Raw genomic sequence first — 57,671 nt, forward strand, 5'->3', positions numbered from 1 at the left:
ATCAGCGGTGCCACATCAGCAGCAGGCCAACGACGTTCCATCAACTGCTCACGAGCGGTCGCCGGATCGGGCGCACGACGAATGAGAGCAATGATCTCGTCGATATTCGCAACAGCAATTGCCAGACCAACCAACACATGCGCGCGATCACGCGCCTTGTTGAGCAGGAACTTGGTACGGCGTGTGACCACTTCCTCACGGAAGGACACGAATGCCCGCAGCATGTCGAGCAGCGTAAGCTGTTCCGGCTTGCCGCCATTCAGCGCCACCATGTTACAGCCAAACGAGGTCTGCAACGGCGTATAGCGATAAAGCTGGTTGAGAACGACATCGGCGACGGCATCGCGTTTGAGTTCGACCACAACGCGATAGCCGTCGCGGTCGGATTCGTCACGCAGATCGGAAATGCCTTCGATACGCTTGTCGCGCACCAGTTCGGCCATCTTCTCGATCATCGAGGCCTTGTTCACCTGATATGGAATCTCGGTGATAACAATGGCTTCACGATCGCCGCGCATTGGCTCAATCGCCACGCGGCCGCGCATGATGACCGAGCCGCGACCCGTGCTGTAAGCCGAATTAATCCCCGCGCGTCCGAGGATGATACCGCCGGTCGGGAAATCCGGACCGGGGATGATCTCCATCATTTCTTCCAGCTCAATGGCCGGATTTTCGATGAGTGCTACGCAACCATCGATGACTTCGCCAAGATTATGCGGTGGAATATTGGTCGCCATACCGACCGCAATACCGCCCGAACCATTGACGAGCAGATTCGGAAAGCGCGCTGGCAGAACCATCGGTTCACGCTCGCGACCATCATAGTTGTCCTGAAAATCAACCGTATCCTTGTCGATATCCGACAAAAGGGATTCAGTGACCTTTTCCAGACGGCATTCGGTATAACGCATCGCCGCTGGCGGATCGCCGTCGATGGAACCGAAATTGCCCTGTCCGTCCACAAGTGGATCACGCAGCGAGAAGTCCTGCGCCATACGCACGAGGGCGTCATAAATAGATGCGTCGCCATGCGGATGGTACTTACCCATCACTTCACCGATCACACCTGCCGATTTACGGTAGGGGCGATTATAAGCGAGATTCATCTCGTTCATGGCATGGAGAATACGCCGGTGCACAGGCTTGAGACCGTCGCGCACGTCAGGCAGAGCGCGACTCACGATAACGCTCATTGCGTAATCGAGATAGGAGCGCTGCATCTCCTCAATAATGGAAATTGGTTCGATACCTGTAGGGCCGCTCGGGCCGCCATTCATATCTTCGGAACCAGGTGGAGGCGTTTGATCTGACACTATTCAGATATCTTTCTCAACAGAATCGATAAAGTCACTTTATAAAGTAAAACGGTACAAAACGCCAATTTCGCGACCATTTCAATAGGCTTATTTCCTTTATCGAATCAATAGTTTAAAAGATATTCACATAAAGATCGCGCAATGATGTTGCCGCAAAGCGCGCTTTACGTCGACCAATCACCTCGCATCAGCTACAATCCGCTTAACAATCGAAGCAAAGAATACCAACAAAAGGGGCGAGTTCAGCATGGGGTTCTACGATACGGTTTTCAGCGCCTTCGTCACCCTTCTCGTCACCATCGATCCGCCCGGCCTTGCGCCGCTGTTTCTCGCGCTGACACCGGGCATGAAACGCAACGACCGCAGTCAGGTGGCGCTTCGCGCCTCCATCATCGGTTTTATCGTGATGGCGCTCTTTGCCATTGCAGGCGCACAGATACTCGGCATGTTCGGCATTACTATCGGCGCGTTCCGCGTGGCCGGTGGCCTGTTGCTGTTCTGGATCGCATTTGAGATGATTTTCGAAAAGCGGACGGAGCGCAAGGAAAAGAGCGCCGAGGTGGCCATCACCAAGGACCATATCCGCAATATAGCCGCCTTCCCGCTCGCCATTCCGCTGATTGCCGGTCCGGGCGCAATTTCGGCTATCGTGCTGACTTCGGACTCATTCCATGGCATCGGGCCGCGTTTGGCCCTTCTTGGCGTAATTTTCGTCTGCCTGCTGATTACCTATCTCGTGCTGCTGCTGGCAGAGCGGGTCGACCGGTTTCTCGGCGAAACCGGCCGTTCCATCCTGACACGCCTTCTCGGCGTCATTCTGGCAGCGCTTGCGGTTCAATTCGTTGCCGATGGCATCAAGACACTTATCAGTGGTTAAGCAGACTTCTGCGCCTTCTTGCCGATCATCGCGTGACGAAGCTTGGATGAGAACCAGTCGATCACGGCAACAGCCACGAGGATCATCAGAATCAGGAATGAAACATCCTGAAGATTGAGAACCTTGATCTGTTCCGCCAGATGCGCGCCGATGCCACCTGCCCCGACAATACCGATGATCGTTGCCGAACGAGTGTTTGACTCGAAGAAGTAAAGCACCTGACTGCCGATCAGCGGCAGAACCTGTGGCAGTACGCCGAAGCGATAACCGTGCAGCTTGCCGCCACCCGACGAGACTACGCCTTCGACTGGCTTCTTATCGGCCCCTTCAATGGCTTCCGAGAACAGCTTGCCGAATGCGCCGAAATCCGAGCAGGCGATGGCGAGGATACCGGCGAAAGGTCCAAGCCCCACAACCGACACCCAGATCAGCGCCCAGATCAGCGTATCGACGCCGCGAATGGTATCGAGGAAACGGCGAATGCCGAAATGCAGGAAGACATTCGGAATGATGTTCTTCGCCGCCAGAAAACCGAATGGAAAAGCAAGGATCGCTGCCAGCAATGTGCCGAGATAGGCGATTGCCAGCGTTTCCATCATCGACCAGAGATAAAGGCTGAAACGACCACCGGACGATGGTGGCAGCATCATCAAGGCGAAATCGCCGAGGCGGCCGAGACCGTTCAGAATGCGCAGCAGCGAAAAATCGAGCCAATAGAAGGCGAACCAGACCGAAGCGATAAGCGCTACGGTTAAAATCGCCAGATTGCGCCAGGCACGCGCGTTTCCGAACAATTCGGCATGTTCTGCCCGAAGTTCCTTTTCGTGCGCATGCGCTTCGCGGGAGAGACTTTGTGCAATATCAGTCATAATTCTCTCCTCAACCAATACGGCCAAGCAATGCGTGACGCACGCGCTGGGTGACAAGATCGATCACAACGATCGTCACGATGATCAGAAGTAGAATGGCGCTGACATCGCTGTAATAGAACTGGCGGATGGAGGTGAGCAGTTCCTGCCCGATGCCGCCCGCCCCTACAAAACCCATGACGGAAGCACCGCGCACGTTGACTTCAAAACGCAGCAGGCCATAGGAAGCAAAATTTGCGGCCACTTGTGGCAGCACGGCAAAGCGGATGACCTGCAGGCCGGAACCGCCCGATGCGCGAATACCTTCTACCGGGCGCATATCGATATTCTCAACAACTTCGGAGAACAGCTTGCCCAGCGCACCAGTTGTATGGAGCATCAGCGCCAGCACACCGGCCATCGGCCCAAGACCGAAGGCGATAACGAACAGCAGCGCGAAGACGATTTCCGGAACCGTACGCAACAGCTCCAGCCCGCGACGAACGATGAAGCGAACCGTCGAATTGGGAGCCATGTTGGATGATGCTGCGAAGGAAGCCGCAAAAGCGACCACAGCACCGATCAACGTCGCCAGATAGGCGATCAACAGCGTCTCAAACAGCATCTTGAGCCAGCCGCCGAGGTTCCAGTACCAGGCAGCGAGGTCGCCCCAGAAATTGGCAATGGTCAAATCCGGCAGAATGCGACCGAGATAGCTTGTAAAGCGAAAGAGATTTTCGACCAGTGTGCCCGGCCGAACATCGGCAACGACGGAGGCAGCAATGGCGACAACGACAAGCGCGAGGAGCAGCGCGATACCGTAGAGACGCCGTTTGCCGACTTCTCTCCGATAATCGGCAAGCAGGCCTTTTGCTCCGTTGCCGTCGAGTGAGGATACCGTCATGCGAGATTCCTTTAATCAAGCATGATCTTGTCTGATCGGAGCAGGATCAGAAATCAGTCCAGTGGACTGATTTCCCTGCGTAGGCGGTTTCCGACTTTTCGGGATCATGCTCTAAAAAAATGCCCGAAGCTTTTGCGGCTTCGGGCACTTCAATTGTTCTGCGGATTAAGACTTGCGAGCCTTGTCGTTGAACTTGAGCATCTCGATGATCGGTTCGAAATCCTTAGCTTCGGTCGCCACGAATTCCTGATCCTTGCCGTCGGAAAGGGCGTCAAAGCCAGCCTTGTCCTTCTTCGGCATGTCGAGAAAAGCCTGCTTGATGTCGGCCTTCAGCTGGTCTGGCAGGGTGCTGAGAACAGCAAACGGACCTTCAGGAAGGAAGTCCGACTTGAAGATGACGCGGAAATCATCCTTCGTCATTGCCTTGCCGTTGGCATCCTTCAGAACGCCGCGGCTGACCATGCGGGTCAGGTTGGAGTCGGTTTCCGAGTTCCACGAGTTTGCAGCAGCGTCGGCGGTGCCCTGTGCGAGAGCGAGAACTGCATTTTCATGGCTGCCAGCAAAGAAGTTCTTACCGAAGAACGTATCGACGCTATAGCCTTCGCGGTTGAGGAAGAAGCGCGGCGCGTTGTTGCCCGACGTGGAGTTCGGATCAACGAGAGCAATGGTCTTGCCCTTCAGGTCATCCATTTTCTGGTACGGGCTGTCGGCGCGAACATAAACGACCGAATAATAGCCGTTGACTCCGGTGTTGTGACGCTGATTGACGAGTGGTGTGGTTTCAACGCCAGTCATGACGGCGCGGGCATAGGAAGCCGGGCCATAGAATGCGATCTGGATGTTGCCAGCGCGCTGACCTTCGATGACAGCGGCATAGTCATTGGCGACGCGCAGCGTAACCTTCGTGCCAAGCTCCTTACCGAGATAGGCAGCCAGAGGCGCATAACGGTCGGAAGTGGTCGAGGCGTTTTCAGCCGGGATAACGCCCAGAACGATTTCCGGATAATCCTTGCTCCAGTCTGCAGCCTGTGCAGTGGAAGCCATCATTGGCATGGTCAGCGTAGCGGTAAGCGCAGCAGCCGCCAGAAAGTTTCTACGGTTAAGCATAGGTATCTCCTGTTAATCCCTGATTTTGGAGCGTAATTTTTCCGGAGCGTTGTGTGCTCAGGCGGAAAGCTGGCGCAGAACGGCTTCAGCCGACTGCGGAACTGGCATTGGCATTGTTTCAGCCTGTTCATCGGCGTCGATGACGTCAGCGGCTTCCATGCCGTAAAGGTCACGTGATGCCATATCCGTCAGCATCGACGGTGTGCCGCGGAATACGATCTTGCCAGCCGACATGCCGACGAGGCGGTCGCAATAGCTGCGCGCAATATCGAGCGAGTGCAGATTGCAGAGAACCGTTATGCCATATTCACGATTGATGCGGCGCAAGGCGTCCATGACGCTGCGGGTGTTGCGTGGATCGAGCGATGCAATCGGCTCGTCGGCAAGAATAATGCGTGGCTGCTGCACGAGAGCACGGGCAATGGCCACACGCTGCTGCTGGCCACCCGAAAGTTCATCGGCGCGGTGCGCCGCAAGATGCGCAATATCGAACTGCTGCAAAGCGGAAAGAGCGATCAGGCGTTCTTCGTCGCTCCAGATACGCAGGAGCGACTTCGGCGTCGAAACATAGTTCAGGCGCCCCATCAGAACGTTGGTCAGAACATCAAGACGATCAACCAGATTGAAATGCTGGAAAATCATCGCGCATTGCGCGCGCCAGTCACGCAATCCCGAGCCCTTGAGCCCGGTAACATCACGACCGTCCCAGTGGATGGTCCCTTCTGAAGGCTCAACGAGGCGATTGATCATACGCAGAAGCGTCGACTTGCCAGCGCCCGAGCGCCCGATAATACCCACAAACGTGCCCGGCTCGATTTCGAGATCAACGCCCGAAACCGCCACCTTGTCATTATAGCGGCGCGTTATGTTGTTCAGTTGAAGCATGAATTCGTCTCCATTCATGCTCACTCTGAATTGCTTCCATGACACTGCAATGAAAGCATAATGACGTTTGTGTAAATTTACACGTCACTATAAGAAATCTAATCAAGCGATTGTTTTAACGCTAATTTCCTGCAAATGTCGCAAGAAGGTCTTTGTGGATACGCTGACTTCGCCGGAATTGTCTATTGTGACAACATCTCCGGCATCGTCATCGAAGCTCACTTCACGCGCAAGCCGCGCGGTGATTTCTTCCCGGCTTTCACGACCACGCGATGCAAGTCGTTCTGCCAGAACGTCCGGCTGGGCCGTTATCACGACCACAGAACGCGATTTGTAGAGCCTGCGAATATCACCCAGAACCCTACGCGAGACATTGGCGATCACCACCGTACCGTCGGCGATTTCATCATCAAGCGATTTCGGCAATCCATAGCTCAGGCCATGCGCCTGCCAGTGCAGCGCGAAGGCTCCCTCGCCTGCAGCTTTTTCAAAAGATGCTTCATCCAGACTGTCATGATCTTCCGTGCCCGGCATTTGCGGGCGGGTGATGATGCGGCGCACAAAATGAAAACGCGTGTCGCCCGCAAGAGCCACACGCGCTGCATCCATGATCGTATCCTTGCCGGCCCCGCTGGGGCCGACGACGGCGACGAAACAGCCTTTCGGCATATCGGATTGCATCTGCATCAAAGCACCCGTTCGCCTTCGCGCCAGACAGTGCGCACAACCGGAATTGCACCTTTGGGGCGCACGCGAACGAGATCGGCGCGCTTTCCGATAGCGATTTCGCCGCGATCATCCATAGCCATGGCATCAGCCGGGTTCTTAGTTACGAGGCGGACAGCCTGTGGCAGCGCAATCGCGCGTTCGCCCGAAGCAAGGCCGAAAGCCGACTGAATAAGGCTGAACGGAATATAATCCGAAGACAGGATGTCGAGGCTGCCATTATCGACGAGATCGCGTGCGGCGATATTGCCGGAATGCGAACCACCGCGAACGATGTTCGGCGCGCCCATCAGAATGGAAAGGCCCGCACCTTTGGAAGCATTGGCCGCTTCCATCGTAGTCGGAAACTCGGCAATCCGCACGCCATGGTCGAGCGATTCATCGACATGCGCACTGGTCGCATCGTCATGGCTGGCCAGAACGACGCCGCGCGTCACAGCCATCTCGGCAATGGCGCGGCGATGTTTGGCCGAATAGGCGTCCGAATCCGCCATGCGCTTCTCACAATGCACCCGGAACTCCTCATCCGTGAGCTTCATCTTACGCATGTAATAAGTGCGATAGGTCTCAAGATCAACGAATTGACGCTGTCCCGGCGCATGATCCATCAGCGAAGCGAGTTTGACGCGATCGTCGCCTGCGAAAAGCTCGAATGTCTCAAGACAATCCGCAGAGGACACTTCGCAGCGCAGATGCAGAAAATGATCTGCTCGCAGGCGATTTTCGCGAACACCGCTTTCAATGGCATCCGCAAGCATCCGCATATCCTTACCAACGAAGTCGCGGTCATAGTCGGAGCCGACACGCATCGCATCGAAAACCGTCGTGATGCCCGATGCTGCTACCTGCGCATCATGCGCCTGAACTGCGGCATCGACATTCCAGCGCACTTTCGGACGCGGCGCATAATGGTTTTCCAGCTGGTCGGTGTGCAACTCGATCAGACCCGGAATGACATAGTCGCCGTCCATGTCATCGCCACCATTGGCATAGCCCTGATCGATGGCTGCAATTTTGCCGTCACGGATCAGGATAGAACCGGAAACAATCTCGTCAGCGAGCACGATCTGCGCATTTTTCAGAACGATTTCATTAGCCATGGGATAGCTCTTTCATCACCGCATTCGTGTTAGCGGCAGTTTCATATTTCGAGAGGAAAGCTTCGATATCGAGCGCGCGGAAATCATCGAGCGCTTCACGCAGACGATCGTGGCTCCAGTCCCACCAGGCCAGCAGACCCAGACGATTGCCGGTCGCGGCATCGAAACGTTCGCGAATGAGACGCGCAGGCACACCGCCCACAATCGTATAGGGTGCAACGTCCTTGCTCACCACTGCTCCGGCCCCGACAACCGCACCATTGCCAACCGTCACCCCCGGCAAAATGGTGGAGCCATGGCCAAGCCATGTGTCGTGACCGATTTTCACAGCATTGCCGCGACGCCACTCAAAAAACTCCGTCTCATCCTTTTCCTCCGGCCAGTAATCACCGGCGCGGTAGGTGAAATGATGCAGCGTCGGACGCCATGTCGGATGGTTGGTGGCGTTGATGCGCACATGGCTGGCGATATTGGAAAACTTGCCGATTTCCGCACACCAGATTTCGCAATCGACACCGAGATAGGAATAGTCATCGAGCACAGTTTCCGAAACGCGGCTGCGCTCGCCTATCTCTGTGTAGCGACCGAGTGTACAACCGCTGACGATGGCGGTTTCATGCACCAGCGGTTCTACCGATAGCTTGGTCATGCGGCGGCCCTCGGAGAGAAAGCTGTCACATCGATAATCCGGTCCGCAACCTCCGTACGCACATCTTCATCGTGGAAGATGCCTAGCATGGCGACGCCCTGCTCCTTCTTGGCCTTGATGAGATCAACCACGACCGCACGGTTCTTCGCATCGAGTGAGGCGGTCGGCTCATCGAGCAGCAACACCGGATGATCCGTGATGAAACCGCGCGCGATGTTCACGCGCTGCTGTTCGCCGCCGGAGAAGGTTGCAGGCGGCAAGGCCCACAGCCGTTCCGGCAAGTTGAGCTGTGACAGAAGCTCGCGAGCGCGGTTCAGCGCCACTTCGCGATCGACGCCACGCGCAACCAGAGGCTCGGCAACCACATCGATTGCCGCGACGCGCGGCAATGTGCGCAGAAACTGGCTGACATAGCCAATCGTATCGCGCCGAACGGCCAGCACTTCGCGCGGATCGGCTGTTGCCAGATCCACCATCCGGTCTTCGTGACGAATGAGGATCGAACCTGCATTCACAGCGTAATTGCCATAGACCATCTTGAGAATGGAGCTTTTACCGGCACCGGAAGGTCCGCCAAGCACGGCGCATTCGCCTGCTTCCAGATTGAAGTCCACGTTACTTACGACTGGCAACTGAATGCCACCTTGCAAGTGCATCGTGAACGTCTTCGCCAGACCCGACACCGCCAGCGGAGAGGATGTTCTAACTTGTGTCATTTCTCACCTCACGCATGAAGTTTCGCTAATTTACGAACAACACGCTGCAAACATCTGTTTTAATTTACTAAACCTGCAAAATAGACGACACGAGCAGTTGCGTATATGGCGCCTGCGGGTCATCCAGAACGCGGTCGGTCAGGCCCTGTTCGACAATATGGCCGTCTTTCATGACCATGATGCGATGGGACAGAAGCCGGGCTACGGCAAGATCGTGAGTAACGATGATCACCGACAGACCAAGATCGCTGACGAGGCCGCGCAACAGATCGAGAAGACGTGCCTGCACGGACACGTCGAGACCGCCGGTCGGTTCATCCATGAAAACAAGTCGCGGAGCAGTCACCAGATTGCGGGCAATCTGCAAGCGCTGGCGCATGCCGCCAGAGAAGGCGCGCGGCTGATCGTCGATACGGTCGGAAGCGATTTCGACACGTCCCAGCCATTCCGTGGCCGTCGAGCGGATATTGCCGTAATGGCGTTCACCGACTGCCATCAGGCGTTCGCCGACATTGGCACCAGCCGAAACCGTCATACGCAATCCGTCTGCCGGGTTCTGATGCACAAAACCCCAGTCGGTCCGCATCAGGAAACGGCGTTCCGCTTCGCCAATCTTGTAGAGATCGCGGAATTCACCGTCACGCATCCGGTATTCGACGGTGCCGGAAGTCGGCTCCAGACGGGTTGCCAGACTGTTCAGGAGCGTCGTCTTGCCCGAACCGGATTCGCCGACGATGGCCAGCACTTCGCCCGGCCACAGATTGAAGGAAATGTCCGCGCAGCCTCGGCGATTGCCGTAAAATTTCGATAGGCTGTTTACTCTCAGCAGGGGTTCGCTGTTCATTTTACGGTCTCCTTGGCCGCAGCCTCCTTGTTTGCAGCCAGATGACCGAAATGGCCGTTGGCCTGACGGTCTTCGCAAAAATCAGTGTCGGAGCAGACGAACATCGAGCCGCCGCGATCATCGAGCACGACCTCATCCAGATAGACGCCCTTCGCGCCACACAGCGCACAGGGTTCCTTGAACTTCTGCACTTCGAACGGATGATCCTCGAAATCGAGGCTGACCACCTGCGTATAGGGCGGGACGGCATAGATGCGCTTTTCGCGACCGGCACCGAACAGCTGCAATGCCGGAGACATATGCATTTTCGGATTGTCGAATTTCGGCGTCGGCGAAGGCGCCATCACATAGCGGCCTTCGATCATCACCGGATAATCGTAGGTCTTGGCGATATGACCGTGACGCGCAATGTCCTCGTAAAGCTTCACATGCATGAGGCCATATTCGGCAAGCGCGTGCATCTTGCGGGTTTCGGTTTCGCGTGGCTCCAGAAAACGCAGCGGTTCCGGGATCGGCACCTGATAGACAATCACCTGCCCCTCGGTCAGTGGATATTCCGGGATACGGTGGCGGGTCTGGATGATGGTCGCCTCGCCCGTATGGGTTGTTACAGCGACATCGGCAGTCTTCTGGAAGAAGGCGCGGATGGAAACGGCATTGGTCGTGTCATCGGCACCCTGATCGATGACCTTCAGCACGTCATCCGGCCCCAGAATGGCAGCCGTCACCTGCACGCCGCCGGTGCCCCATCCATAAGGCATCGGCATTTCACGGCTGGCAAAAGGCACCTGATAGCCCGGTATTGCGATGGCCTTCAGGATGGCGCGGCGGATCATCCGCTTGGTCTGTTCGTCCAGATAGGCGAAGTTATAATTGGCCAGATCGCTCATTCTGCGGCCTCCTTCGTTACGCCTTCAGTCTCATTGTGCGCTTGGTCATATTCCGCACGCATGCGGCGGATGAGATCGAGTTCTGCCTGGAAATCCACGTAGTGCGGCAGTTTCAGATGCTCGACGAAACCCGTCGCCTGCACATTGTCGGAATGCGAGATGACGAATTCCTCGTCCTCGGCAGGTGCCGTTACATCCGCATCGAATTCCCGCACGCGCAGTGCACGGTCGCAGAGCGACATGGACATGGCCTTGCGTTCGCTCTGGCCGAACACCAAACCGTAACCGCGCGTGAATTGCGGCGGCTGCTTGGCCGATCCCTTGAACTGGTTGACCATCTGGCATTCGGTCAGTTGCACGCGACCGAGCGAGACGGCAAAACCAAGTTCGGGCACGTCGAACTCGACATCCACTTCGCCAATGCGGATTTCGCCGACGAAAGGATGGTTGTTGCCATAGCCGCGCTGGGTGGAATAGCCGAGCGCCAGCAGGAAGCCTTCATCACCGCGCGCCAATGCCTGAAGGCGTAAGTCGCGCTCCATCGGGAATGTCCACGGTTCGCGGGTCAGGTCGCCCGGTTCGTGACCTTCCGGCAGGGAACCATCATCCTCAATCATGCCGACCGCGCCAAGAATATCGGTTACACGCGGCGTTTCTTCCTTCACGGCTTCCCGCATTTCGGGTTCCGGAACGGCAACATCACCGGCCAGATCTGGGTCGAGCAGACGATGCGTGTAATCAAAGGTCGGTCCGAGCAACTGACCACCCGGTAAATCCTTGTAGGTCGCAGAAATGCGGCGTTCGATCAGCATTTCAGCGGTTTCCATCGGCCGTGAATAGCCAAAACGCGGCAAGGTGGTGCGGTAGGCGCGCACCAGAAAGATCGCTTCGATCAGATCGCCGCGTGACTGGCGCACAGCAAGTGCCGCCAGTTCGCGATCATAGAGCGAACCTTCGGCCATGACGCGATCAACCGCCAGCGCCAGCTGTTCGGCAATCTGATCGAGACGCAGTGCCGGAACCGAACGGTCGCCGCGACGACGATCATCGAGAAGACGGTGGGCATTATGGATGGCCGTTTCGCCACCCTTTACGGCAACATACATTTTCAGCCCTCCAGAGCAGAAACGCGGGTTGTGCGGGGAAGCGCTGCAACAGCGCCGTCGCAGACCAGAACAAGATCAATGCCGAGCGGGTATTGTGCGCCGTTCTCACGCCATTGCTGGATGAAATCCTGCGGCAGGCCATCAACCTGAAGTGCACGTTCGCCATCAATACCGGGGCCTTTCAGCACAAAGCCCTGTCCGCTTGTCAGCGACGCAACAGCGAGAACAACGGTTGTCGAACGGTCGGGAAATTCGGCATCACCCTGCGAAAACCCTGCCAGAGACGGCAGCAGCGAAACATTGCTGGCCAGAGCGAATTGTGCGGCATTCGCACTTTCGACACGCGGTGCGCCCGTGTGGAAAGTAAGCCAGGCGGTTGCGCTTTCATCAGCTGCTATCGCTGCATCGCACCAGACAGTTGCATCGTGATCGAGCAGGGTTGCTGCAATAACGCCCAGTTCAGGCGTCAGCGGTTGCGGTGGTGCGGCTGTGTGCGCCAATGGATAAATGCGACCGGGATTAGCCATGGCGTGCATGACGGCATGAAAAACCGACTGCGCATTCGTCACCGGATCGGCAAAGCCACCCTCAAACGCGGAGGAAGTGCTGTTTTCGAGAGAAAAAGGAAGCATCAATTGTCTCCCCGGACCATTGTGAAGAAATCGACCTTAGTAGCGGCGGCTTCGCCGCGCAGCTTGACGTCGGCATCGTCCAGCCGCTTGCGCAAGACATTCAGCACTTGTGCCTCCACGGCATCGCGATGGCCTTCATCGAGCCACAATGCATCAAAGACAGCGGCAAGCCGCGCCTTTTCCTGATCGCGACCGAGCGCATAAGAGTGACCGACAGAACCGTCGGAGAGCCGCACCGTAGCGCGCGTCACCGTTGCCTCGCCGACATTGAAGGGTGCGCCGCCGCCGCCAATGCGGCCACGCAGCATTACGAGACCGGTTTCCGGTCCGCGCAGAACTTCAAATTCCGGCTTGTTGGACCATGCCTGCCAGAAAGCTTGCAGCTCTTCGCCGCTTGCACGTGCAAGAACTGCCATGCTTGCCTGCCGTGCGGCTTGAACTGAATCTGGCACTGCATCCGGCACCGTTCCGCTTTCAGTGGCGGAACCGGCTCCGCCTCCCTTCGCACTTTGCTCCGTACCGTACATGAGCTTCCCTGCCCTGTTAGTTCCAGAGCGCGCTTTGACCTGATTGCATCAGATCGTCGCTCTGGAGTTTGTTTTGAGGCGCATCTTGTCCGAAAACCGTTTCATGTTTTTCGGGATGCACTCCCGTTGACTTGCTCTCTCAAATTGTCTAGTTATATAGATAACTATACAATACCAGAATGATTACACCCTGCCAATGACAGGACGATGACAGTTGATGACAAAGACCAGACGAATTGAGAGAAACAGCGGCGTGGCCATCTGGCGGCAGATTGCCGACGAGATACGCGGTGAGATCAGGGCTGGCAGGCTTCAGTCGGGTGCGCGTATGCCCGCCGAGATGGAACTTGCCGACAGGTTTGGAGTCAATCGCCATACGGTGCGCAGCGCCATTGCCGCGCTGACGCAGGAAGGCGTGCTGCGTGCCGAGCAAGGGCGCGGCACCTTCGTTGCCAATGCAAAGCGCCTCACCTACCAGATCGGACGTCGCACCCGCATTTCGCAATCGCTGGCTTCGCAGGTGCGCGACATGAAGGGCGCGCTGCTCGCTTCCGGCACAGCGCCTGCCTCTCCGGATATAGCCGAGGCGCTAGAGATCGAGCCTGGTTCACCGGTCCTGCGGCTGGAAACCTTGCACAGCGCCGACGGACGTCCCGTGTCGCGCGCAACGCTCTGGATCAGTGCCGAACAATTTCCGGAAATTGCCGAGGATTATGCGGAAAGCGGTTCCATCACCGTGGCTTTCCGAAAAGCAGGAGTTGCCGACTACTTCCGTAAATCGACAATCATATCCGCCCGCCATGCGGATTCGGATGATCTGAAACATTTGAAGCTTTCGCCCGGCGCTATTGTACTAACGGCCAAGGCAATCAATGTGAACACCGATGGAGTGCCGATCCAGTATTCGCTGACACGGTTTTCTGCAGATAATATGGAGTTTTCTATCGACACGTATCCCGGTGATCCACAAATGAACGACATGAACTGAATCATGCTGGTGCCAACCACGTATGGTGCTTTCAATGCAGACAGGGAATCCCGATGAACATTACCATTTTTCATAATCCAAAATGCGGCACCTCGCGCAATACGCTGGCAATGATCCGCGCCAGTGGCGAAGAGCCCGTCATCATCGAATATGTGCAGAATCCACCCACGCGGGAACGTCTGGTTGGCCTGCTGACGGCAATGAACTTGACACCACGCGAACTGCTGCGTGAGAAGGGTACACCCTATGCCGAACTCGGGCTGTCCGATCCGAAATGGACTGATGACGAGCTGATCGATTTCATGATGGCTCATCCGATTCTGATCAACCGGCCCATCGTCGAAACGCCACGCGGCACCAGGCTTTGCCGTCCCTCTGAGCTGGTTCTGCTGCTTCTGGAAAACCCGGTCGCATCATTCACCAAAGAAGACGGCGAGCAGGTTAAATCTGAGGGCAAATCACGCTGACGAGCTCGCGATCAGACATTATTTTTCCTAGAGAATCGGAAGTATGATCCAATATAAAAGGCGCTGTAAAACAGCGCCTTATCGTACTTTACTTATAAATTGGATTATATCGTTCTCAGAACGGAATTTCGTCGTCCAGATCGCGCGAGAAGCCACCGCTGTTGCCACCCTGATTGGATGGACCGGACGAGCCGAAATCACCGCCGCCACCGGAATAATCAGACATCTGGTTACGGTTGCCGCCACCGCCGCCGAACGAACGACCTTCACCGCCGCCTTCACCACGGCTATCGAGCATCTGCAGTTCACCACGGAACTTCTGCAGGACGATTTCGGTGCTGTAACGGTCATTGCCGTTCTGATCCTGCCATTTGCGGGTCTGGAGTGCGCCTTCGATGTAAACCTTGGCACCCTTCTTCAGATATTGTTCCGCGACCTTGGCAAGGTTTTCATTGAAAATGACAACGCTGTGCCATTCGGTGCGATCTTTGCGCTCGCCGGTCTGACGATCACGCCAGCTCTCCGATGTCGCAATGCGCAGATTAGCAATCTGATCACCAGAATTGAGGCGACGGATTTCTGGATCAGCACCAAGGTTGCCGACCAGAATGACTTTATTGACGCTACCAGCCATCGAAAACTTACTCCGGATCTCTCGCATACACATGTTAAGCGGACTTTTGCCCTGCCAAACGGTGCTTGCTCCTAAAGAATGGCCAATCACCTGAATGTATTGACCTGAAATTCGGCTACCACCTTACAGCAGCAGCCATCGCTGCGCTCACCTCAGCGCCGCGAATTCAACCAATGTCCACAGAAGTTATGTTCTTGTTTTGTTCAAATTACAAGTACATACATCACTTTCCATGCATTTTTCACATGTTGGAGGCCTTAACTGGCAAAGTCTCAACTAAACATCCAAGGAAAAGCCCTGCCGCTCACTGTTTCTTTGGCGCGCAGGGCTTGGGGTTGAGCAAAGCTCTTATATCGACAGTACTTCGCCGATAAATCTAATCGGAAATCTGAAGTATGAGACCAGATTGCCGCGCATTTTTTAAATTTTCTGCAATCACTCGTTTCAATCAAAAAAGCGTCATTCCTTGCAAATGAAGCAATTATGACCGCAAGCAATTGTGCTTCCATCAAGGTGAAAGCTATGCAACGTCGTCAGGTGGACTCATGCTCCTTTACCTCCTGGTTCGTTCACCCAACTGGCGGGACCTCTTGCCGATATCGTTTCATCCCTTTCCGATATCTCTCCGCAACCAGTGAGTATGGGTAGTGTGCTCCTGTCAGGAGTGACAGTCAACGCTCTTGCGTTCACATTTCGTATCGCCTATCAGAAGGCTGGTTGTTCGATCTTTGTTCTGGTGCTAAATGTCCAGATGACGATTGAGCAGCCCCCTTCTTCTTGGAAGGGTTCATCCCCATATTGTGGAGCGGCGCGACGTGAGTTTTTTCGGCGCCTGAAGACTCCATAACATGACGAAACAGGCAGGACGCGGAATGAGCGATCAGAAATTCATTTCCATACGTGGCGCGCGTGAACACAATCTGAAAAATGTCGATCTTGATCTGCCGCGCGACAAGCTGATCGTGATGACAGGTCTTTCGGGCTCAGGAAAATCCTCACTCGCTTTCGATACGATTTATGCGGAAGGTCAGCGGCGTTATGTCGAAAGCCTTTCGGCTTATGCGCGCCAGTTCCTCGAAATGATGCAAAAGCCGGATGTGGACCAGATCGACGGTCTGTCTCCTGCCATTTCCATTGAACAGAAGACCACAAGCCGCAATCCGCGTTCGACCGTCGGAACCGTCACCGAAATCTACGACTATATGCGCCTGCTCTTCGCGCGCGTGGGTGTGCCCTATTCACCGGCGACCGGCCTTCCCATTGAAAGCCAGACCGTCAGCCAGATGGTTGACCGCATCTTGATGCTTGAGGAAGGCACCCGTCTTTATATTCTGGCCCCGATCGTGCGTGGCCGTAAGGGCGAATATAAAAAGGAACTGGCAGAACTTCAGAAGAAGGGTTTCCAGCGCGTCAAGGTCGATGGCACTTTTTACGAAATCGCTGACGTTCCAGCGCTCGACAAGAAATACAAGCACGATATCGATGTGGTTGTGGATCGTGTCGTGGTGCGCGCTGATCTTTCGACTCGTCTTGCCGATAGTCTTGAAACCTGCCTCAAACTGGCAGAAGGTCTTGCCATAGCGGAATTTGCCGACAAGCCACTGCTGGCCGAAGATACATCGGCGGGCGGCGGAGCGAATAAATCTGCAAATGAAACGCATGAACGCGTTATGTTTTCGGAAAAATTCGCCTGTCCGGTTTCAGGCTTCACGATTCCTGAAATCGAACCGCGCCTTTTCTCGTTCAACAATCCCTTTGGTGCCTGCCCCACCTGTGATGGCCTTGGCACACAACAGGCAATTGATCCGAATCTGATCATTCCCGATGAATCTGTACCGCTGAAAGATGGCGCAGTTGCACCGTGGGCGCGCTCTTCATCGCCTTATTACAATCAGACGCTTGAAGCGCTTGGTAAAGCCTATGGTTTCAAAGTCAGCGCTCGTTGGGCGGACCTGCCAGATGAAGCGCAGGACGCGATACTTCATGGCACGAAGGGACGCGAAATCACCTTCAACTATGATGATGGTTTGCGCTCCTATCAGACTACGAAGGCTTTTGAAGGCGTCATTCCCAATCTGGAACGCCGCTGGAAAGAAACCGATTCTGCCTGGTCGCGTGAGGAAATCGAACGTTTCATGTCCTCGACGCCCTGCCCGGCCTGTAGCGGATATCGTTTGAAGCCAGAATCCTTAGCCGTAAAGATCGGCATGAAGCATATTGGTGAAATCACCAGCATGTCGATCCGCAATGCTGACGCATGGTTCCGCGATGTGGATGGCAGCTTCAACGATAAGCAGCGTGAAATTGCAGCACGTATTCTCAAGGAAATCCGTGAACGTCTGGAATTTCTCAATGACGTCGGCCTTGATTATCTCACGCTTGCGCGTAACTCCGGTACGCTATCAGGCGGCGAAAGCCAGCGCATCCGTTTGGCTTCGCAAATCGGGTCCGGCCTTACGGGTGTGCTTTATGTTCTTGATGAGCCGTCCATCGGCCTGCATCAACGCGACAATGCCCGCCTTCTCGACACGCTTCGTCATCTGCGCGATCTTGGCAATACCGTTATCGTTGTTGAACATGACGAAGATGCAATTCTGACAGCCGACTATGTGGTCGATATCGGCCCTGCTGCCGGTGTTCATGGTGGCAAGATCATCGCCCAGGGTTCGCCCGATGATGTCATGTCCAATGCTGACTCGCTTACTGGCAAATATTTGTCGGGTGCACTTGAGGTCGCCGTTCCGGCGGAACGCCGCGAAATCTCCAAGGCAAAGCGCATCAAGGTCGTCGGTGCGCGTGGCAATAACCTGAAAAATGTCTCCGCAGATATTCCACTGGGAACATTTACAGCTGTCACAGGTGTTTCTGGCGGCGGTAAGTCCACCTTCCTGATCGAAACCCTGTTCAAGGCTGCATCGCGCCGCATCATGGGCTCGCGCGAACATCCGGCAGAACATGATCGCATTGAGGGGCTCGAATTCCTCGACAAGGTCATCGATATCGACCAGTCGCCGATTGGCCGCACGCCACGATCCAATCCTGCCACCTATACAGGCGCATTCACACCAATCCGTGACTGGTTCGCTGGCTTGCCGGAAGCAAAGGCGCGCGGCTATCAGCCGGGCCGCTTTTCATTCAACGTGAAAGGTGGGCGCTGCGAAGCTTGTCAGGGCGACGGTGTCATCAAGATTGAAATGCACTTTTTGCCCGATGTCTATGTCACTTGCGACGTATGCCACGGCAAGCGCTACAATCGTGAAACGCTTGAAGTGCACTTCAAAGGCAAATCAATTGCCGACGTGCTCGACATGACCGTTGAAGAAGGTGCTGAATTCTTCACCGCTGTTCCGGCTGTTCGGGACAAGCTTGAAACACTCGTCAAGGTTGGCCTCGGCTATATCAAGGTTGGTCAACAGGCAACGACACTTTCCGGCGGTGAAGCGCAGCGTGTGAAACTTGCCAAGGAATTATCGCGCCGCGCAACCGGACGCACACTCTACATTCTTGATGAACCAACCACCGGCCTGCATTTCCACGATGTGGCAAAGCTTCTTGAAGTGCTGCATGAGCTGGTCGAACAGGGCAATACGGTCGTCGTCATCGAGCATAATCTCGAAGTCATCAAGACCGCTGATTGGGTGATCGACCTCGGTCCAGAAGGCGGCGATGGTGGCGGTGAAATCGTCGCTGTAGGCCGTCCGGAGGAGATCGTGAAGGAGAAGCGCTCCTATACCGGTCAGTTCCTAAAAGACCTGCTTGAACGTCGCCCTAAGCGCAAAGCTGAAGCTGCGGAGTAAGTATAAAAAGCCGGGTTCAGAACCCGGCTTTTTTATTGCTCGGTGAAGCCGACAACCGGACCATATCCACCATGCCATGAGATATCGTTTCTTCCCATGGCAGGATTATAGATCCCGGCACCGCCGCCCCCATCAAGAAACAATGCGTTGGGGCATTTAAGCCCGTCACGAAATAACGTGGCGAAATCATAGAAATTCACCGCATCTTCGCTGATGGCAAAGCGGATGGATTGATCCGCGCAGACGCCAACCCCGCTTCGACGGGTCCGGTCAGTCGATCCCTTGATCAGAATCGGATTGAGCTTATTCTGAATGACCAGCATCGGCCCGGATTGCGTGGCAAAATGCGCCTGCGGCCTGCGCTTCAAGAACCTGTCGGTTGCAACAATACCGGCGCTGTCATCCCCGAAATAGAAAACGCCATTGGGTTTCTTGTAAAAATTTGGAACCGGACCAGAAGAACGCGTAGGCGCTTTGGTGTCGGCCGGAACCAGTTCTTGCCCATTCTCGACATAAAGCCCCATGGGCGTGAAATCGACCTGATACATTCCCGCATTCAAGGCAAATGATAACATCTTGCCTTCCTGCGTCATCGCATCTGCCACTTTTGAGAAATTGCGATATGGTTCACCGTCTACTCCCTTCCAGAACAAACGTAAGTTCTCCTTCTGCTTCACAGTGCAGACAATGAACTTCGTATCCTGAAAGAGTTGCGGCTCGCAGATATCAGCCTGAGCGGATTGCACGCCGAAAAATAGGGCTGCGATAGCGAAAGCTGAGAACGTAGTACCCGGTTTGTAAAAGCGCATCACACCCCCTCCCATCGCTTCAAATTGCAGTCATACCCAATAAAGACGCCAGAAATGAAAAAAGCCCGGCTGAACCGGGCCTTCTCGCAAAACTGATCGCGATCATATCGCATCAGTTTATAGGATTAGCCGTTAACTGCGTCCTTGAGGCCCTTGCCAGCCGAGAACTTCGGCACGTTACGGGCCGGAATGGCAACTTCCATGCCAGTCGACGGGTTACGGCCAGTCGAGGCTGCGCGATGCGAAACGGAGAAAACGCCGAAGCCTGGCAGGCGAACTTCTTCACCAGCCTTGAGTGCACCGGTGACAGCTGCGAGTACAGCGTCAACAGCAGTTCCTGCGTCGGCCTTTGTCAAACCGCCCTTTTCCGCTACAGCGGCGACCAATTCGTTCTTGTTCATAGGCATTTCCTTTCTTTATCTACCGGAACGATTAACGCGACCGGATTGCGTGCAGTTTATTCAAATCGGTTGACAAACCAAGCCTGTCAACATGAAAAAACCCCGGAAAACCGGGGTTAAACACAGAAATGCCGGGCATTTAGCCCGGCACTGTTATCTTATTAGCCACTAGCAATGATCAATGAGCTGTCGAAACGCCTGCTTCATCCTCTGCCGGAGCGGTCGAAACAGGAGTCGCAGGCTCTGTCCATTCGATTGGTTCCAGCTTGCGAAGAAGTGCATGTTCAAGAACTTCACCGACACGCGACACAGGAACGATCTCAAGATTGTTCTTCACATTGTCCGGAATATCCGCCAGATCCTTGGCGTTTTCTTCCGGGATCAGAACCTTCTTGATGCCGCCACGCAATGCAGCAAGCAGCTTTTCCTTGAGACCACCGATAGGCAGCACGCGTCCACGCAACGTCACTTCACCAGTCATTGCAATGTCCTTGCGGACCGGAACACCGGTCAGAACAGAGACAATTGCCGTAACCATGGCGATACCAGCCGATGGACCGTCCTTTGGCGTTGCACCTTCCGGTACGTGAACGTGGATGTCGCGCTTGTCGAACAACGGAGGCTCGATGCCGAAATCAACCGCACGCGAGCGGACATAAGATGCCGCCGCAGAAATCGATTCCTTCATCACATCACGGAGGTTACCCGTGACAGTCATGCGGCCTTTACCCGGCATCATGACACCTTCAATGGTCAACAGCTCGCCGCCAACTTCTGTCCAGGCAAGTCCGGTAACGACACCAACCTGATCTTCACCATCAATCTGACCGTAACGGAAGCGCTCGACACCGAGATAATCGGAGAGGTTCTTGTCGGTGATTTTCACCGACTTCTTCTTCGATTTCAAAATCTCAGTCACGGCTTTACGGGCCAGAGTCATCATTTCACGTTCAAGGCTACGCACACCGGCTTCACGTGTGTAAAGACGGATTATATTGCGCAGCGCATCGTCCGTGACCGAAAACTCCTTCGGCTGCAAAGCATGATCCTTGATTGCCTTCGGCAGCAGGTGCCGCTTGGCAATCTCGAGCTTTTCATCTTCGGTGTAACCGGCAATACGGATGACTTCCATACGATCCAGCAATGGACCAGGAATGTTCAGCGTATTGGCAGTCGTCACGAACATGACGTTCGACAGATCATATTCAACCTCAAGGTAATGATCCATGAAGGTTGAGTTCTGTTCCGGGTCCAGCACCTCGAGCATAGCCGACGACGGATCGCCACGGAAATCCTGGCCCATCTTGTCGATTTCATCGAGCAGGAAGAGCGGATTGGACTTCTTCGCCTTCTTCATCGACTGGATGACTTTGCCGGGCATCGAGCCGATATAAGTGCGGCGGTGACCGCGGATTTCGGCCTCGTCACGCACGCCGCCCAGCGACATACGGACATATTCACGACCGGTAGCCTTGGCAATCGAACGGGCAAGCGAAGTCTTACCAACGCCGGGAGGTCCAACGAGGCAAAGGATCGGGCCTTTGATCTTGGTCGAGCGAGCCTGCACTGCGAGATACTCAACAATGCGCTCCTTAACCTTCTCAAGGCCGAAATGCTCGTCATCGAGCACTTCCTCGGCAAAGTTCAGATCCTGCTTGACCTTGGACTTCTTGCCCCAAGGAATGGACAGCAGCCAGTCAAGATAGTTGCGGACCACCGTTGCTTCGGCAGACATCGGGCTCATGCTGCGCAGCTTCTTCAGCTCAGCCTGTGCCTTTTCGCGGGCTTCCTTGGAAAGCTTGGTCTTATTGATGCGTTCTTCGAGCTCAGCCGCTTCATCACGGCCGTCCTCGCCATCACCGAGCTCCTTCTGGATCGCCTTCATCTGCTCGTTAAGGTAATATTCGCGCTGTGTCTTTTCCATCTGACGCTTGACGCGGCCACGGATGCGCTTCTCAACCTGAAGAACCGAAATCTCGGCTTCCATGAACGAAAGTGCCTTTTCCAAGCGCTCGCGCACCGAAAGAATCGACAGCATTTCCTGCTTTTCAGGAATCTTGATCGCAAGATGCGAGGCAACCGTATCGGCAAGCTTGGAATAGTCGTCGATCTGGCTGGCAGCACCAACCACTTCCGGCGAAATCTTCTTGTTCAGCTTGACGTAGTTTTCGAAGTCGGAAACCACCGAACGAGCCAGAGCCTCAACTTCGACAGCATCTTCTTCCGGTTCCGGCAGAGCCGTTGCATGAGCTTCGTGATAATCCTCACGATCAGTAAACTTGGAAACCTTGGCGCGTGCGGTGCCTTCGACGAGAACCTTAACGGTACCGTCTGGCAGCTTCAGAAGCTGCAGCACATTGGCAATCGTGCCAATTTCGTAGATTGCATCCGGTGCCGGATCGTCGTCAGCCGCATTCTTCTGCGTTGCGAGCAGAATCTGCTTGTCGACACCCATCACTTCTTCAAGTGCTTTGATCGACTTTTCACGTCCAACAAACAGCGGAACGATCATATGGGGGAAGACTACGATATCACGCAACGGCAGAACGGCATACAGCCCGTCTTCGCCGCCCGCACCAGAACCACCCAGAGGCGTCTTCTGTTCAATACCCGTCATTATTCAGTCCTTTCTCAGGTCATTCGACCCGATTGCCACGGGCTGTGGCCCCTTTCATTATGAGGCAGTCCACAACCAGTGCGTCGGTCCATAATTGGAGTGTCGAACTCCTAAATTCAAGCTGCATTCAGGGCAGCATTCATAGAATCGTCATCCATCCTGCGCCGTCACTGAAATTTGTACAATAACAACTGCGCGATGTATCCAGCCTGCGCCAACACATAGACAAGAAAAAGGCCGCTTGCGCGGCCTTTTCTCAGAAAATCCAGCAATCGTCAGGCCGACGCATTGCCTTTTTCGTCCTGACGCTCGGCGTAAATATAGAGTGGACGTGCGCTGCCATCCACAACATCGCCGGAGATGACCACTTCCTGCACGCCTTCCAGCGTCGGAAGTTCGAACATCGTATCGAGCAGAATCTTTTCCATGATCGAACGCAGACCACGTGCACCCGTCTTGCGCTCCACGGCCTTGTTGGCAATCGCCCGCAAGGCATCGTCGTGGAAGCTCAGCTCGACATTTTCCATGTCGAACAGACGCTGATACTGCTTCACAAGCGCATTCTTGGGCTCAGTCAGGATCTGCACCAATGCGTCAACATCGAGATCTTCGAGTGTTGCAATCACTGGCAGACGACCAACGAATTCCGGAATAAGACCGAATTTCAGAAGATCTTCAGGCTCCAGTTCCTTGAACACATCGCCGATGCGACGATCATCTACCGACTTGACGGTTGCACTGAAGCCAATCGACGTCTTTTCACCGCGAGCAGAGATGATCTTGTCGAGACCGGCAAAAGCACCACCACAGATGAACAGAATATTTGTCGTATCCACCTGCAGGAACTCCTGCTGCGGATGCTTGCGACCACCCTGCGGCGGCACGGACGCGACAGTACCTTCCATGATCTTCAGAAGCGCCTGCTGAACGCCTTCGCCCGATACGTCACGGGTAATCGATGGATTGTCCGATTTGCGGCTGATCTTGTCGACTTCATCGATATAGACGATGCCGCGCTGTGCACGTTCAACGTTGTAATCGGCCGACTGAAGCAGCTTCAGAATAATATTTTCGACGTCTTCACCGACATAGCCGGCTTCGGTCAGCGTCGTGGCATCAGCCATGGTGAATGGAACATCAATAATGCGTGCGAGTGTCTGGGCAAGATAGGTCTTGCCGCAACCCGTAGGGCCAACCAACAGAATGTTGGACTTTGCCAGTTCGATGTCGCTGCTCTTCGTCTGATGCGCGAGACGCTTGTAGTGATTGTGTACGGCTACAGCGAGAACGCGCTTGGCGCCCTTCTGGCCGATGACATAATCGTCAAGAACGTCCATAATTTCCTGCGGCGTAGGTACACCTTCGCGCGACTTCACCATCGAGGTTTTGTTTTCCTCGCGGATGATGTCCATGCAAAGTTCGACGCACTCGTCGCAGATAAATACGGTCGGGCCTGCAATCAGCTTACGAACTTCATGCTGGCTTTTGCCACAGAACGAGCAATAAAGCGTATTCTTTGAATCGCCGCCGCTGTTGCTGACTTTGCTCATTGCAGTTTCCTTTCAATTGACCGAATTGAACGCCATTCCGAGACGCGCCCACTTCAATCGTTTCTTCCGGTTCGGATCCAATTGAGGGAACAATACACCGCCGCCTCAATGGTCGTATTAGCAGTCAAAACGCACTGCTTACATTCTCTGGATTCCAGTCACCGCAGGCTTCCCGACCGAAGAAGCCTGTTTTGGCGACTTTTGCAGAACCTTAGGCGGGGAACAATTGAAAAATCGCTATTCCCGCCAGTTTCTGCACAATCTGAACGATTTTAGCGCCCTGAACCCCAACAGATGCTTAACGCCACTCGTTAACCTTCAGGTACGAACAACAAATAAGCCGCTTTTGTGGCAAAGAGCACCAAAATACGGAGAGGCAGTTAAACTGCCTCCCCCAAATCACTTGGCTTCTTCAGTACCTGTCTCGCGCGATTCGATCACCTTATCGATCAAACCGAACTCGAGAGCTTCCTGCGCAGTCATGAAGTGATCACGATCAAGTGTGCGTTCGATGGTCTCGTAATCGCGACCGGTGTGCTTGACGTAAACTTCATTGAGACGGCGCTTCATCTTGATGATGTCCTGCGCATGACGTTCAATGTCCGACGCCTGCCCCTGGAAGCCGCCTGAAGGCTGGTGAACCATGATACGGGCATTTGGCAGCGCAAAACGCTGACCGGTTGCGCCAGCGGTCAACAACAGCGACCCCATGGATGCAGCCTGCCCCATGCAGAGCGTGGAAACGGGCGGCTTGATGAACTGCATCGTGTCATAGATCGCCATACCGGAGGTCACAACGCCACCGGGTGAATTGATGTACATGTTGATCTCTTTCTTCGGGTTTTCCGATTCAAGAAAGAGAAGCTGCGCGCAAATCAGCATGGACATGCCATCTTCGACGGGACCGTTGACGAAAATGATACGTTCTTTCAGCAAGCGCGAGAAGATATCATAGGCCCGCTCACCACGGTTGGTCTGCTCGACCACCATCGGCACGAGGTTCATGACGGTTTCAATGGGATCTCTCATAATGGGCCTCTGCATATTTATGACGAATATGAATCGTATGGGTGTTCCATACATAGGGCTTTGCAGCCCTGTTCCGCAAGATGTCGATCAATCCCAGTCGGAATCATCAATGACAGGCTTAATGCCACGTTTCTCATCCAGCATTTTACGCGATGTTTCAGTCAGGCGGGCGCGGATGCGAACCGACCCATCCTCAAGATCTTCGCGCTTTACGTCGCTGCCGTGCTGGTAGATCCAGTCAAGGATGTGCATCTCAAACGGAGACAACACGACGTCGACCGAACCAAGTGCCCCTGCAATGCGGGTCTCGATAAGCGAAAGCAACCTGTCAACGCCTTCACCCGTCCAGGCTGAAAGCGGAATCGGACGGCCTTCGTCGCTACCTGCAGCTGCAAGACGAGATGCTGCCTCGCGTCCTGCTTCATCCAGGTTATCGATCTTGTTCCAAATCTGGATCACGCGTTTGTGGTCATGCGGCTCAACGCCAAGACCTGCAAGAATGTTCTCTACATCCTCTGCCTGTGCAGCATTGTCCGGATCGGAAATATCGCGCACGTGCAAGATCAAATCAGCCTCAACCACCTCTTCAAGCGTCGCGCGAAACGCCGCTACCAGATGGTGTGGGAGGTTCGAGATGAAGCCCACGGTATCGGACAGGATGACCGTTTCGCCATGCGGAAGACGAATACGGCGAAGCGTCGGATCCAGTGTCGCGAAAAGCATATCCTCGGCCAGAACGTCAGCACCAGTCATGCGGTTGAACAGTGTCGATTTGCCCGCATTTGTATAACCGACGAGCGCGACAACGGGATGCGGCACCTTACGGCGCTTCTGACGATGCAGCGTACGGGTGCGAACAACGGTTTCAAGCTCGCGCTTGATCTTCAAAATCTTGTCTTGAAGCATCCGTCTGTCGGCTTCGATCTGCGTTTCACCCGGGCCGCCAAGGAATCCACCACCACCGCGCTGACGCTCAAGGTGGGTCCAGCTTCTGACAAGACGCCCCTTCTGATAGTTCAGATGTGCAAGCTCAACCTGCAGCGCACCTTCCTTGGTACGTGCTCGTTCACCAAAAATTTCGAGAATGAGGCCCGTGCGGTCAATGACCTTGACGTTCCATTCCTTCTCCAGATTGCGTTGCTGCACAGGCGTCAGTGAATGATCGACAATGACAAGTCCGATTGACTTGTCTTCGAGAATTTCAGCAATCGCCTCTACCTTACCGGTTCCGAGCAGAGTCGCTGGACGCGGTGTGTTGACGATTACATTTTCGGCATGAGCAATTTCGAGATTGATCGCACGCGCGAGCCCGACGGCTTCCTCCAGTCGCGCTTCATTGGAGCGCTGGAACTGGGGCCTTTCGCCTTCTTCACTGGCAGTGCTTGTATTGTGCCGTTCTGGCAATATAGGGACGATAACCGCTGCTCTGGTGGGTTCTGGCTCAGACAGGCCAAACCCCTTGTTTTCATCGGCAGGCGATATGTTCTTATCCTTGAATTTCGACAAATAAATTTACTCCGGGATACGGAAACGAACTACCCACGCAGATAGGTCTCCGCACAAGCGGTTTCAAACATTAGAGCGCCGTGCGTCCCAACGGGCGCACAAAGGTCGCTCTAACAGTTTAAGTTTACTGAATAATTCAATCTTAAATCGATCCCGATTTAAGAAATTATGCAGTCGACGCCCCGGCTAATCAAATCACAATCCGAACGCCAGATCTGGCCGGACTGGAATCGAAAAAACTGGAGCGGAGTGACAGCTTTGCGAAATCACTACGCTCCAGCAAAAACTGGCTAGTTGAACTGGCCAATTAACTGGTAAGCGTCAGACTTCCTCGCCTTCGAACATCTGCACAGGCTGACTTGGCATGATGGTCGAAATTGCATGCTTATATACAAGCTGCGAATGGCCATCGCGACGCAGCAATACGCAGAAATTGTCAAAGGACGTCACGATACCCGTGAGTTTCACGCCATTAATAAGGAAGATGGTCAGTGAAATTTTCTGCTTGCGTACAGAATTGAGAAAAAGGTCTTGAAGATTTTGCGATCGTTCAGCCATTGTTTTTATTCCTTTATCGATCAGCAGTCAGCTCGCCAAATGCCAGACGAGCACGCGCACACACATAAATCAAGCTCCCGGATTGCGCAAAACCGGTCACTGATCGCAATTGCTGTGGAAAGACAACTGCTTCGCTCTTTAGCTTCGGTTAACAGGATGAGAATCTTTGCGCAACCGGCAATTTCAAATGCATGCAAGCAAATCTTTCACGCCCCACAAATCTGGTATTGTTTTCAATAAGCTGGGAGGAGAAAGCCTTAGGCCAGTTTATTGTATCGTCTCAACAGCATCATGGAATGGCGCATCCAGCAGAGATTTAACACGATCAATCGCCCACATATAAAAACTGCCGGGCTGAAGAGAAACCACTTCCTTGTGCTTCTTATGGATATGAAATCCGATAAAGTCCGGATGCTTCATTGGCTCCAGGCCATATGCAGGATCATAAATGCGCGTCGCTTCCTTCCCGACCCAGTAGTAGAAATTCTCCTGCGGTGCCGCATTTTTGAATATGCCGTACTTGCGGGCCAAACGCGAAATACCATCATTGCCGAAGATCGTGATCCCGATGGCGGCTGGTGTAATGTCTTTGCCAGTCATTCGATAATAAAGCGGACGCAGCTTACCGCGTCTCAGGCCAAGCCAGCGAGGCAATGGATAACTCGCAGCAACATAAGCTTCAAATTCGCGGATGATCGGATGGTCGTGCGGCAGATAAAGCGCTGAAACTCCCACTCGGAAACGATTCTCACGCGCAAGATACGGCTTTGACGGATCAGGATGAAATTGTTTGAGCAGATAGACATCCGTATCAAGCCAGACGCCCTGCTTGTGCTTCATCAGCATTATGCGGAAAATATCACTGAACTGGACGATGGTCGTCCTGCTACGAAAGTTTGGATATCCCGGATCCAGCCGCTTAAAGACCAGTTCGGGCAATATCTCGCTGGCGTCACACAGTTCTACTCCCTGTGGCACGTTTTCTATCGGCGCATAAGAAAACAATTTTACGCGTTGCCCCGTCATGACCATAGAAGCCAGACAGATTTGATCCACTTCACGTAGACGCGGTCCGTACCAAAAAGTGCAGATATCCATATAAGCCCCGAGGAAAGTACTACGTATTCTAGGGTCTGTGCGGAGTTAGGTTTTGAGCGTGGCGTGAGACGGATTTTGCTTCTGAACAGGAGAACAGGACGCCGTGGAGTGTCTCTCCACAAGGGCTGTTCGACGCATTCAGAGAGAAAATCCGCCACGTCCTAAAGGGATATGGTGAAAATGGCTCAGCTTTGCTCCTAAACCTGTGCCATTTTCATCCATACCACGCTTCAAAACGAATTCCCCACAGACCCTAATCAAAGCCCGATGATCAGAAGAACTCAAGGCTGACGCGGAACATCTGTTCCACATGCTTGATTGCATCTGCAGTGGCAAAAATCACAACACGATCTCTCGGTTTGATCTTTACATTGCCGTTTGGCTGGATGACTTGCCCGTCGCGATAAATCGCGCCAATTCGCAAACCTTCCGGCAGGTCGAGGTCGCGCAATGGGGCTCCAACCAATGAAGATGTCTCAAGCGCTTCGGCCTCAATTATCTCGGCCATATCGCGATAGACGCTATAAACTGCACGTATACGGCCACGTCGAACATGCTGCAATATCTTCGATACAGTCACTGCCTTCGGATTAATGTATGCATCAATCCCCACCATATGGGTGAAATCTTGATAAGCGACGGTATTGATCAGCGCCATGTTAGCCTTGCAACCGAGACGCTTCGCCATGATGCTCGATAGAATGTTGACCTGATCCTGATTGGTCAGCGCCACAAAGAGATCAGCATCTTCGATATCCGCTTCCTGCAAAAGCGCCTGATCCAGCGCGCTGCCATGCAGAACCATTGTTCTGTTGAGCTGATCGGCAATCGCAAAAGCGCGGTCGTGCTCACTTTCGATCATCTTGACCCGTGTTTGCCATTTGCGCTCTTCAATCGCTTTGGCAACATAAAGGCCGATATTTCCACCACCAGCAATGACAATGCGATGTGCTTCCGGCTTTTCATGCCCGAACAATGAAAGCGTTCTGCGAACCTGTTCGCGAGGTGTCACCACATAAGCGAGATCACCGGCATGAAGCTGATCCGTCGAGCGCGGAATGAACAGACTGCCATTGCGCACGACGCCGACGACCGTTGCCGTCAGATCGGGAAACAGGTCTGACAGTTGTTTCAGCGGTGTATTTATGACCGGACATTCTTCCAGACATTCGATAGCAAGACCGATAACTTTATCATCTGCAAATCGCAGAACGTCGGTAGCCCCCTGCAAAGCGATGCGTCGCAGAACGACTTCACCAACTTCGAGCTCCGGCGAAATAATAACGTCGATGGGCAAATTTTCGCGCAGGAACAGGTCCTGATACTCAGCCGTGAGGTAGGATTGCGCGCGAATGCGTGCGATCTTGGTCGGTACGTTGAAAACCGAATGCGCCACCTGACACGCCACCATATTGACTTCGTCAGACAGGGTGACGGCGATAATCATATCGGCTTCGTTGGCACCAGCAGCAGCCAATACATCGGGTTGAGACCCGTGACCAACAAAGCCACGCACATCCAATGTATCTCGGACGATCTCAATATGTCGTGCAGATGTATCGATAACGGAAACATCATTTTCTTCGGCAGCAAGCCGCTCGGCAATGCCATAGCCAACCTGCCCTGCTCCGCATACGATTACCCGCATATCATCCCGCCTGCTTTAAGCTTGTTTTTCTCTTATACGCCGAGAGATTTCAGTTTGCGATGCAAAGCCGAGCGTTCCATGCCGACGAATTCAGCAGTACGCGAGATATTGCCACCAAAGCGGTTGATCTGTGCAATCAGATATTCCTTCTCGAAACGCTCACGCGCCTCACGCAAAGGTAATGCCATGATGTGCTGATCAGACTCCGTAGGCGCACGCGGCAGCGTGTCACCAATTTCTGTTGGCAGAAGATCGGCTGTCACCGGCGCATCCGGATCATCGCCACGTGCCAGAATCATCACGCGTTCCACGTTATTTCGCAGCTGACGAATATTGCCCGGCCAGCTATGCGACTGCAAAACCGCCATCGCATCAGAACCGATCTTACGCGGCTTGATACCGGCCTGTTCGGCAATCTGCGTCATGAAATATTCGACCAGCGCTGGGATATCTTCGCGCCGTGCCGCAAGGGCTGGCACATGCACCGGCACCACCGAAAGACGATGGAAGAGATCTTCACGGAATGTGCCTTCGGCAATCATCCCTTCCAGATTCTGTGCGGTCGAAGAGATGATGCGGACATCCACCTTCACACGCTTGGTACCACCCACCCGCTCAAACTGCTGATCGACCAGTACGCGCAAAATCTTGTTCTGCGTTTCACGCGGCATATCGGCAACTTCATCGAGATAAAGAATACCGCCATGGGCTTCTTCGAGTGCGCCAACTTTACGCTCACCACCGTCCATTTCCGTACCGAACAGCTCAATTTCCATACGTTCCGGCGTAATGGTGGCAGCATTGACCGTCACAAACGGCCCATTGGCGCGCGTTGATTGCGCATGGATGGCACGTGCGGCCAGCTCCTTACCGGCGCCCGAGGGACCGGTGATCATGATACGGCTGTTGGTCGGTGCCACACGCTCGATGGTCTGACGAAGCTGATTGATAGCCAGCGACGCACCGATCAGATCCAGATTATCGCCACTGCGCTTACGCAGGTTGGAAACTTCACGCTTGAGCTTGGATGTCTCCAAAGCGCGCTCCGCAACCAGAATGAGACGGTCGGCCTTGAATGGCTTTTCAATGAAATCATAAGCGCCGCGGCGGATCGCAGATACGGCCGTTTCGATATTACCGTGACCGGAAATCATAACAACAGGCAGCTCCGGATGTTGTTTCTTGATCTCGTCAAGCAGCGCTAACCCATCAAGACGGCTGCCCTGCAACCAAATGTCGAGGAACACCAGACGCGGCACACGATCATCGATGGCTGCAAGCGCACTGTCAGCGTCAAAAGCGGTGCGTGTTTCATAGCCTTCGTCGCTCAGAATACCTGCAACGAGTTCCCGAATGTCCGCTTCATCGTCAACTACAAGAATATCGGCTGCCATATCAATTCACCTGTCCAATTATCTTGTTTTCGTGATTTCCCTCTTCCATACCGAGTGCATCGGTGGAAACCTCAGGAAAAATCATACGTATCATTGCGCCACGTCCTCCGTGGAAGTCTGCTGGCGCATCATGCAATTCCAAATGTCCGCCATGTTCTTCAACAATCTTGCGAACAATAGCGAGACCAAGTCCTGTGCCCTTTTCACGCGTGGTCATATAGGGCTCGAGCAGTTTCTGACGGTCATCGCCCGGCAAACCTTTACCGTTGTCGATAACATCAACCACGAGCTGCCCGTCGATTTTTTGCGACCGAACGAGAATATACCCATCCCCACGCTCTTCCTTGGACACTGCATCAATCGCCTCACTGGCGTTCTTGATGACATTACCAAAGGCTTGCCCAAGCAACCGGCTATCAAAAGAGCCGATGAGTTTTTCAGAACCATATTCATGGTTGAAATGAATATCGTTGCGGCTGACTTCGATGAGGAAGGACGCCTCACGAAGCGCCTCACGCAGATCCATAGCGCGCATTTCCGGCTTCGGCATACGCGCAAAAGCGGAAAACTCATCAACCATGCGACCGATATCACCGACCTGCCGGATGATCGTTTCTGTGCATTGATCGAAGACTTCCCGGTCTTCCGTAATCACCTTGCCGTAACGACGACGAATACGTTCTGCTGAAAGCTGGATCGGGGTCAGTGGATTCTTGATTTCATGCGCAATGCGGCGTGCGACATCAGCCCATGCGGAGGAACGCTGCGCCTGAACAAGATCGGTAATATCATCGACCGTCACCACATAGGAGTAATCGTCAGATTCCGCATCCTCAACCGTAACCTGCACATTGAAGTTACGTGCAACACCTCCACGGGTCATGCTGACCTGTTCGCGATGCATCGTGCGGCCCGTCGTGCGTGCGACCTCGAAGGCCTGTCCGATCTCCGGTGCAATACTGCTAAGGCTTTTGCCGATTGCATCCTGAGAGCTCACCCCAAACATATTTTCAGCAGAACGATTGAGAATCGAGATGGAATCGTCCGACTCAATGCCAATAACACCAGCAGTCACCCCCGAAAGCACTGCTTCGGAGAAGCGGCGACGCTCATCGATCTGATCTTTTGCAGAAATAAGTTCGTTACGCTGGCTCTTCAGCTCCGCAACCATGTTGTTGAACGTTCCCGAAAGCGCGCCCACGTCACCGTCCGATGAACGAACAGGCACGGAAATATCGAGATTACCCGCCGCCACATCATCAGCGGCACCAATCAACAGGCGAATTGGACGTACAAGACGGTCAGCAACCGCAATACCAGTCCACATAGCTGATAACAGAAGAATCAGCGTCAAACCGAAATAGAGCAACGCAAAAGCAATCTGGGTCGGAATACGATTGGCGTCCATCTCCTGATAGCGCTGCGTATTAGCCTCCATCAGGCGCATGGCTTCCAGAATCTGCTGATCGACGGCGCGCACCGTGTATAGATAAAGATCTGGAATTTCGCGCATCTTTATAACCGCACCGACAAAATTACTATTGCCGGGGGGAATGATCACGGGCTTACCATCAATGGCGGTCTTCAATGCATCTTCGGTAGGAGGTGGGAGGCGCGTCTCAACACCGGTTTCGCTTTTTACAACGATATCGCCGCCTTCACGCAACAAAAATGCACCAAGCAAACCACGACCACCGGCCTGGAGCGTCATATAGCGGATGAAGCCGCCTCGATCGAGGCTGTAAAGTGTGCGCTGAGCATCAAGTTCCTGCAACATCGAGAACGATGTGCTTTGCAGATTGAGCGCCGTTTCACGAATATATGCAGTCGTCAGACTTTGCGATGAACTCACAATGTCGCGCGTATTGGTATCAAACCAGCGATCAAGCCCAAGATTGAGCGTCACCGATGCGACGATGGCCACCACAATGGCCGGAATAGCCGCAACCAGTGAGAACAGTGCCACGATACGGACGTGCAGCCGGGAAGCAGCCTTCCCTGACCGGCGTGCGGACACAATGCGATAGACTTCACGACAAATCAGCAGGATCAGGAAAACAATCAGCGCAACATTGATGATAACGAGCGCCAGCGTCACATTACGATCAGGTGTGATTGGCGTAATGCCGATAAGAATGGCAAAAGAAATCGATGCCGTGATCAACGCCGAAACAACGGTAATAATACCAGGCAATGCAAGAAGCCTGCGCCCCTCACCCGCACGTGATGATCGATCTTCCCGGTCCATATCCGTCGTCAGATTCGCTGTATTCATGTTAACCATGTTACCCAATAGCGTTGCATCTATGCAACGCATTGTGGCGAAAATGCAACGATTGTTTACAGCTTTAAAGCATTTCCAGCAAAAGTGCGAAGCGGTTTTGCGTTGGATAATGCGCCAGACAAATAGTTAGATCGACGATCTAACTATTTGTCGAAAAGGTGAACAGATTTCCGCACCTATTGATGGCTTAGCTTTGTTTAGCACCACGATAAATGTTGACGCCAAGCTCCCTGATCTTCTTGCGCAACGTATTGCGGTTCAGTCCAAGAATCTCCGCTGCCTTGATCTGATTGCCGCGTGTCGCAGTAAGGCAAGCAAGGATGAGCGGATATTCCAGTTCTGCGAGAACGCGGTGATAGAGACCCGGCGGTGGCAGATCAGAGCCAAAGGACGCGAAATAACGCTGCATATTATGCTCCACCACCTGCGAAATGGTGATATTCTCGATATCGGCAGATGTGGAAACCGGAACGTCAGGCTTTGATAGCTCGGACTTCAGTTCCGCTTCGATGATCTCCGGTGAGATTTCGTCCTGCGGGTAAAGGGCGGCCAACCGGCGCACAAGGTTTTCCAGCTCGCGCACGTTGCCCGGCCATGGATAGCGACGCATCATGTCGAACCCGGCAGCAGTAATACGTTTCTCCGGCAACCCCTCTTCGGCAGCTCGCTTGAAGAAATGACGTACCAGATCAGGCACGTCCTCACTACGCTCGCGCAATGGCGGCAACCGCAGAGGCACGACATTCAGACGGTAGTAAAGATCTTCGCGGAAAAGCCCCTGCGCGATGAGCTGGCGCAAATCCTTGTTGGTCGCGGCCACGATGCGCACATCGGTCTTGATCGGCGTGCGGCCACCGACCGTCATATACTCGCCCTGCTGCAACACGCGCAGCAAGCGCGTCTGCGCCTCCATTGGCATGTCGCCGATTTCATCGAGGAACAGCGTACCGCCATTGGCCTGTTCAAAACGTCCGCTTGAACGATTTTGCGCCCCAGTAAAGGCTCCCTTTTCGTGTCCGAACAATTCGGACTCGATCAGATCACGCGGAATAGCCGCCATATTGATGGCAACAAACGGCCCTTTACGACGACGACCATATTCATGAAGCGCTCGTGCAACGAGCTCCTTACCCGTGCCCGACTCACCTGTGACCATCATGGTCAAATCGGTCTGCATCATACGGGCCAGCACGCGATAGATTTCCTGCATCGCAGGCGAACGACCAACCAGCGGCATGTTTTCCGCCTGCTCATCTGGCATCGCGGCTGCAGGCTTATGCTTGGGCTCAGAGAGCGCACGACCCACGATGTTGATAAGTTCGGTCAGATCGAAGGGCTTGGGCAGATATTCATAAGCACCGGCCTCAGAGGCACGAATTGCGGTCATGAAAGTATTCTGCGCGCTCATCACCACGATCGGCAGATCAGGGCGCATCTTCTTGATGCGCGGGAGCAGATCAAAGGCATTCTCGTCCGGCATATTGACGTCTGTGATGACCAGATCACCATCACCAGCGGCTACCCAGCGCCAGAGCGATGTTGCATTGGACGTTACCCGAACATCATAACCTGCGCGCGAGAGTGCCTGATTAAGCACTGTGCGAATTGCAGCATCGTCATCCGCGACGAGAATCGTACCTGTCGGACGTCCGGCAATCATGCGTTATCTCCTGTCTTTGCAGACATCTTCGAGCTCTTTGAACTCGTATTATCGACAGAACTCTTCCATGCAGGCATGAGTATGCGGAAGGTCGTACGGGATGGATGGCTGTCGCACTCAATCACACCGCCATGATCCCCGATGATCTTGGCAACAAGCGCCAGCCCCAAGCCTGAACCATTGGTCTTTGTGGTCACAAATGGATCGAACAGATGCGGCAGCATATCTTCGGGAACGCCCGGACCATTATCGTGCACGCAGAATTCGAGTGGCAAAGCCACGCGGTCACTCGCGCCAGGAACCTGCAAGCGAATGCCCGGACGATAGGCTGTTGAAAGTATGATCTCAGCCCCTTCGCGGTCACCGAGAGCCTCAGCTGCGTTCTTCACCAGATTAAGAAACACCTGAATCAGTTGATCCCGATTGGCAAAGACAGGCGGCAATGAGGGATCATATTCCTCAACGAAGCGAATATGCCGCGCAAATCCATTGCGTGCGATTGCCTTCACATGGTCGAGCACCGAATAAATATTGACTGCAGTGCGCTCGATTGGACGCTCGTCGGAAAACACTTCCATACGATCGACGAGCTTAACAATACGATCAGTTTCATCGGTGATGAGCCGCGCAAGTGCACGATCTTCGTCTGTTACCACCTGTTCAAGCAATTGTGCTGCACCGCGAATACCGGAAAGCGGGTTCTTGATCTCATGCGCGAGCATGGAAGCGAGACCTGTCACAGAACGCGCAGCGCCACGATGGGTCATCTGACGGTCGATCTTCTCCGCCATGGTCTTTTCCTTGAACAGGATTACCACAGCGCCCGGCGTCTCGATCACCGGAGCCACATAAAGATCAACGATGCGCTCAGCACCAAGCTTAGGAGACGATATATCGACGCGATACTCGTTGACCGGCACCTGACTGGTGCGAACCTGATCGACCAGAGCCAATAACGGACTTCCGAAAGGAAGAAAGGATTCCAGCCGGTTGCGCGCCAGAATGGAAGAACCGGAGCGAAAAAACTGCTCCGCATCCATATTGGCGTAAACAATGTGATTGTCGTTGCTCACCATGATGACAGGCTGATTGATCGCATCCAAAATTATGCCCGGAATGCCACCCGCTTCGGCTCTTCCGACCATCATGCGACCTTTCTGATTGCGTCTGCGTGATTTACATCACGCAGAAATACGCGGGCGAGCGCTGCGATAACCGCTTCAGGATCGGTGAGCGTCATGATTTCAGCCTTAGCATTTTTAGATTTTTCTGGCGACGAGAATGCCCCGTCCATGTGGCGATCCAGATACCAACCGAGATGCTTTCTTGCATGGCGGATACCAGTCTTGCTGCCATAGTGGTCGAGCATATCTTCGTAATGTCTTATAATATAAGAAAGAACTTCTTCGCGGGAACGTGGCGCGAAATCACTGCCTGCAATCGCGCCCGCCAACCACGGTTGCCCATAGGAACCGCGTCCAACCATCACGGCGTCCGCACCCGAACGGCGCAATAACTCTTCCGCATCCGCACGTGATAACACATCGCCGTTGGCTACCAGAGGAATCTTCACCACATCACGCACGGCATGAATGGCATCCCAATCGGCCGTACCCTCATAAAACTGACAACGGGTGCGGCCATGAACCGTCACCATCGCAATGCCCGCATCTTCGGCACGCTTTGCCAGTTCCGGCGCATTGATGCTGTTTTCATCCCAACCGAGACGCATTTTGAGCGTAACCGGAACTTTGACGGCATTTACCGTGGCTTCAACCAATGTCATCGCATGGTCGAGATCGCGCATCAGCGCTGAACCGGAATAACCACCGGTCACCTTTTTGGCGGGGCAGCCCATATTGATGTCGATGATATCCGCCCCCTCGCCCTCGGCAATCTTCGCGGCTTCACCCATCCAATGCGCTTCACGACCCGCGAGCTGCACTACATGCGTACCCAGCCCCTCACCAGAAAGGCGTAACATACTTTCTTTATGACGATTGCAGAGCTCGGCGCTCGCAACCATCTCAGAAACGACCATACCTGCGCCAGCCTCGGCAGCGCGTTTTCGGAATGGAAGGTCGGAAACACCCGACATGGGCGCAAGAAAAACGCGGTTTTGAAGCACCACGCCACGGATGTTCAGAGGTTGTTCGAGAAGAGTCACCAAGAAATGCCCATTTGATGTGCATGATGCAATTAGCACACACTTTAATCACTCAATGCATTGAACGCAAGGAAAAGCGCGTGCCTGCGCTGATAAATCCATTGCGGTATGGCAATTATTTGCGCAAGGCATTATTCCGCGTTTAACTAGATGAATCTTTTGGCAAAGGCGACCGACATTTCACGGGCAGCAGCAGTCATCGTAGCCGCGGGGCGTGGCGAACGGGCGGGACAGAGCACTGAAGGGCCGAAACAATATCGGCGGATCGGCGGCGAAGCTGTGCTTGCGCGCACGCTGCGTGCTTTCGCCCAATGCGCTGCGATTGACCAGATTGTCGTGGTCATTCACGCGGATGATGCCGCACTTTATGATAATGCCATTGCAGATCGCTCCTCGAACATACGCGTTGTAACAGGTGGCCCTACACGCCAGGAATCGACCCGGCTTGGGCTACTGGCGCTTGGCGAAGACGCCCCGCAATATGTACTCATTCATGATGGCGTGCGCCCCTTTATAGAGCAGGACCTTCTCGCGCGGATATTCGACAATCTGACGCCAGAAGAAGGTGTACTGCCCGCGCTCGCCGTGTCCGATACGTTGAAGCAATCGGCCAGTGATGGAACCGTTAAGACAACCGTTCCGCGCGCCGGTCTTTTCGCGGCTCAGACACCGCAAGCTTTCCCCTTTGCGCCGATCCTAGTCGCGCACGAAAAAGCATTCACCAGCGGTCGCTCCGACTTTACCGACGATGCATCCATTGCGGAATTCTATGGGCTTTCAGTACGCATCATTGAAGGTTCCGCAGACAATACGAAATTAACGTGGGCCAAAGATATCGAAATGGCCGACAAACGCTTGAGGCATGGCATGACTTCATTTCCAGATATCCGCACCGGCAATGGCTATGACGTTCACAGCTTTGAACCCGGCGATCACGTCACGCTCTGTGGCGTTGCAATTCCACACGACAAGAAGCTTAACGGCCACTCTGATGCGGACGTCGCGCTGCATGCCTTAACCGACGCATTGCTTGCAACGCGCGGTGCAGGTGATATCGGCACGCATTTCCCGCCTTCCGATCCGCAGTGGAAGGGTGCAGCATCGCACATTTTCGTTGAGCATGCGGTCAAGATCGTCCGTGAAGCAGGCGGCCGTATTGCCAATGCCGATGTCACGATTATCGCCGAAGAACCCAAGATCGGACCACACCGCCCCGCGATGACGGAAGCCATGGCAAATATGCTGGGCATTTCCCTCGACCGCATTTCCGTAAAAGCGACCACCAACGAGAAAATGGGCTTTGTTGGGCGTGGCGAAGGTATTGCTGCTATTGTGACGGCAACAGTGATCTATCCCGGTGAGGTTCCTGAATGACACTTGTTGCCGAAGCCCAGGCCATCGACGTTCTCAGTGCATGTCGCAAACACGGCATCATGATTACGACAGCAGAATCCTGCACAGGCGGGCTAATCGCGGCAGCACTCACCGATATTGCCGGTTCATCGGATGTAGTGGATCGCGGCTTTGTAACCTACTCCAATGAAGCCAAGAATGAGATGATCAGCGTCCCGATGGAACTGATCAACCAAGTGGGTGCGGTTTCAAAAGAAGTGGCAATAGCCATGGCAGAAGGCGCGCTCGCTCATTCACGCGCAGGCATCAGCATTGCCGTTACCGGTATTGCCGGCCCCGGCGGCGGATCGGCAGAAAAGCCGATCGGCCTTGTGCACATTGCCAGCGCGCGCAAAGGTTTTGCCACGCTGCACAAAGAATGCCGTTTTGGTGAAAAATCACGCGAAGATATTCGTCACGAGACAGTGCTTGCCGCACTGGCACTGGTTCTTGAAGCACTTAATTCCTAAGTCAGCTAGACCGCAATCAAATCGAAACGCGCTCTTAGAGCGCATCCCGAAAGGGATCAAACGGTTTTCGGACAAAGATGCGCGTTAAAACAAATATTTAGAGCGCTCAGATCGGCGCCCTAAAGACCATAAATGTGATCTGCGCGCTTCTCAAAAGCTTCCGAGAATTTGCGGAAAGCCAGATCGAACATCGACCCCATCAGAAGCCCAAGTGTTCTGCTTTTGAATTCATAATCGATGAAAAACTCGACATCGCATTCAGAACCATCGCCAACCGGTTTGAACGTCCAGCGATTATCGAGATAACGAAATGGACCATCGACATATTTCACGTCGATGACGTTCTCTTCCGGCTTCAAAAACACCTGACTGGTAAAAGTCTCACGGATCACTTTGTAACCCACGGTCATATCAGCGACTAAAAGTGTCTTGCCGTCTTTTTCCTTGCGTGACCGGATCGAAAGAGCTTCGCACATCGGCAGGAATTGCGGATATTTTTCAACATCCGCAACCAACGCAAACATGTGCTCTGCCTTGTGGTGAACCCGTCTGACATTCGTAAACTGCGGCATGCGATATTAAGCCTGTGCTGCGACCTGCGCTTCGCGTGCAGCCTTTAGCTTCGCAAAATCATCGCCAGCATGGTGCGATGAGCGTGTCAGCGGGCTGGACGCAACCAGCAGGAAGCCCTTGGTACGACCAATCGTCTCGAAAGACTTGAATTCATCCGGAGCCACAAAACGGATGACCGGATGGTGCTTACGGGTCGGCTGGAGATACTGGCCAATCGTCATGAAATCCACGTCCGCAGAACGAAGATCGTCCATCAGCTGCAGGATTTCGTTCCGCTCTTCGCCAAGACCAACCATGATGCCGGATTTGGTGAAGATCGTCGGATCGAGTTCCTTCACACGCTGCAACAGACGAATGGAGTGGAAATAGCGCGCGCCAGGACGAACCTTGAGATACCTCGAAGGCACTGTTTCCAGATTGTGATTGAACACATCGGGGCGTGCCTTAACAACGATCTCAAGCGCGCCTTCCTTACGCAGGAAGTCTGGAGTCAGAATTTCAATCGTCGTCTTTGGTGCAGCTTCGCGGATTGCGCGAATGACATCGGCGAAATGTTGTGCGCCACCATCGACCAGATCATCACGATCAACCGACGTGATAACAACGTGGGTCAGCCCCATCTGTTTGACGGCACGGCCCACATTTTCCGGTTCATTCGGATCAAGAGCTTTTGGAATACCGGTCGAAACATTACAGAACGCACACGCACGGGTGCAGATTTCACCCATGATCATGAAGGTCGCGTGCTTCTTTTCCCAGCACTCGCCAATGTTCGGGCAACCGGCTTCTTCGCAAACAGTGACAAGCTTGTTGGAACGGACTATCTCACGCGTTTCATTGTAACCGCGCGAAACGGGTGCCTTGACGCGGATCCAATCCGGCTTCTTCAGAACTTCATTGTCTGGACGGTGAGCCTTTTCAGGATGCCGCTGCCGTCTCTCGTTCACTGTATCGAGAACTGTAACCATGCTGTTTCCTGCCTATCTGGAACAAAATGCCTGCGGGCCTTGTGCTCCAACAATGGGTAGACCTCTGAATGTGGCTTGCCCTACCAATTTGATACACTGCTGCGCAATGCCCATAACTGCGGCTTACCGTCTCGCTGCAATTCCAATCGCTCTGAAAACCAGAGCCCATATCAGGCCGAATATAAGGCCGCCAAAGCCAAGTGCCAAGGTCAGTGTCCAGACACCGTACCAGCCGGCAATCGCCATTCCGTTGATCGATATGGTGTTTCCGCCGATCAAGCTAAAGCTTCCTGCGAGAAAACCCAGCGCAAGACCGCCTGCGGTACACCATTTGATCATGGGCCAGGCGGCACGCCGCCAAGGCCCTCCATTATCGATCAGCGGAATGTGCTTACTCCTGTTCACTCGCTTTACGCATTGTCCAACGCAAAACTGCTAAGCACTTTTGCTGGAAATGCTCCTATTACATGTTCAGCGCACGGCCATAGGCATCCAGTACGCTTTCCTTCATTGTCTCGGAAATTGTCGGATGCGGGAAGACCGAATGCATCAGCTCTTCTTCTGTAGTTTCAAGGTTCATCGCGACAACGAAGCCCTGAATAAGCTCCGTTACTTCCGCACCGACCAGATGGGCACCCAGCAGCTGCCCGGTCTTTTTGTCGAAAATGGTCTTAACCAGACCCTGATCTTCACCAAGTGCGATTGCCTTGCCGTTGGCGACAAATGGGAACCGTCCAACGCGAATATCACGTCCCAGCTCTTTCGCCTTGGCTTCAGTGAGGCCAACGGAAGCGACCTGCGGATTACAATAGGTGCAGCCCGGGATCATGTTGCGGTCAAGCGGATGAACATTCGGCAGACCGGCAATCTTCTCAACGCAGATAACCGCTTCATGCTCAGCTTTGTGAGCCAGCATTGGTGGACCCGCAACGTCGCCAATCGCGTAAATGCCATCAACATTGGTCTTGCAATAAGCATCGATGACAATGCAACCGCGATCTGTCTTGATGCCAAGTGCTTCAAGGCCGATATTCTCGATGTTGCCCTGAACACCAACGGCCGAGATCATGCGATCAACGGTCAGCGTCTGAACCTTGCCGTCTTTGGTTTCGATATGAGCGGTCACATTGTTCGCGCCCTTCTCGACCTTGGAAACCTTGGCATCCGTGATGATCTTGAGGCCACGCTTTTCAAGCTGCTTGCGCGCGAAAGTCGAGATTTCCGTGTCTTCAACCGGCATAATATTCGACATCAGTTCAACGACAGTCACGTCAACGCCCATGTCATTGTAGAACGAAGCGAATTCGATACCGATTGCACCAGACCCCATGACCAGCATGGTTTTCGGCAGTTCCTGCGGGACCATGGCTTCAAAATAAGTCCAGATCAGCTTGCCATCTGGCTCAATACCCGGAAGCGCACGCGGACGTGCACCAGTGGCAATGATGATGTTCTTAGCCTTATAAGTACCCTCACCCAGCGTGTTCTTCGGCAACGGTGCCTGTGGCAGCATCGGCGCCTTGGAAGTCTTGGAAACGACAATCTCCCCCGGCTTGGAAAGCTTTGCTTCACCCCAGATCACGTCGATCTTGTTCTTCTTCATGAGGAAGCCAACGCCGCCATTCATGCGCTCTGCAATACCACGCGAGCGGGAAACAACAGCCTTGATGTCGGCAGTGATAGAGCCTTCAAGCTTCAGGCCATAATTCTTGGCATGATCAGCAAGGTGCTTCACTTCTGCCGAACGCAGCAACGCCTTGGTTGGAATACAACCCCAGTTGGAGCAGATGCCAGCGAGATGTTCACGCTCTACAACAGCCGTCTTGAGTCCAAGCTGTGCTGCACGAATAGCCGCGACATAGCCTCCAGGACCCGATCCGATAACAATAACGTCGTAACTGTTGGACACGCTCATTCTCCTCGAGTGGTCTTTATGCCGGATCACCGGCATATCTTTCACTGTTCAAAAAGCCGATACTATCGGCCCAATAATTTACAGACCGAGCACTGCACGAACAACAGGCTCCAGCCCTTGTCCGATTGCCCGGGTATTTTCTCTATCGAGATGCACACCATCAAACGAAGTCGTCTTCGCGACAGTCGATGCATCAAAAAACGCGCATTTCATCTCATCGGCAAGCCCGGAAAGCAACGGACCCAACTTGGCAGTTTCAACAATGCCGCCCGCAAACATCGAAGCAAAAGCCGGATCAGCGCTCTCGCTGATATGTGGTGGCGCTACGATAAGAATTTCAGGGACGCTCGAGCCTTGACCATAAGGATGCGAACGAATGATCTGGATCAGTCTGCGCATACCGGAACAGCTTGAAAATGCTCCACCCACGACCTGCGGTTTCATATCATTGCTGCCTAGCAAGATAATAACCAGATCAAGCGGGGAATGCGTGCCGAGCAATGTTGGCAGAATACGAGCGCCATTGCGGTCTTCCGCAGCTGTATAATCATCAAAGGCAGTCGTTCGACCGCTCAGCCCTTCAGCAATCACATTTGCCTGTGAACCAAGTAAATTCTGCAGAACCGATGGCCAGCGATCTTCCAGTGGAAGGCGCGCACCATTGGGAGCCTGATAGCCCCAGGTCAATGAATCACCAAAGCATAAAATAGACTTCATACGTTACGACTCCGCGGCAAATAAACCTGATCAATAAACTGAAAAATAAAACTAAAAAAAGCAAACCCAAGCCACGCAAGCAACTTGGGCATCAGTATATCGTTCTTGACAGCAGAGAAACCGCCAAGGCTTTTCCCGATAGTAGAAGCGACGAAAAGCCTTGGCGTTAATGTCATATTACACCAGCATACCCATCGGGTTTTCGATGTGACGCTTGAAGGCCTGTGCAAGTTCAGCAGCCAAAGCGCCATCAACAGCACGGTGATCGGTGGAAAGGGTGACGGACATAACCGTCGCAACCTTGATTTCACCGTTCTTGACCACTGCGCGCTGTTCGCCCGCACCGATTGCGAAGATTGTCGCATGTGGTGGGTTGATGATTGCTGCAAAGTCCTTCACGCCGAACATGCCGAGGTTGGACACAGAGGTCGAACCACCCTGATATTCATCAGGCTTCAGCTTGCGATCACGCGCGCGCTTGGCGAGATCCTTCATCTCATTGGAGATGGCGGACAGCGTTTTGGATTCCGACTGACGCACGATTGGCGTAATCAGACCGCCCGGGATCGACACAGCAACACCGACATCCGCACGCTTGTGCTTGATCATGCCGCCTTCAGTCCAGGAGACATTGGCTTCTGGAATGTCACGCAGCGCAAGAGCAACAGCCTTGATTACCAGATCGTTGACAGAAAGCTTGTAGGCCGGAACCTCGCCCTTCTCTGTCTTGATCAGCGGTGCAGCGGCGTTGATCTGCGAACGCAGAGCCAGCAGCGCATCAAGTTCGCAATCAATCGTCAGATAGAAATGCGGAACAGTCTGCTTCGATTCCACCAGACGGCGGGCAATGGTCTTGCGCATACCGTCGTGAGGAACGATTTCGTATGTGCCTTCTTCAAAGAGCTTGAGGATGGCATCATCCGACTGAGGCTTTGGAGCAGATGCTGTTGCCTGCGGTGCAGCCGCAGACGAGGCTTTAGCCCCGCCCGATTTGATCGCAGCTTCAATGTCGCGCTGAACGACACGGCCATGAGGACCTGTGCCTTTTACAGCGGAAACATCGACGCCTGCGTCCTTAGCGATGCGACGGGCAAGCGGCGATGCAAAGACGCGTTCACCCTTGTTCTCAGCGCCTTTACTTGCAGCCGGAGCTGCCGCTGGGGCTTCAGCCTTTACAGGAGCCGGAGCTGCCGCAGGTGCCGCTTCCTTTTTGGGCTCTTCCTTAGGCGCTTCTGCCTTTGGTGCAGGAGCGGAATCGCCACCTTTCGCTGCTTCCGCAACATCCTCGCCGTCTTCGGCGAGAATTGCGATCAGCGCGTTGACCTTTACGCCTTCGGTTCCGGCAGGAACGACGAGCTTGGCAACGACACCTTCATCGACAGCTTCGACTTCCATCGTCGCCTTGTCGGTTTCGATCTCGGCGATCACATCGCCGGACGTAACCTTGTCGCCTTCTTTAACCAGCCACTTGGAAAGATTGCCTTCTTCCATGGTTGGTGAAAGCGCTGGCATGGTGATCTTAATCGGCATGTCCAGTACCTCCTCAGGCGGTGTAGGTCACGGCTTTCACCGCTTCTACCACTTCTGCAACAGTTGGCAGAGCCAACTTTTCAAGATTTGCCGCATATGGCATCGGTACGTCCTTGCCAGCGATCGTCAGGATCGGCGCATCGAGATAATCGAACGCCTGCTGCATGACGCGTGTGGCAATTTCAGTACCAACGGAAGACTGTGGGTAGCCTTCTTCAACGGTGACGAGACGACCGGTCTTCTTGACCGATTCTACAACCGTTGGAATATCCATTGGACGGATGGTGCGCAGATCGATGATTTCCACATCGATACCAAGACCGGCCAGCTCTTCTGCAGCCTTAACCGCATAGGTCATGCCGATACCGAACGAAACGATGGTAGCGTCCTTGCCCTGCTTATGAATGCGGGCCTTGCCGATTGGCAGAACGAAATCATCAAGCTTCGGCACATCAAAATGATGACCATAAAGAATTTCGTTTTCGAGGAAGACTACCGGATTTGGATCGCGGATCGCAGCCTTGAGCAGACCCTTCGCGTCAGCAGCCGTATAAGGCATGACGACCTTGAGGCCCGGAATCTGGCTGTACCATGCGGCATAGCACTGGGAGTGCTGAGCAGCAACGCGGGCAGCCGCACCCGAAGGGCCGCGGAACACCATTGGTGCACCCATCTGGCCACCGGACATATAGAGCGTCTTGGCTGCCGAATTGATGATCTGGTCAATCGCCTGCATGGCGAAGTTGAACGTCATAAACTCAACGACTGGCTTCAGGCCTGCCATTGCGGCACCAACGCCAACACCGGCAAAACCGTGTTCGGTGATCGGGGTATCGACAACGCGGCGTGGGCCGAATTCATCGAGAAGACCCTGCGTGATCTTGTAAGCGCCCTGATATTCGGCAACTTCTTCGCCCATGACGAAGACATTCTCGTCACGGCGCATTTCTTCGGCCATGGCATCGCGCAGCGCTTCACGCACAGTTGTCGAAACCATTTCCGTACCGGCTGGAATATCCGGATCAGCAGCAACTTCGACCTTAGGAGCAGCAGGCACGCTATCAGCTTTCTTTTCTTCAGCCTTTGGCGCTTCTTCCTTGGGTGCTTCTGCTTTTGCAGCAGGAGCGGAACCAATGTCAGAAGCGCTTTCGCCATCACCAAGCAGGACAGCAATTGGCGTATTGACCTTCACGCCTTCAGTTCCTTCTGCGATGAGAATTTTACCGACGGTGCCTTCATCAACGGCTTCAACTTCCATCGTCGCCTTATCGGTTTCGATTTCCGCGATCACGTCACCGGACGTAACCTTGTCGCCTTCTTTTTTAAGCCACTTGGACAATTTGCCCTCTTCCATCGTCGGAGAAAGAGCAGGCATGAGAATTTCTACGGGCATGACAACACCTTTCTCGAATTAGAGCAGAATATCCGTGTAGAGCTCGGAAGCATCCGGCTCTGGATCGTTTTGAGCGAAATCGGCGGAATCAGCGACGATATCGCGAACTTCCTTGTCGATTTCCTTCAGCTCTTCTTCAGTGGCCCAGCCCTTTTCGATCAGGCGCTGTTTTACCTGTTCGATAGGATCATGTTCGGAACGCATCTTCTGCACTTCGTCCTTCGAGCGATATTTCGCAGGATCGGACATCGAGTGACCGCGATAACGATAGGTTTCCATTTCAAGAATCAATGGACCCTTGCCGGAACGTGCCCAATCGACAGCAAACTCTGCTGCTGCGGCAACGGCGCGAACGTCCATACCGTCAACTTTGATACCGGGAACGTTGAACGAAACACCGCGCTTGGAGAAATCTGTTTCAGCGGAAGAACGCGAAACTGACGTACCCATTGCATAACGGTTGTTTTCAATCACGTAGATCACTGGAAGCTTCCACAGCGATGCCATGTTGAAGGCTTCATAGACCTGCCCCTGATTGGCAGCGCCGTCGCCGAAATAGGTCACGGAAACATTGTCATTACCGCGATACTTGTTCGCAAAGGCAAGGCCGGTTCCAAGCGGAACCTGGGCGCCAACAATACCGTGACCGCCGTAAAAGCCCTTTTCCTTTGAGAACATATGCATGGAGCCACCCTTGCCCTTGGAGTAGCCTCCACGGCGACCGGTCAACTCGGCCATGACGCCGCGCGCTTCCATACCAGTAGCAAGCATGTGACCGTGGTCACGATAGGAAGTGATGATCTGATCGCCTTCCTTCAACGCTGTCTGCATGCCAACAACAACGGCTTCCTGACCGATGTAAAGATGGCAGAAGCCGCCGATGAAGCCCATACCGTAAAGCTGACCGGCCTTTTCTTCGAAACGGCGGATCAACAACATCTCACGATAAGCGTCCAGTTCCTGCTTCTTGTCGAAGTTAGCAGGCGCAGGTGCCTTGGGGGTTGCAACAGAAGACGCCTGCATTTTGCCGGCAGGCGCCCTTTTAGCCCTCGGTGCCATATCTCGCTCCCTTAAGCATCCACCCCAAAAATCGGGATCGATTTTTGGAAGACATGATGCATCGATTCAAATTATCAGAGCGCCCCTTATGCACCCGAAGGGCAAGCGACGCTCTAAGATTGTTGTTCTATTGTGACGTTATACGGGCAATTTACAAGATACAATATGCACGCAGAGCATAGCTGCTATGCCGCCAAGCTCTTAAAAACATACCACAAAAAGACAATTAACTGGATTTGAGTTAATTCGACTTGTCTTCTCTCGAAATGATTATCGTCATTTCATCGGGATGAGAGAGATTAAGCGCTCTGCGCGCTTGCTCGTCAAGCATATCCTTTTCGATCGACCCGTCACGCAAGAGCGTAACGCGCTTCTCAAGTGCTGCCCTGTCGGCAGTCACTTTCTCAAGCTGCTGGGTAAGCAGGCTTTTCTGTTCTTCAAGCTGAATACGGGAATAAAGACCAAACTCGCCATGATAGGCGTGAAAACCAAAATAGCTCAGAAACGCAGCCGTCAAAATAGGCAGCACAAAACGGCCGCGGATCGATTTACGTTTCTGCTTGGTCCACATTTCGGCTTCCTTCCCGGATAGTCAGAGCGGCTTTGATTCTGAATTAAAGCGCACCCCAAAAAGTGGGAACCGATTTTCGGAACAGGATGCGCGATAATAAAGACAGTCAGAATGCCGATCTGTTAGAATCAGATCGAACGCGCTCTGACAGAGTCAATCCGATTTCCACCATGAAGCATTATTTTGCTTAACAGAGCTTTACCGCAGAGTGATGACAGAGCATTCAGAAGCAGTTTTTTTTGCAATCACACTCCCGTTGCCTGAATAGAAAATGGCGGCCGAAGCCGCCATATGACCAAGAAATCCTGTGCAAATCACACATCAACAATGATTGAAAAGCCACCCATGATCATGCGCTTGCCGTCAAATGGCATGGTGTCGCCCATTTCTTTCATGCGCGGATCACTCATCATTTTTTCGTTGGCAGCGTCGCGCGTGGCTTTGTCCGGGTATTCGAACCATGAGAAGACCACCTCTTCATCATCTTTTGCCTGCACTGCACGACGAAAATCGGTAACTTTACCATCAGGCACGTCATCACCCCAGGCTTCAACCATACGCGTCACGCCGAATTCCTTGAACAAGGCCGACGCCTTGGCGGCATGTTTCTGGTAAGTATCCTTGTTCGCCTTAGGCACTGCGACGACAAATCCTTCAATGTAAGCCATTTCTCTCTCCCATTTTGGCCCACCCATTCCTGATTAGATGCGTCTACCCTCGCTTGGCATTCCCCTGAAATAGGACACCAAATAAAACGGGCAACTGCACTTATATTGATATCAATGTAATTTGATTTGTCAAATTTGATTTAAAGCGAGAGAAAGACGACAATGGGAATAGCAGACCAATATCAGATATACGGTCGGCGTAACTAGTCTGAAATGGTTGCGAGAAAACTCAGCGCTGCGACATTACCAAATGCCACAAAGTCGGCTTCTGATCGTAGCCACTGCCCTGCCAGCTCTCCAGTGACACAGCATTCCATGCTGCATTGTCATTCCAGATGCGAGCGATCTCATCGGCGCTCATATAATTATAGTATCGTCCAAGCGTGTCATAACCTTCTCCCGGACCATCCTTAAAACTCGCCCAGAGCCAGCCACCCGCTTTGAGTGCGCGGTGCATACGCCGCACAATATCGGGTAGGTCCGCACGACTTGCATGAAGGAGCGACGCGGATGCGTAAATACCATCATAACGCTCAACCGCTTCAAGCTCATGAAATAACATCTGCCTGACAGGACGCTGCAATAGCGCCGAGGCTTCCGCAGCCAGTTCTCCTGAACCATCGGTCGGATCGACGTCAAAGCCTTGCTCGAGCATCGCTTTGGCATCCCGGCCGCTCCCTGTGCCAAGCTCAAGAATAAGCCCTGTGGGCCGCACGAATTTGAGAAAGCTCTCCAGTTTTGGATTAACGCTGGAGCGGGCTGCATAAGTAGCTGCGTTATTCGCATAAAAACCCAGCGCATCGTTCGGCATAGCTTTCCCTCTCCGTTTCCATCCTCAGAGACCAAGCAAATATGTCCGCCGAAGACACAAAGAAAAAGGCGCGCCGAAGCCCGCCTTTTCAATTCAGATATCAATTCGATCTTAGAGGAACTTCAGAGCACTGCGGCCTGCATAGCGAGCCTGCTTGCCAAGTTCTTCTTCAATGCGGATAAGCTGGTTGTACTTAGCCGTACGGTCGGAACGAGCCAGCGAACCGGTCTTGATCTGACCGCAGTTGGTTGCAACTGCGAGATCGGCAATGGTCGAATCTTCCGTTTCACCCGAACGATGCGACATGACAGCGGTATAACCAGCCTTGTGCGCGGTTTCGACGGCATCCAGCGTTTCGCTGAGCGAGCCAATCTGGTTAACCTTGACGAGGATCGAGTTGGCAACGCCCATCTTGATACCATCGCGCAAGCGAGCCGAGTTCGTCACGAACAGATCGTCACCAACCAGCTGGCACTTGTCGCCGATCAGGTCTGTCAGATACTTCCAGCCTTCCCAATCGTCTTCAGCCATGCCGTCTTCAATCGAAACGATTGGGTAATCAGCAGCAAGCTTTGCAAGATACTTGGCCTGAGCCTTTGGATCGCGGGTCTTGCGCTCACCTTCATAGACGTAGTTACCGTCCTTGAAGAATTCGGTAGCAGCGCAATCGAGACCGATTGCAATGTCTTCGCCTGGCTTGAAGCCAGCCTGTTCAATCGATTCCAGTACGAAATCGAGAGCAGCCTGTGCGCTCTTGAGGTTTGGAGCAAAGCCGCCTTCATCGCCGACATTGGTGTTGTGGCCAGCATCCTTGAGACGCTTCTTGAGCGTGTGGAATACTTCCGAACCATAACGGACAGCTTCGCGGATCGACGAAGCGCCAACTGGCAGAATCATGAATTCCTGGAAGTCGATTGGATTGTCGGCATGTGCGCCGCCATTGATGATGTTCATCATTGGAACTGGCAAAACATGCGCATTGACGCCGCCAACATAGCGGTAAAGCGGCAAGCCTGTTGCCTGTGCAGCAGCCTTGGCAACAGCAAGCGAAACGCCGAGAATTGCATTGGCGCCGAGATTGCCCTTGTTTGGCGAACCATCGAGATCGATCAATGTCTGGTCGATCAGAAGCTGGCTTTCAGCGTCGATACCAGCGATAGCGTCGAAAATCTTGCCATTAACTGCTTCAACGGCCTTTTCAACGCCCTTGCCGAGATAGCGGCTGCCGCCGTCACGAAGCTCAACGGCTTCATGTGCGCCAGTCGAGGCGCCTGATGGCACCGCAGCGCGGCCAAAAGAGCCGTCTTCCAGTACGACGTCTACTTCGACGGTCGGGTTACCGCGGCTGTCGAGAATTTCGCGACCAACGATGTCGATGATTGCAGTCATAGGGGCAAGTCCTTCCCTGTAGATAGCCCCGCTTTGTTACGAGGCACATTGAAGAAATCCGATGTGAGACTTCATTATAGAAATAAAAGGCGGAGGAAAATCCCCCGCCTGTGAATTCCCGATGAAATTTTAAATCGATTTAGCAATCCGGTCGAAAGCCATCAATTTTTCGAGAAGTGCAGACATTTTATCGATCTGCACCATGTTTGGTCCGTCAGACGGCGCATTGTCCGGGTCCTGATGCGTTTCAATGAAAACACCAGCAACACCAACTGCAACAGCCGCACTTGCAAGCGTTTCAACGAACTCGCGCTGACCGCCGGAAGAACCACCCTGCCCGCCGGGCTGCTGCACCGAATGGGTTGCGTCAAAAATCACAGGTGAGCCGAAGCCAGCCATGATCGGCAGCGAGCGCATGTCCGAAACAAGCGTATTGTAACCAAAGGATGCGCCGCGCTCGGTCGCCATCACATTTGGATTGCCATTCTCGGTGATTTTGGCAAGCACGTTCTTCATGTCCCACGGCGCCAGAAACTGACCTTTTTTGACATTGACCGCACGTCCTGTCTTTGCAGCAGCGACCAGAAGGTCAGTCTGGCGGCAAAGAAATGCCGGAATCTGCAGAACATCGACAACGTCAGCAACTTCAGCGCACTGCGCTTCGGTGTGAATATCGGTCAGAACAGGAAACCCGAATTCTTTCTTGAGATCGGTAAAAACCTCGAGCGCCTTTTCCAGACCAATGCCGCGCTGCGCGCTGAGCGAGGTGCGGTTCGCCTTGTCAAAGCTCGACTTGTAAACAAGTCCCATGCCAAGCTTATTGGTGATCTCAACCAGTCGGCCAGCCATTTCGAACGCGTGTTCACGGCTTTCCATCTGACAAGGCCCGGCGATCAGAGCCAGCGGTGCACTGTTGGAGAACGTAACATTGCCGATTTTAACGGCAGAATTTGCGGTCGTCATGACTTGGAACCTTCAAATACAAACAACGTCCCTTGGCCCGGAGCCGGAGTGACGCAAATACGGCTTTCGCTCTTTGTGAAAGCGATTCCGTTACGAACGAGAAGTTGCTCAACCGCATAAAGCGAAGCAACCGAGAAGACCAGACCTGCAAGACGTAAACCACGACCATGAAGGACCGGCGACCAGCCAAAACAGCGATCAAACTGTGTCGGCGTCATGACCGCTATATCGGAATTGTTAGCGGAAATTGCCAGTGAACCATCTTCCTCTTTGCGAGCGGGCGCATGAAAGACACCTTGAAGCAGGCTGCCGAAATCTTCCGGCTTCTCTTCACACAGCAATATCTCGCGCAAGCCTGTTACGCCATTTTCATGCGTGATCAGGTGCGAACGGTCAGTCTTGGGATAAGCCAAACGCTGACAGGTGAAGAAAAAAGCATCCGGCGCGCGCAAATCCGCTGCAAAAGCCAGACGAAAACTGCCTTTCTCACGTTTCCCTTCAGATGAGATGAAACTGCGCGAAAACTCGACCATGCGACCGCCGGAAATACCGCGGCACTTGAATTCCGCATGATCGGCACGCGAATCGTCGGTCTTGAAAGCTATTCCGGAAAAACCGTCGTCGCCGTTGCGAAAGCGGTAAGACAAATCACGCTGGATAAAGCTGTTGTTGCGCTGTGCGGCGGCTTCATAAAGCGGCGAGCGGTCCACAGCCAACATTTCGAGATAGGTATCATCTGCAAAGAAACTACAGACATTGGCGGTGCCGAACGGGTGTTGTGCGACCGGCGCCACTGTAAATCCCAGGTGGGAAAGTCTCTTGCGCGCCTCACTCAGTTGAGAAACTGGAAGCACCAGATGGTCAACTGAACGAGCTTTGCGCGCAAGATCATTTGTCATACATCAAACCAGTCTGCCCTGTTCCATCGCAGCCGCGATGAAGGAAGAGAATAGTGGGTGTGGCTCAAACGGACGCGACTTCAGTTCCGGATGGTACTGAACGCCGATGAACCAGGGATGGTCGGCATATTCAACCGTTTCCGGCAGAACGCCGTCAGGCGACATACCAGAGAATACCAAGCCGCTTTCTTCGAGACGGTCCTTATAATCAACGTTCACTTCATAACGGTGACGATGACGTTCGGAAATCTCGGTCGAACCATAGATCTCGGCAATACGCGTTCCAGCCTTGAGCGTGGAATCATATGCACCAAGACGCATCGTGCCGCCCAGATCACCGGACTTCGTGCGCTTTTCGAGCATATTGCCCTTGAGCCACTCAGTCATCAGACCGACAACAGGTTCCTTGGTCGGACCAAACTCGGTCGACGAAGCATTTTCGATACCGGCGAGATTACGCGCGGCTTCGAGACATGCCATCTGCATACCGAAACAGATACCGAAATAAGGGACCTTGTGTTCGCGTGCGAATTTGGCCGCAAGGATCTTGCCTTCTGCACCACGCTCACCAAAGCCGCCCGGCACCAGAATGCCGTGGACTTTCTCGAGATATGGCGACGGGTCTTCGCTTTCAAAGACTTCCGCTTCGATCCAGTCGAGATTGACCTTGACCTTGTTGGCAATGCCACCATGCTGCAGCGCTTCGATCAGCGACTTATAAGCATCCTTGAGCTCGGTATATTTGCCGACGACGGCAATGGTAACTTCGCCTTCCGGATTGTGCAGAAGATGGGAAATGCCTTCCCAGCGTTCCATACGTGGCTTAGGTGCCGGTTCGATACCGAATGCTGCAAGCACTTCGTTGTCGAGACCTTCTTTATGATAAGCAATCGGCACATCATAAATGGTCGAAACGTCGAGCGCCTGAATGACTGCGCTTTCACGCACATTACAGAAAAGCGACAGCTTGCGACGTTCAGAAGCCGGAATCTCGCGATCCGCACGCACCAGGAGAATATCCGGAGCAATACCGATCGAACGCAGTTCCTTGACCGAATGCTGTGTTGGCTTGGTCTTGAGTTCGCCTGCCGCAGGAATATACGGCATCAATGTAAGATGGATATAAACCGCGCTGTTGCGTGGAAGTTCATTGCCGAGCTGACGAATAGCTTCGAGGAACGGCATGGCTTCGATATCACCAACCGTACCGCCGATTTCGCACAGAACGAAATCATAATCGTCATTGCCTTCAAGGATGAAGTTTTTGATTTCATCCGTGACGTGTGGAATAACCTGAACCGTCGCACCGAGATAATCGCCGCGGCGTTCCTTTTCGATGATGTTGCGGTAAATGCGACCAGTCGTGATATTGTCCCGCTGATTTGCAGGACGACCGGTAAACCGCTCGTAATGGCCCAGATCAAGGTCTGTTTCAGCACCATCGTCAGTGACGAACACCTCACCATGCTGGTAAGGCGACATAGTGCCGGGGTCGACATTGAGATAAGGGTCGAGTTTACGGATACGCACGCGGTAACCACGTGCCTGAAGGAGTGCAGCTAGAGCTGCTGCGGCAATGCCTTTTCCAAGGGAAGAAACCACGCCGCCTGTGATGAATACATATCGCGCCATGGGCTTACGTCGTTAGACCCTTCTTGCTGATTCCGCCACTAAAAAAAGTGCGACCAGCGTTTTTTCCATCAAAATCACACCCGATCAGCCTCCCATATGGGAAAACCGGATGCTTCCATCAAGTTCAGTCCTGCTCGCATCATGTAGCATTATTTGTTACATGCGCACGAAAAAAGGCCGGGAAAATCCCGGCCTTTCGGGTATTTCTACAAAAATCAGAGAACGACGACTTTTGCGCCCATGCCAACGCGGTCGTAAAGATCCAGGATGTCGTCATTGGTCATACGGAAGCAACCGTTGGAGGCCGGGCTACCGATCGTCCATGGCTGAGTGGTACCGTGAATACGGATATACGTATCCTTATTACCCTGGAACAGATACATGGCGCGCGAACCAAGCGGATTGCCCGGACCGCCATCCATGCCGTTCTTGTAGCGACCATACTGAGCAGGATTGCGTTCGATCATTTCCTTGGTCGGAATCCAGCGTGGCCATTCGCGCTTTGCGCTCACGGTTGCAGTTCCCTTGAACTCAAGACCAACTTTACCAACCGCAATGCCGTAACGGCGGGCTGTTGTCGAGCTTTCAACGAGATAAAGGAAATATTTGGCCGGATCGATGACAATCGTCCCTGCTTCGTAGCCAGTGAAGGCAACAGACTGCGCCTGATAGCGCGGGTCGATGTTGTAGCGGTTAAGGCTGACCTTCTTCGCAGCGCCTGCTTTTGAAGCACTCTTCTTTTTCTTCTTGGCAGGCTTTTCCTTGGCATCATTAGCCATAGCGACCTGCTGAGCACCCGTTGCCGCAGCAGTAAGCTCGGCTTCAGCACCAGCAGCAAAACTTGGGCCCGTAAGTCCAATGCAAAGGCTTGCAATGCCAGCCATCAAAATAAAGCGTGAAGACATGATCTATTCCCGAAAACCCAAGCAGTGCGGAGAACACCTGTCGCAGTATCGCGTTCAGGCTTTCGCTCTGCATACTGTAAACAGTCGCACTACTCAATTATCCACATGGCTATTCCTCACGATTCGGGAGGGCCTATTGCCAGTGTGCAACACTTTGCGAACTCATGTTTACAAAAAGAAAACCGGCTCTTTCGAACCGGCTTTCAAATTTTCTGCAATTACAAAGCTCTTACTGTGAGCTTGGAACCTGCGGAACCTGTGGCTGCGTTGGTGCAGTTGCCGGAGCCGAACCAGAAGCAGGCGTCTCCGTCTCATTGGTACGCGAAGATTCGCCGCCCAGCTGATTAAGAATGCCACCACCGGTTCCAGTTCCGCCAGCAGGAGGATTCTGTGTGCTACCTGCTGCCGGGATACGGTTCAAAATGTCCGTTGGCTTTTCGCCGTAACGGGCCATGATGCCCAGAGCGAGCGACGTGACGAAAAAGCCAATCGCGAGAATAGCTGTCGTGCGGGTCAGCGCATTCGCTGCACCGCGTGCCGTCATGAAGCCCGAACCACCGCCGATACCAAGGCCGCCGCCTTCGGAACGCTGGATGAGCACAACGCCAACAAGCGCCAGAACGATCAACAAATGAATGACAATGACTATGGTCTGCATAGGTTACGGTCTTTATATCTCTGGACTAATGCGTAACCGGGAGAAACCATAAAATTTCCGCCCCGGACAGCGATGATACAAATAGATAGAGCGGCTCTTTACACGCTATTGTGCGATAATCCAAGCCCTGCATCCGATATAGAGCATTTCCAGCAAAAATGCGAAGCGGCTTTGCGTCGGATAATGCGAAAAAACAAAGAGATAGAGCATTTCCAATGATTCAAGAAAAACAGGAAATGCCCTAGATTTAAAGGACGCAGACACTCATCACAGATTGCGATAGGTTTCGCATATGGCGAGGAAGTCCGTTGCTTTCAAGCTGGCTCCGCCCACCAATGCGCCATCGACATCCGGCACGCTCAGCAATTCAATGGAATTGGCCGGCTTGACCGAACCGCCATAGAGAAGGCGCAAATGCGCGCCACTGGCACCGAAGCGCTCGGTCAGCTTCTCACGCATGAAAGCATGAGCAGCACGAACGTCTTGCACGGTTGGCGTCAAGCCTGTGCCAATAGCCCAAACGGGTTCATAGGCAACAATGGTATTTTCGGCTTTCACACCTTCAGGAAGTGAAGCGGCAAGCTGATCGCCGATCACATCAAGTGTGCGATCTGCCTTGCGCTCATCAGCCGTTTCGCCAACGCAGACAATCGCGACAAGACCTGCGGCCCATGCCGCTTCGGTTTTGCTGCGAACCAGATCGTTGTCTTCGCGGTGATCTGTGCGGCGCTCGGAGTGACCAAGAATGACATGGCTTGCACCCGCTTCTTTAAGCATCGGCGCTGAAACATCACCTGTATGCGCGCCTGAAACTTTCGGATGGCAATCCTGACCACCCAGCGCAACGGTTCCACCTTCGAGCGTTTCAGCCGCACGCGACAGCAAAGTTGCCGGAACGCAGATGACAGCATCCAGCTTGCGACCCAAATCGGAACTCAGGCCCGCAGTAATCGCGCGCAGTTCCGTTAGGGATTCTCCCGTACCATTCATTTTCCAGTTGCCAGCAACCAGCGGACGGATTCCCGGAGTCATATCATTCTCCTCGCCTTGAACGACGCCAACCGCCTGATAACGTGCATGCAGCGCCAAATTTTGCCACTGACTAAGCGTATTCGTCACGCAATGCAACGTTCTTGGTGGTCTATACTCAATGAGAACTTGCATCGGGGCCTAGCTTAAGGTTATCCCCTCACACGGCTTATCTTTATCGAAAGCCGGGCTATGTTTTGTTCTTAAAGGGTTTCCAATGCTCGACAGTATGCGTGATGCCGCCAGATCCTGGGTTGCTAAGCTTCTTCTCGGCCTCCTTGTTCTGAGTTTTGCGGTCTGGGGTATCGCAGATGCATTCCGGGGCGACATGTCTGGCAATGCAGCGCTCAGCGCCGGCAATTCGGAAGTGAGCGCAACAGATTATCGCTTTGCCT

General features: G+C 53.6%; 54 protein-coding genes (2 of these 54 running past the window's edge). 7 read left to right on the forward strand and 47 right to left on the reverse strand.

The window, feature by feature from the left end; all coding sequences use genetic code 11:
* On the reverse strand, positions 1 to 1,277 hold the start of the coding sequence (gene gyrA / locus CEV33_RS06330; RefSeq protein ID WP_094539699.1) for a DNA gyrase subunit A. It extends 1,498 nt beyond the left edge of the window; only the first 1,277 of its 2,775 coding nucleotides appear in the window; its start codon is at positions 1,275 to 1,277; the stop codon falls past the left edge of the window.
* 286 nt (positions 1,278 to 1,563) lie between these two features.
* On the opposite strand from gyrA, the gene CEV33_RS06335 reads away from it, so the two are divergent.
* Positions 1,564 to 2,193: a MarC family protein gene (locus tag CEV33_RS06335; protein WP_094539639.1), complete on the forward strand. Its 630-nt coding sequence runs from the start codon at positions 1,564 to 1,566 to the stop codon at positions 2,191 to 2,193.
* Here the strand turns inward: CEV33_RS06335 and phnE (CEV33_RS06340) are convergent.
* The 13 genes from phnE (CEV33_RS06340) to phnG all read right to left on the reverse strand — a co-directional run bounded on the left by phnE (CEV33_RS06340) (position 2,190) and on the right by phnG (position 13,127).
* Positions 2,190 to 3,062 (reverse strand): phosphonate ABC transporter, permease protein PhnE, encoded by an 873-nt coding sequence (gene phnE, locus CEV33_RS06340; RefSeq protein ID WP_094539640.1) that lies wholly within the window; start codon positions 3,060 to 3,062, stop codon positions 2,190 to 2,192. The genes CEV33_RS06335 and phnE (CEV33_RS06340) overlap by 4 nt on opposite strands.
* Positions 3,063 to 3,072: 10 nt before the next feature.
* Positions 3,073 to 3,945, reverse strand: a complete 873-nt coding sequence (gene phnE, locus CEV33_RS06345; RefSeq protein WP_094539641.1) for a phosphonate ABC transporter, permease protein PhnE — start codon at positions 3,943 to 3,945, stop codon at positions 3,073 to 3,075.
* Positions 3,946 to 4,110: 165 nt separating this feature from the next.
* On the reverse strand, positions 4,111 to 5,052 hold the full coding sequence (gene phnD, locus CEV33_RS06350; RefSeq protein ID WP_094539642.1) for a phosphonate ABC transporter substrate-binding protein: 942 nt from the start codon (positions 5,050 to 5,052) through the stop codon (positions 4,111 to 4,113).
* Between the two features lie 57 nt (positions 5,053 to 5,109).
* Positions 5,110 to 5,937 carry a phosphonate ABC transporter ATP-binding protein gene (gene phnC / locus CEV33_RS06355; protein WP_012092077.1) on the reverse strand — a complete coding sequence of 276 codons (828 nt, stop codon included), beginning with the start codon at positions 5,935 to 5,937 and terminating at the stop codon, positions 5,110 to 5,112.
* Positions 5,938 to 6,039: 102 nt separating this feature from the next.
* The gene (gene phnN / locus CEV33_RS06360) at positions 6,040 to 6,618 is read right to left on the reverse strand and encodes a phosphonate metabolism protein/1,5-bisphosphokinase (PRPP-forming) PhnN (protein WP_094539700.1); all 579 of its coding nucleotides are present in this window, start codon (positions 6,616 to 6,618) and stop codon (positions 6,040 to 6,042) included.
* Positions 6,619 to 6,623: 5 nt separating this feature from the next.
* Positions 6,624 to 7,763 carry an alpha-D-ribose 1-methylphosphonate 5-triphosphate diphosphatase gene (locus CEV33_RS06365; RefSeq protein ID WP_094539643.1) on the reverse strand — a complete coding sequence of 380 codons (1,140 nt, stop codon included), beginning with the start codon at positions 7,761 to 7,763 and terminating at the stop codon, positions 6,624 to 6,626.
* A complete protein-coding gene (locus CEV33_RS06370) occupies positions 7,756 to 8,412 on the reverse strand; it encodes a DapH/DapD/GlmU-related protein (protein ID WP_094539644.1) in 657 nt (218 codons plus the stop codon). Before CEV33_RS06370 ends, CEV33_RS06365 begins: the two co-directional genes overlap by 8 nt.
* The gene (gene phnL, locus CEV33_RS06375) at positions 8,409 to 9,128 is read right to left on the reverse strand and encodes a phosphonate C-P lyase system protein PhnL (RefSeq protein ID WP_094539645.1); all 720 of its coding nucleotides are present in this window, start codon (positions 9,126 to 9,128) and stop codon (positions 8,409 to 8,411) included. The genes CEV33_RS06370 and phnL overlap by 4 nt, the downstream gene beginning before the upstream one ends.
* Before the next feature lie 67 nt (positions 9,129 to 9,195).
* Positions 9,196 to 9,972 (reverse strand): phosphonate C-P lyase system protein PhnK, encoded by a 777-nt coding sequence (phnK, locus tag CEV33_RS06380; RefSeq protein ID WP_010660129.1) that lies wholly within the window; start codon positions 9,970 to 9,972, stop codon positions 9,196 to 9,198.
* Positions 9,969 to 10,862: an alpha-D-ribose 1-methylphosphonate 5-phosphate C-P-lyase PhnJ gene (locus CEV33_RS06385; protein WP_012092082.1), complete on the reverse strand. Its 894-nt coding sequence runs from the start codon at positions 10,860 to 10,862 to the stop codon at positions 9,969 to 9,971. The genes phnK and CEV33_RS06385 overlap by 4 nt, the downstream gene beginning before the upstream one ends.
* Positions 10,859 to 11,968, reverse strand: coding sequence for a carbon-phosphorus lyase complex subunit PhnI (locus CEV33_RS06390; RefSeq protein ID WP_010660131.1), 1,110 nt, complete (start codon positions 11,966 to 11,968; stop codon positions 10,859 to 10,861). The genes CEV33_RS06385 and CEV33_RS06390 overlap by 4 nt, the downstream gene beginning before the upstream one ends.
* A gap of 2 nt (positions 11,969 to 11,970) precedes the next feature.
* Positions 11,971 to 12,600: a phosphonate C-P lyase system protein PhnH gene (gene phnH / locus CEV33_RS06395; RefSeq protein WP_094539646.1), complete on the reverse strand. Its 630-nt coding sequence runs from the start codon at positions 12,598 to 12,600 to the stop codon at positions 11,971 to 11,973.
* Positions 12,600 to 13,127, reverse strand: a complete 528-nt coding sequence (gene phnG, locus CEV33_RS06400; protein ID WP_080641751.1) for a phosphonate C-P lyase system protein PhnG — start codon at positions 13,125 to 13,127, stop codon at positions 12,600 to 12,602. Before phnG ends, phnH begins: the two co-directional genes overlap by 1 nt.
* A 214-nt stretch (positions 13,128 to 13,341) precedes the next feature.
* Here phnG and phnF point away from each other — a divergent pair, with 214 nt between their 5' ends.
* Entirely contained in the window at positions 13,342 to 14,115 is a 774-nt protein-coding gene (gene phnF, locus CEV33_RS06405; RefSeq protein WP_167388134.1) for a phosphonate metabolism transcriptional regulator PhnF, read from the forward strand.
* Between the two features lie 53 nt (positions 14,116 to 14,168).
* The gene (gene arsC / locus CEV33_RS06410; protein ID WP_094539647.1) at positions 14,169 to 14,582 is read left to right on the forward strand and encodes an arsenate reductase (glutaredoxin); all 414 of its coding nucleotides are present in this window, start codon (positions 14,169 to 14,171) and stop codon (positions 14,580 to 14,582) included.
* Positions 14,583 to 14,697: 115 nt separating this feature from the next.
* Here the strand turns inward: arsC and ssb are convergent, their stop codons facing one another.
* On the reverse strand, positions 14,698 to 15,216 hold the full coding sequence (gene ssb / locus CEV33_RS06415; RefSeq protein ID WP_094539648.1) for a single-stranded DNA-binding protein: 519 nt from the start codon (positions 15,214 to 15,216) through the stop codon (positions 14,698 to 14,700).
* An 872-nt stretch (positions 15,217 to 16,088) separates the two neighbouring features.
* Between ssb and uvrA the strand changes: the two genes are divergently transcribed.
* Complete coding sequence (gene uvrA, locus CEV33_RS06425; protein ID WP_094539701.1) at positions 16,089 to 19,013, forward strand: excinuclease ABC subunit UvrA; 2,925 nt, start codon at positions 16,089 to 16,091, stop codon at positions 19,011 to 19,013.
* Between the two features lie 32 nt (positions 19,014 to 19,045).
* Here uvrA and CEV33_RS06430 read toward each other — a convergent pair whose 3' ends face one another.
* From CEV33_RS06430 to dusB, 14 genes are all read right to left on the reverse strand, one after another.
* The gene (locus CEV33_RS06430) at positions 19,046 to 19,822 is read right to left on the reverse strand and encodes a phosphodiester glycosidase family protein (RefSeq protein ID WP_094539650.1); all 777 of its coding nucleotides are present in this window, start codon (positions 19,820 to 19,822) and stop codon (positions 19,046 to 19,048) included.
* 125 nt (positions 19,823 to 19,947) lie between these two features.
* Positions 19,948 to 20,223: an HU family DNA-binding protein gene (locus tag CEV33_RS06435; RefSeq protein ID WP_007875106.1), complete on the reverse strand. Its 276-nt coding sequence runs from the start codon at positions 20,221 to 20,223 to the stop codon at positions 19,948 to 19,950.
* Positions 20,224 to 20,401: 178 nt separating this feature from the next.
* The gene (lon, locus tag CEV33_RS06440; protein ID WP_094539651.1) at positions 20,402 to 22,840 is read right to left on the reverse strand and encodes an endopeptidase La; all 2,439 of its coding nucleotides are present in this window, start codon (positions 22,838 to 22,840) and stop codon (positions 20,402 to 20,404) included.
* Positions 22,841 to 23,115: 275 nt separating this feature from the next.
* The gene (clpX, locus tag CEV33_RS06445; protein WP_024897131.1) at positions 23,116 to 24,390 is read right to left on the reverse strand and encodes an ATP-dependent Clp protease ATP-binding subunit ClpX; all 1,275 of its coding nucleotides are present in this window, start codon (positions 24,388 to 24,390) and stop codon (positions 23,116 to 23,118) included.
* A 399-nt stretch (positions 24,391 to 24,789) separates the two neighbouring features.
* Entirely contained in the window at positions 24,790 to 25,419 is a 630-nt protein-coding gene (gene clpP, locus CEV33_RS06450) for an ATP-dependent Clp endopeptidase proteolytic subunit ClpP (RefSeq protein WP_094539652.1), read from the reverse strand.
* A gap of 87 nt (positions 25,420 to 25,506) precedes the next feature.
* The gene (gene hflX, locus CEV33_RS06455) at positions 25,507 to 26,925 is read right to left on the reverse strand and encodes a GTPase HflX (protein ID WP_094539653.1); all 1,419 of its coding nucleotides are present in this window, start codon (positions 26,923 to 26,925) and stop codon (positions 25,507 to 25,509) included.
* 321 nt (positions 26,926 to 27,246) lie between these two features.
* Positions 27,247 to 27,483, reverse strand: a complete 237-nt coding sequence (gene hfq, locus CEV33_RS06460; protein WP_007875113.1) for an RNA chaperone Hfq — start codon at positions 27,481 to 27,483, stop codon at positions 27,247 to 27,249.
* 267 nt (positions 27,484 to 27,750) lie between these two features.
* Positions 27,751 to 28,581, reverse strand: a complete 831-nt coding sequence (locus CEV33_RS06470) for a glycosyltransferase family 32 protein (protein WP_094539654.1) — start codon at positions 28,579 to 28,581, stop codon at positions 27,751 to 27,753.
* Between the two features lie 271 nt (positions 28,582 to 28,852).
* Positions 28,853 to 30,229: a Trk system potassium transporter TrkA gene (trkA, locus tag CEV33_RS06475; protein WP_094539655.1), complete on the reverse strand. Its 1,377-nt coding sequence runs from the start codon at positions 30,227 to 30,229 to the stop codon at positions 28,853 to 28,855.
* A gap of 32 nt (positions 30,230 to 30,261) precedes the next feature.
* A complete protein-coding gene (gene ntrX / locus CEV33_RS06480; protein ID WP_094539656.1) occupies positions 30,262 to 31,623 on the reverse strand; it encodes a nitrogen assimilation response regulator NtrX in 1,362 nt (453 codons plus the stop codon).
* Position 31,624: 1 nt separating this feature from the next.
* On the reverse strand, positions 31,625 to 33,940 hold the full coding sequence (locus CEV33_RS06485; RefSeq protein WP_094539657.1) for a sensor histidine kinase NtrY-like: 2,316 nt from the start codon (positions 33,938 to 33,940) through the stop codon (positions 31,625 to 31,627).
* A 154-nt stretch (positions 33,941 to 34,094) separates the two neighbouring features.
* Positions 34,095 to 35,567, reverse strand: coding sequence for a nitrogen regulation protein NR(I) (gene ntrC / locus CEV33_RS06490; protein ID WP_024897124.1), 1,473 nt, complete (start codon positions 35,565 to 35,567; stop codon positions 34,095 to 34,097).
* Positions 35,564 to 36,712 carry a two-component system sensor histidine kinase NtrB gene (locus tag CEV33_RS06495; RefSeq protein ID WP_094539702.1) on the reverse strand — a complete coding sequence of 383 codons (1,149 nt, stop codon included), beginning with the start codon at positions 36,710 to 36,712 and terminating at the stop codon, positions 35,564 to 35,566. The genes ntrC and CEV33_RS06495 overlap by 4 nt, the downstream gene beginning before the upstream one ends.
* Positions 36,712 to 37,734: a tRNA dihydrouridine synthase DusB gene (gene dusB, locus CEV33_RS06500; RefSeq protein WP_208620165.1), complete on the reverse strand. Its 1,023-nt coding sequence runs from the start codon at positions 37,732 to 37,734 to the stop codon at positions 36,712 to 36,714. Before dusB ends, CEV33_RS06495 begins: the two co-directional genes overlap by 1 nt.
* Before the next feature lie 150 nt (positions 37,735 to 37,884).
* On the opposite strand from dusB, the gene CEV33_RS06505 reads away from it, so the two are divergent.
* A complete protein-coding gene (locus CEV33_RS06505) occupies positions 37,885 to 39,108 on the forward strand; it encodes a bifunctional 2-C-methyl-D-erythritol 4-phosphate cytidylyltransferase/2-C-methyl-D-erythritol 2,4-cyclodiphosphate synthase (RefSeq protein WP_141211570.1) in 1,224 nt (407 codons plus the stop codon).
* Positions 39,105 to 39,596, forward strand: a complete 492-nt coding sequence (locus CEV33_RS06510; RefSeq protein WP_094539659.1) for a CinA family protein — start codon at positions 39,105 to 39,107, stop codon at positions 39,594 to 39,596. The genes CEV33_RS06505 and CEV33_RS06510 overlap by 4 nt, the downstream gene beginning before the upstream one ends.
* Before the next feature lie 119 nt (positions 39,597 to 39,715).
* Here CEV33_RS06510 and CEV33_RS06515 read toward each other — a convergent pair whose 3' ends face one another.
* From CEV33_RS06515 to tpiA, 18 genes are all read right to left on the reverse strand, one after another.
* On the reverse strand, positions 39,716 to 40,168 hold the full coding sequence (locus tag CEV33_RS06515) for a type II toxin-antitoxin system RatA family toxin (protein ID WP_094539660.1): 453 nt from the start codon (positions 40,166 to 40,168) through the stop codon (positions 39,716 to 39,718).
* Positions 40,169 to 40,174: 6 nt separating this feature from the next.
* Positions 40,175 to 41,137: a lipoyl synthase gene (gene lipA / locus CEV33_RS06520; protein WP_094539661.1), complete on the reverse strand. Its 963-nt coding sequence runs from the start codon at positions 41,135 to 41,137 to the stop codon at positions 40,175 to 40,177.
* A 123-nt stretch (positions 41,138 to 41,260) separates the two neighbouring features.
* On the reverse strand, positions 41,261 to 41,476 hold the full coding sequence (locus CEV33_RS06525; protein WP_094539662.1) for a hypothetical protein: 216 nt from the start codon (positions 41,474 to 41,476) through the stop codon (positions 41,261 to 41,263).
* Between the two features lie 124 nt (positions 41,477 to 41,600).
* A complete protein-coding gene (gene lpdA / locus CEV33_RS06530) occupies positions 41,601 to 43,046 on the reverse strand; it encodes a dihydrolipoyl dehydrogenase (RefSeq protein ID WP_094539663.1) in 1,446 nt (481 codons plus the stop codon).
* A gap of 84 nt (positions 43,047 to 43,130) precedes the next feature.
* Positions 43,131 to 43,769 carry an SGNH/GDSL hydrolase family protein gene (locus tag CEV33_RS06535; RefSeq protein WP_094539664.1) on the reverse strand — a complete coding sequence of 213 codons (639 nt, stop codon included), beginning with the start codon at positions 43,767 to 43,769 and terminating at the stop codon, positions 43,131 to 43,133.
* Positions 43,770 to 43,946: 177 nt separating this feature from the next.
* Complete coding sequence (locus tag CEV33_RS06545; protein ID WP_094539666.1) at positions 43,947 to 45,299, reverse strand: pyruvate dehydrogenase complex dihydrolipoamide acetyltransferase; 1,353 nt, start codon at positions 45,297 to 45,299, stop codon at positions 43,947 to 43,949.
* Positions 45,300 to 45,312: 13 nt separating this feature from the next.
* Positions 45,313 to 46,692: a pyruvate dehydrogenase complex E1 component subunit beta gene (locus tag CEV33_RS06550; protein WP_094539667.1), complete on the reverse strand. Its 1,380-nt coding sequence runs from the start codon at positions 46,690 to 46,692 to the stop codon at positions 45,313 to 45,315.
* Positions 46,693 to 46,710: 18 nt separating this feature from the next.
* Entirely contained in the window at positions 46,711 to 47,751 is a 1,041-nt protein-coding gene (gene pdhA / locus CEV33_RS06555; protein ID WP_094539668.1) for a pyruvate dehydrogenase (acetyl-transferring) E1 component subunit alpha, read from the reverse strand.
* A 241-nt stretch (positions 47,752 to 47,992) separates the two neighbouring features.
* The gene (locus tag CEV33_RS06560) at positions 47,993 to 48,322 is read right to left on the reverse strand and encodes an FtsB family cell division protein (RefSeq protein WP_094539669.1); all 330 of its coding nucleotides are present in this window, start codon (positions 48,320 to 48,322) and stop codon (positions 47,993 to 47,995) included.
* Between the two features lie 314 nt (positions 48,323 to 48,636).
* Entirely contained in the window at positions 48,637 to 48,990 is a 354-nt protein-coding gene (locus tag CEV33_RS06565; RefSeq protein ID WP_094539670.1) for a DUF1428 domain-containing protein, read from the reverse strand.
* A 229-nt stretch (positions 48,991 to 49,219) separates the two neighbouring features.
* Complete coding sequence (locus CEV33_RS06570; RefSeq protein ID WP_094539671.1) at positions 49,220 to 49,801, reverse strand: class I SAM-dependent methyltransferase; 582 nt, start codon at positions 49,799 to 49,801, stop codon at positions 49,220 to 49,222.
* Positions 49,802 to 49,912: 111 nt separating this feature from the next.
* Positions 49,913 to 51,190, reverse strand: coding sequence for a phosphopyruvate hydratase (gene eno / locus CEV33_RS06575; RefSeq protein WP_094539672.1), 1,278 nt, complete (start codon positions 51,188 to 51,190; stop codon positions 49,913 to 49,915).
* Positions 51,191 to 51,319: 129 nt separating this feature from the next.
* Positions 51,320 to 52,153, reverse strand: a complete 834-nt coding sequence (gene kdsA / locus CEV33_RS06580; protein ID WP_094539673.1) for a 3-deoxy-8-phosphooctulonate synthase — start codon at positions 52,151 to 52,153, stop codon at positions 51,320 to 51,322.
* Positions 52,150 to 53,052, reverse strand: coding sequence for a VOC family protein (locus CEV33_RS06585; RefSeq protein WP_094539674.1), 903 nt, complete (start codon positions 53,050 to 53,052; stop codon positions 52,150 to 52,152). The genes kdsA and CEV33_RS06585 overlap by 4 nt, the downstream gene beginning before the upstream one ends.
* Before the next feature lie 3 nt (positions 53,053 to 53,055).
* Entirely contained in the window at positions 53,056 to 54,684 is a 1,629-nt protein-coding gene (locus CEV33_RS06590; RefSeq protein ID WP_094539675.1) for a CTP synthase, read from the reverse strand.
* Between the two features lie 215 nt (positions 54,685 to 54,899).
* Positions 54,900 to 55,589, reverse strand: coding sequence for a L,D-transpeptidase (locus CEV33_RS06595; protein WP_094539676.1), 690 nt, complete (start codon positions 55,587 to 55,589; stop codon positions 54,900 to 54,902).
* Between the two features lie 229 nt (positions 55,590 to 55,818).
* The gene (gene secG / locus CEV33_RS06600; RefSeq protein WP_094539677.1) at positions 55,819 to 56,247 is read right to left on the reverse strand and encodes a preprotein translocase subunit SecG; all 429 of its coding nucleotides are present in this window, start codon (positions 56,245 to 56,247) and stop codon (positions 55,819 to 55,821) included.
* Positions 56,248 to 56,514: 267 nt separating this feature from the next.
* The gene (tpiA, locus tag CEV33_RS06605) at positions 56,515 to 57,279 is read right to left on the reverse strand and encodes a triose-phosphate isomerase (protein WP_094539704.1); all 765 of its coding nucleotides are present in this window, start codon (positions 57,277 to 57,279) and stop codon (positions 56,515 to 56,517) included.
* A gap of 214 nt (positions 57,280 to 57,493) precedes the next feature.
* Between tpiA and CEV33_RS06610 the strand changes: the two genes are divergently transcribed.
* Positions 57,494 to 57,671: the beginning of a peptidyl-prolyl cis-trans isomerase gene (locus CEV33_RS06610; RefSeq protein WP_094539678.1), read on the forward strand. It continues 1,709 nt past the right edge of the window; the window shows 178 of its 1,887 coding nt (coding positions 1–178); it begins with the start codon at positions 57,494 to 57,496; its stop codon lies beyond the right edge, outside the window.

The organism is Brucella grignonensis (genome assembly GCF_002252505.1).
Taxonomy (GTDB): Bacteria; Pseudomonadota; Alphaproteobacteria; order Rhizobiales; family Rhizobiaceae; genus Brucella; species Brucella grignonensis.

Excerpts from the sequence above, each read along its gene's own strand:
- CEV33_RS06485 (WP_094539657.1), bottom strand. The coding sequence starts at position 33,940 with ATGCGTTGCATAGATGCAACGCTATTGGGTAACATGGTTAACATGAAT.
- CEV33_RS06470 (WP_094539654.1), bottom strand. The coding sequence starts at position 28,581 with ATGGATATCTGCACTTTTTGGTACGGACCGCGTCTACGTGAAGTGGAT.
- phnC (WP_012092077.1), bottom strand. The coding sequence starts at position 5,937 with ATGCTTCAACTGAACAACATAACGCGCCGCTATAATGACAAGGTGGCG.
- phnN (WP_094539700.1), bottom strand. The coding sequence starts at position 6,618 with ATGCAATCCGATATGCCGAAAGGCTGTTTCGTCGCCGTCGTCGGCCCC.
- lipA (WP_094539661.1), bottom strand. The coding sequence starts at position 41,137 with ATGGTTACAGTTCTCGATACAGTGAACGAGAGACGGCAGCGGCATCCT.
- clpX (WP_024897131.1), bottom strand. The coding sequence starts at position 24,390 with ATGAGCAAAGTCAGCAACAGCGGCGGCGATTCAAAGAATACGCTTTAT.
- CEV33_RS06495 (WP_094539702.1), bottom strand. The coding sequence starts at position 36,712 with ATGGTCGGAAGAGCCGAAGCGGGTGGCATTCCGGGCATAATTTTGGAT.
- CEV33_RS06565 (WP_094539670.1), bottom strand. The coding sequence starts at position 48,990 with ATGGCTTACATTGAAGGATTTGTCGTCGCAGTGCCTAAGGCGAACAAG.
- phnH (WP_094539646.1), bottom strand. The coding sequence starts at position 12,600 with ATGCTTCCTTTTTCTCTCGAAAACAGCACTTCCTCCGCGTTTGAGGGT.
- CEV33_RS06595 (WP_094539676.1), bottom strand. The coding sequence starts at position 55,589 with ATGTCTTCACGCTTTATTTTGATGGCTGGCATTGCAAGCCTTTGCATT.
- CEV33_RS06515 (WP_094539660.1), bottom strand. The coding sequence starts at position 40,168 with ATGCCGCAGTTTACGAATGTCAGACGGGTTCACCACAAGGCAGAGCAC.
- CEV33_RS06505 (WP_141211570.1), top strand. The coding sequence starts at position 37,885 with ATGAATCTTTTGGCAAAGGCGACCGACATTTCACGGGCAGCAGCAGTC.
- ntrC (WP_024897124.1), bottom strand. The coding sequence starts at position 35,567 with ATGATTGCCGGACGTCCGACAGGTACGATTCTCGTCGCGGATGACGAT.
- CEV33_RS06335 (WP_094539639.1), top strand. The coding sequence starts at position 1,564 with ATGGGGTTCTACGATACGGTTTTCAGCGCCTTCGTCACCCTTCTCGTC.
- lon (WP_094539651.1), bottom strand. The coding sequence starts at position 22,840 with ATGACGGGTATTGAACAGAAGACGCCTCTGGGTGGTTCTGGTGCGGGC.
- CEV33_RS06545 (WP_094539666.1), bottom strand. The coding sequence starts at position 45,299 with ATGCCGATTAAGATCACCATGCCAGCGCTTTCACCAACCATGGAAGAA.
- phnD (WP_094539642.1), bottom strand. The coding sequence starts at position 5,052 with ATGCTTAACCGTAGAAACTTTCTGGCGGCTGCTGCGCTTACCGCTACG.
- pdhA (WP_094539668.1), bottom strand. The coding sequence starts at position 47,751 with ATGGCACCGAGGGCTAAAAGGGCGCCTGCCGGCAAAATGCAGGCGTCT.
- uvrA (WP_094539701.1), top strand. The coding sequence starts at position 16,089 with ATGAGCGATCAGAAATTCATTTCCATACGTGGCGCGCGTGAACACAAT.
- eno (WP_094539672.1), bottom strand. The coding sequence starts at position 51,190 with ATGACTGCAATCATCGACATCGTTGGTCGCGAAATTCTCGACAGCCGC.
- ssb (WP_094539648.1), bottom strand. The coding sequence starts at position 15,216 with ATGGCTGGTAGCGTCAATAAAGTCATTCTGGTCGGCAACCTTGGTGCT.
- CEV33_RS06365 (WP_094539643.1), bottom strand. The coding sequence starts at position 7,763 with ATGGCTAATGAAATCGTTCTGAAAAATGCGCAGATCGTGCTCGCTGAC.
- phnK (WP_010660129.1), bottom strand. The coding sequence starts at position 9,972 with ATGAACAGCGAACCCCTGCTGAGAGTAAACAGCCTATCGAAATTTTAC.
- CEV33_RS06560 (WP_094539669.1), bottom strand. The coding sequence starts at position 48,322 with ATGTGGACCAAGCAGAAACGTAAATCGATCCGCGGCCGTTTTGTGCTG.
- CEV33_RS06550 (WP_094539667.1), bottom strand. The coding sequence starts at position 46,692 with ATGCCCGTAGAAATTCTCATGCCTGCTCTTTCTCCGACGATGGAAGAG.
- phnE (WP_094539641.1), bottom strand. The coding sequence starts at position 3,945 with ATGACGGTATCCTCACTCGACGGCAACGGAGCAAAAGGCCTGCTTGCC.
- phnL (WP_094539645.1), bottom strand. The coding sequence starts at position 9,128 with ATGACACAAGTTAGAACATCCTCTCCGCTGGCGGTGTCGGGTCTGGCG.
- phnE (WP_094539640.1), bottom strand. The coding sequence starts at position 3,062 with ATGACTGATATTGCACAAAGTCTCTCCCGCGAAGCGCATGCGCACGAA.
- CEV33_RS06590 (WP_094539675.1), bottom strand. The coding sequence starts at position 54,684 with ATGGCGCGATATGTATTCATCACAGGCGGCGTGGTTTCTTCCCTTGGA.
- CEV33_RS06525 (WP_094539662.1), bottom strand. The coding sequence starts at position 41,476 with ATGATCAAATGGTGTACCGCAGGCGGTCTTGCGCTGGGTTTTCTCGCA.
- CEV33_RS06430 (WP_094539650.1), bottom strand. The coding sequence starts at position 19,822 with ATGCGCTTTTACAAACCGGGTACTACGTTCTCAGCTTTCGCTATCGCA.
- CEV33_RS06535 (WP_094539664.1), bottom strand. The coding sequence starts at position 43,769 with ATGAAGTCTATTTTATGCTTTGGTGATTCATTGACCTGGGGCTATCAG.
- CEV33_RS06510 (WP_094539659.1), top strand. The coding sequence starts at position 39,105 with ATGACACTTGTTGCCGAAGCCCAGGCCATCGACGTTCTCAGTGCATGT.
- hfq (WP_007875113.1), bottom strand. The coding sequence starts at position 27,483 with ATGGCTGAACGATCGCAAAATCTTCAAGACCTTTTTCTCAATTCTGTA.
- CEV33_RS06570 (WP_094539671.1), bottom strand. The coding sequence starts at position 49,801 with ATGCCGAACGATGCGCTGGGTTTTTATGCGAATAACGCAGCTACTTAT.
- CEV33_RS06385 (WP_012092082.1), bottom strand. The coding sequence starts at position 10,862 with ATGAGCGATCTGGCCAATTATAACTTCGCCTATCTGGACGAACAGACC.
- tpiA (WP_094539704.1), bottom strand. The coding sequence starts at position 57,279 with ATGACTCCGGGAATCCGTCCGCTGGTTGCTGGCAACTGGAAAATGAAT.
- arsC (WP_094539647.1), top strand. The coding sequence starts at position 14,169 with ATGAACATTACCATTTTTCATAATCCAAAATGCGGCACCTCGCGCAAT.
- phnG (WP_080641751.1), bottom strand. The coding sequence starts at position 13,127 with ATGTACGGTACGGAGCAAAGTGCGAAGGGAGGCGGAGCCGGTTCCGCC.
- clpP (WP_094539652.1), bottom strand. The coding sequence starts at position 25,419 with ATGAGAGATCCCATTGAAACCGTCATGAACCTCGTGCCGATGGTGGTC.
- trkA (WP_094539655.1), bottom strand. The coding sequence starts at position 30,229 with ATGCGGGTAATCGTATGCGGAGCAGGGCAGGTTGGCTATGGCATTGCC.
- kdsA (WP_094539673.1), bottom strand. The coding sequence starts at position 52,153 with ATGACGACCGCAAATTCTGCCGTTAAAATCGGCAATGTTACGTTCTCC.
- secG (WP_094539677.1), bottom strand. The coding sequence starts at position 56,247 with ATGCAGACCATAGTCATTGTCATTCATTTGTTGATCGTTCTGGCGCTT.
- ntrX (WP_094539656.1), bottom strand. The coding sequence starts at position 31,623 with ATGGCAGCCGATATTCTTGTAGTTGACGATGAAGCGGACATTCGGGAA.
- CEV33_RS06585 (WP_094539674.1), bottom strand. The coding sequence starts at position 53,052 with ATGACAAATGATCTTGCGCGCAAAGCTCGTTCAGTTGACCATCTGGTG.
- CEV33_RS06370 (WP_094539644.1), bottom strand. The coding sequence starts at position 8,412 with ATGACCAAGCTATCGGTAGAACCGCTGGTGCATGAAACCGCCATCGTC.
- CEV33_RS06390 (WP_010660131.1), bottom strand. The coding sequence starts at position 11,968 with ATGTATGTTGCCGTAAAGGGTGGCGAAACGGCCATCCATAATGCCCAC.
- CEV33_RS06435 (WP_007875106.1), bottom strand. The coding sequence starts at position 20,223 with ATGAACAAGAACGAATTGGTCGCCGCTGTAGCGGAAAAGGGCGGTTTG.